This is a genomic window from Edaphobacter sp., from assembly GCF_035532915.1.
Classification (GTDB): domain Bacteria; phylum Acidobacteriota; class Terriglobia; order Terriglobales; family Acidobacteriaceae; genus Edaphobacter.
This window is the reverse complement of the sequence record NZ_DATKQC010000045.1, coordinates 1-40,528: the sequence shown is the minus strand read 5'-3', so window position 1 is coordinate 40,528 and position 40,528 is coordinate 1. Positions and strand designations below refer to the sequence as shown.

The 40,528-nt window shown below is 58.9% G+C and carries 30 protein-coding genes and 3 pseudogenes; 17 read left to right on the top strand and 16 right to left on the bottom strand.

Features of this window, described 5'->3' with window-relative positions; translation table 11 throughout:
- A pseudogene (locus tag VMU57_RS02380) lies at positions 1–292 on the top strand (7-carboxy-7-deazaguanine synthase); the annotation flags it as partial.
- A 38-nt stretch (positions 293–330) separates the two neighbouring features.
- Positions 331–849 (top strand): hypothetical protein, encoded by a 519-nt coding sequence (locus VMU57_RS02375; RefSeq protein ID WP_325380404.1) that lies wholly within the window; start codon positions 331–333, stop codon positions 847–849.
- A 27-nt stretch (positions 850–876) separates the two neighbouring features.
- Here VMU57_RS02375 and VMU57_RS02370 read toward each other — a convergent pair whose 3' ends face one another.
- From VMU57_RS02370 to VMU57_RS02360, 3 genes are all read right to left on the bottom strand, one after another.
- The gene (locus tag VMU57_RS02370; RefSeq protein WP_325380402.1) at positions 877–1,365 is read right to left on the bottom strand and encodes a DUF1440 domain-containing protein; all 489 of its coding nucleotides are present in this window, start codon (positions 1,363–1,365) and stop codon (positions 877–879) included.
- Positions 1,366–1,600: 235 nt separating this feature from the next.
- Positions 1,601–2,167 carry a hypothetical protein gene (locus VMU57_RS02365; RefSeq protein ID WP_325380400.1) on the bottom strand — a complete coding sequence of 189 codons (567 nt, stop codon included), beginning with the start codon at positions 2,165–2,167 and terminating at the stop codon, positions 1,601–1,603.
- A 54-nt stretch (positions 2,168–2,221) separates the two neighbouring features.
- Positions 2,222–3,010 (bottom strand): enoyl-CoA hydratase-related protein, encoded by a 789-nt coding sequence (locus VMU57_RS02360; RefSeq protein ID WP_325380406.1) that lies wholly within the window; start codon positions 3,008–3,010, stop codon positions 2,222–2,224.
- 38 nt (positions 3,011–3,048) lie between these two features.
- Here VMU57_RS02360 and ribH point away from each other — a divergent pair, with 38 nt between their 5' ends.
- Positions 3,049–3,927, top strand: a complete 879-nt coding sequence (ribH, locus tag VMU57_RS02355) for a 6,7-dimethyl-8-ribityllumazine synthase (protein ID WP_325380398.1) — start codon at positions 3,049–3,051, stop codon at positions 3,925–3,927.
- A complete protein-coding gene (gene nusB, locus VMU57_RS02350) occupies positions 3,927–4,349 on the top strand; it encodes a transcription antitermination factor NusB (protein ID WP_158910082.1) in 423 nt (140 codons plus the stop codon). Before ribH ends, nusB begins: the two co-directional genes overlap by 1 nt.
- A gap of 25 nt (positions 4,350–4,374) precedes the next feature.
- Here the strand turns inward: nusB and VMU57_RS02345 are convergent, their stop codons facing one another.
- Complete coding sequence (locus VMU57_RS02345; RefSeq protein ID WP_325380395.1) at positions 4,375–6,045, bottom strand: S53 family peptidase; 1,671 nt, start codon at positions 6,043–6,045, stop codon at positions 4,375–4,377.
- Between the two features lie 145 nt (positions 6,046–6,190).
- Between VMU57_RS02345 and VMU57_RS02340 the strand changes: the two genes are divergently transcribed.
- The 5 genes from VMU57_RS02340 to fucP all read left to right on the top strand — a co-directional run bounded on the left by VMU57_RS02340 (position 6,191) and on the right by fucP (position 12,047).
- Positions 6,191–7,549, top strand: a complete 1,359-nt coding sequence (locus VMU57_RS02340; RefSeq protein ID WP_325380393.1) for a DUF3863 domain-containing protein — start codon at positions 6,191–6,193, stop codon at positions 7,547–7,549.
- A 62-nt stretch (positions 7,550–7,611) separates the two neighbouring features.
- Entirely contained in the window at positions 7,612–8,673 is a 1,062-nt protein-coding gene (locus VMU57_RS02335) for a YncE family protein (protein WP_325380391.1), read from the top strand.
- 119 nt (positions 8,674–8,792) lie between these two features.
- Positions 8,793–9,629 (top strand): amidohydrolase family protein, encoded by an 837-nt coding sequence (locus VMU57_RS02330; protein ID WP_325380389.1) that lies wholly within the window; start codon positions 8,793–8,795, stop codon positions 9,627–9,629.
- Between the two features lie 52 nt (positions 9,630–9,681).
- Positions 9,682–10,683 carry a zinc-binding alcohol dehydrogenase family protein gene (locus tag VMU57_RS02325; protein ID WP_325380387.1) on the top strand — a complete coding sequence of 334 codons (1,002 nt, stop codon included), beginning with the start codon at positions 9,682–9,684 and terminating at the stop codon, positions 10,681–10,683.
- Positions 10,684–10,718: 35 nt separating this feature from the next.
- On the top strand, positions 10,719–12,047 hold the full coding sequence (gene fucP / locus VMU57_RS02320; protein ID WP_325380385.1) for an L-fucose:H+ symporter permease: 1,329 nt from the start codon (positions 10,719–10,721) through the stop codon (positions 12,045–12,047).
- Positions 12,048–12,121: 74 nt separating this feature from the next.
- On the opposite strand, the gene VMU57_RS02315 is transcribed toward fucP, so the two are convergent.
- The 5 genes and pseudogenes from VMU57_RS02315 to VMU57_RS02295 form a co-directional block, all read right to left on the bottom strand.
- Positions 12,122–12,847, bottom strand: a complete 726-nt coding sequence (locus VMU57_RS02315) for a hypothetical protein (protein ID WP_325380383.1) — start codon at positions 12,845–12,847, stop codon at positions 12,122–12,124.
- 96 nt (positions 12,848–12,943) lie between these two features.
- Positions 12,944–14,158, bottom strand: a complete 1,215-nt coding sequence (locus VMU57_RS02310; RefSeq protein ID WP_325380381.1) for a hypothetical protein — start codon at positions 14,156–14,158, stop codon at positions 12,944–12,946.
- Between the two features lie 108 nt (positions 14,159–14,266).
- Positions 14,267–15,049: pseudogene (locus VMU57_RS02305) on the bottom strand (TIGR03435 family protein).
- Between the two features lie 111 nt (positions 15,050–15,160).
- Positions 15,161–18,538: a maltose alpha-D-glucosyltransferase gene (gene treS, locus VMU57_RS02300; RefSeq protein ID WP_325380379.1), complete on the bottom strand. Its 3,378-nt coding sequence runs from the start codon at positions 18,536–18,538 to the stop codon at positions 15,161–15,163.
- Entirely contained in the window at positions 18,535–20,580 is a 2,046-nt protein-coding gene (locus VMU57_RS02295) for an alpha-1,4-glucan--maltose-1-phosphate maltosyltransferase (RefSeq protein ID WP_325380377.1), read from the bottom strand. The genes treS and VMU57_RS02295 overlap by 4 nt, the downstream gene beginning before the upstream one ends.
- A 166-nt stretch (positions 20,581–20,746) precedes the next feature.
- On the opposite strand from VMU57_RS02295, the gene VMU57_RS02290 reads away from it, so the two are divergent.
- From VMU57_RS02290 to VMU57_RS02270, 5 genes are all read left to right on the top strand, one after another.
- Positions 20,747–22,564 (top strand): glycoside hydrolase family 15 protein, encoded by a 1,818-nt coding sequence (locus VMU57_RS02290; protein ID WP_325380375.1) that lies wholly within the window; start codon positions 20,747–20,749, stop codon positions 22,562–22,564.
- Between the two features lie 103 nt (positions 22,565–22,667).
- Positions 22,668–25,379, top strand: a complete 2,712-nt coding sequence (gene treY / locus VMU57_RS02285; protein WP_325380373.1) for a malto-oligosyltrehalose synthase — start codon at positions 22,668–22,670, stop codon at positions 25,377–25,379.
- Positions 25,372–27,120, top strand: a complete 1,749-nt coding sequence (treZ, locus tag VMU57_RS02280) for a malto-oligosyltrehalose trehalohydrolase (RefSeq protein ID WP_325380371.1) — start codon at positions 25,372–25,374, stop codon at positions 27,118–27,120. The genes treY and treZ overlap by 8 nt, the downstream gene beginning before the upstream one ends.
- A 228-nt stretch (positions 27,121–27,348) precedes the next feature.
- Positions 27,349–28,530 (top strand): DUF5666 domain-containing protein, encoded by a 1,182-nt coding sequence (locus VMU57_RS02275; RefSeq protein WP_325380369.1) that lies wholly within the window; start codon positions 27,349–27,351, stop codon positions 28,528–28,530.
- 99 nt (positions 28,531–28,629) lie between these two features.
- Positions 28,630–31,518: a TonB-dependent receptor gene (locus VMU57_RS02270; protein WP_325380367.1), complete on the top strand. Its 2,889-nt coding sequence runs from the start codon at positions 28,630–28,632 to the stop codon at positions 31,516–31,518.
- 73 nt (positions 31,519–31,591) lie between these two features.
- On the opposite strand, the gene VMU57_RS02265 is transcribed toward VMU57_RS02270, so the two are convergent.
- Entirely contained in the window at positions 31,592–32,977 is a 1,386-nt protein-coding gene (locus tag VMU57_RS02265; RefSeq protein ID WP_325380365.1) for an NAD-dependent succinate-semialdehyde dehydrogenase, read from the bottom strand.
- A 124-nt stretch (positions 32,978–33,101) separates the two neighbouring features.
- On the opposite strand from VMU57_RS02265, the gene VMU57_RS02260 reads away from it, so the two are divergent.
- Positions 33,102–33,575 (top strand): nucleoside deaminase, encoded by a 474-nt coding sequence (locus VMU57_RS02260; protein WP_325380363.1) that lies wholly within the window; start codon positions 33,102–33,104, stop codon positions 33,573–33,575.
- A 3-nt stretch (positions 33,576–33,578) separates the two neighbouring features.
- Entirely contained in the window at positions 33,579–34,889 is a 1,311-nt protein-coding gene (locus VMU57_RS02255; protein ID WP_325380361.1) for a homoserine dehydrogenase, read from the top strand.
- 41 nt (positions 34,890–34,930) lie between these two features.
- Here the strand turns inward: VMU57_RS02255 and VMU57_RS02250 are convergent, their stop codons facing one another.
- The 5 genes from VMU57_RS02250 to VMU57_RS02230 form a co-directional block, all read right to left on the bottom strand.
- Complete coding sequence (locus VMU57_RS02250; protein ID WP_325380359.1) at positions 34,931–36,514, bottom strand: ArnT family glycosyltransferase; 1,584 nt, start codon at positions 36,512–36,514, stop codon at positions 34,931–34,933.
- A 155-nt stretch (positions 36,515–36,669) separates the two neighbouring features.
- Positions 36,670–37,893 (bottom strand): molybdopterin-synthase adenylyltransferase MoeB, encoded by a 1,224-nt coding sequence (gene moeB, locus VMU57_RS02245; protein ID WP_325380357.1) that lies wholly within the window; start codon positions 37,891–37,893, stop codon positions 36,670–36,672.
- A gap of 97 nt (positions 37,894–37,990) precedes the next feature.
- A complete protein-coding gene (locus VMU57_RS02240) occupies positions 37,991–38,272 on the bottom strand; it encodes a MoaD/ThiS family protein (protein ID WP_325380355.1) in 282 nt (93 codons plus the stop codon).
- An 11-nt stretch (positions 38,273–38,283) separates the two neighbouring features.
- Positions 38,284–38,742, bottom strand: coding sequence for a M67 family metallopeptidase (locus VMU57_RS02235; RefSeq protein WP_325380353.1), 459 nt, complete (start codon positions 38,740–38,742; stop codon positions 38,284–38,286).
- 5 nt (positions 38,743–38,747) lie between these two features.
- A complete protein-coding gene (locus VMU57_RS02230) occupies positions 38,748–39,683 on the bottom strand; it encodes a cysteine synthase family protein (protein ID WP_325380352.1) in 936 nt (311 codons plus the stop codon).
- Between the two features lie 87 nt (positions 39,684–39,770).
- On the opposite strand from VMU57_RS02230, the gene VMU57_RS02225 reads away from it, so the two are divergent.
- A complete protein-coding gene (locus tag VMU57_RS02225; RefSeq protein ID WP_325380350.1) occupies positions 39,771–40,184 on the top strand; it encodes a hypothetical protein in 414 nt (137 codons plus the stop codon).
- Positions 40,185–40,219: 35 nt separating this feature from the next.
- On the opposite strand, the pseudogene VMU57_RS02220 reads toward VMU57_RS02225, so the two are convergent.
- Positions 40,220–40,528 (bottom strand): annotated as a pseudogene (locus tag VMU57_RS02220) (GDSL family lipase); the annotation flags it as partial.

Below are 40,528 nucleotides of genomic sequence, written 5' to 3'. Positions count from 1 at the left end.
TGAAAATCTTGAGGCGCTCACCGAAAATGACGAGGTGAAGTTCGTCATCACCGGTCGCGAAGACTACGAGTTTGCCCGCGACTTTATCCGCCAGCACGACTTGAACGGCAAGGCGGGCGGCATACTGCTCAGCCCGGCCTTTCGGCAGACTCCCAGCCCCCAGCGCACTGCCGACAATATGGCGCTCGATCCGCGCAAGCTGGTCGAATGGATGCTGGCCGACGGCCTCGATGCGCGACTCTCTCTCCAGGTCCACAAGTTCATCTGGGAGCCGATGAAAAAGGGCGTCTAGCTGGTCAGGTCGAGTCCCGCCGGTGCTATATTTTCTCCATGCAGCCCTCGAAGGCTAATCCCGCCCGGTTGATTGGACTCTCGATTCTGGGCAGCGTCATTGCGGCGAGTGCTTTTCTTGTCATTCTCGTTGCAGAGAGTTTTCGAGATCGCGGCCACGGTGGGTCCCTGGGTGGCATTATTATTGCAAATCTCATTGCGATGCTGGCGTTTTTATGTGGAGGGTGGTATCTCAGCTTCTGGTCGCAGCAGGAACTGAGCAATGGCATAGCGTCCGATCGCTGGACCGAAGAACAACTTCGTCTGGTGCATGCCTTTTCAGAGAGTCGCATCTTAGCGAAGGTGGCTCCCATCGCTCTACTTGTCCTGGGAATCATTCTCTATCTGATAGAGACTTCTGGTTGGCATCACAGCAGTTCCATCGGCTTTTGGGTTTGCTTCATCCTGAGTCATGGGCTGATGGCTCTTAACCGCAGCCTTGCAGCGCCAAAGGATTCGCAATCGACGTTATGGCTCGAGACGTCAGCGCCTCTTCGATCAGAGCATTGGGGCGAATAGCGTCCTTGTTTCGTCGGTCTAAAGAATTTACCGCAGGATCTTCCGTACTACTCGCCGCACTGTCTCCGTCACCACGCCGAATATTGCATGCGATGCCATCTCGCTGGTGCGTTCGCGTGTTGTCTGTTCTTCGGGCGGAGCGGACAGCCCCATTACGGGCAGCGCTCCTTCATGAGTCAACGACGCCAGCGCCATGCCGAATCCAGCGCCGTCCTTCGCAGTGGCTGCGGGATAAAACTCGGCCAGCGCGCCATAGGCTGCTCCGGTCAGCGCGCCGAATCCCCAATGGATCGTCTCCACTGCGACTGCCTGTCGGTTCGCTGCCAGTTTGTCTCCAGCCAGTTTTTCTGCAAGCACCGCTGGAGGCTCGGGTTCTCCGTGGGTGCGCGGGGGATAGACCTTCTCTGCAATGGTCTTGGCTGCGGTGGCGACTAATCCGCCGATCAATCCTGCTATCAGGCCCTTGAGCAGCGACTTCGCAGGCTCATTCTTTCGTTCCTCGGTTATCTCACTCACTCGCTCACCCCTGTATCCGGTCGTCTAGCGGTTGGATGCATTCCATCCGTCTCAGGCTTGCCGGTGGATTTGGATAGCTACATGATCTTGATATGCCGTAGGTCGCCGCGCTATCCAAAGAAGATCTGATTCACTTCTGAACGTTCCTCAGGGGCTAAAGCCTCGTTATAGAAGAGCGATTTGCGGCGCGGCTGAAGCCACGCCCTTTCAAAACGAATGCTTGATTGGAAATTCCTCAGCTCTTGCCTGAATCGCTCCAGTCATAGACCACGATGCCGAGATTGTTCAGCGTATTGACCACAGTCTCCATGTTGCGCCGCACCTGAGGACGCGCTTTGACAGGAGTTTCGTGAGCCTCTTCGACCGCGATCACGCGGCCATAGGGCCACGCGCTTTGCGGAATCGCATTGAGCGCAGCGGAGAGTTCATCAAGCCGTACGTTGAGGTCGCGTCGCCGCGCACCCATGGGGCGCAGCAGGCCGCCTTTGCCCATGTCGCTGGTGTTGGCGTCGGCGAGCATGACGTGCACGGTCACCATGCCGCCCTGAACTGTCAGGTAAGGATTCTGCCAGAGGTTGAGGCTCTTGACCGCCATGTACTGCGCCTTCGTCGGTAGCGGAATGGCCTCCATCTGCTGCTTGGCCTGGTTGGCCTCCTGCTGCTGTTCGGCGGCGATGGCGCGCATCTCGGCCTGGCTGGGCGTTGCAGTATGGGTGCAGCCGGTGAGCATCACTGGAAGGAGGAGAGCAGGGAGCAGGGCAAAGTGGAGAATGGATCGTGGGTGGCGCACGGATATTAGCATATCAAGCGGGTACTCCTTCAGAAAAGTGCCAAAACACAAAGTTCTTTCCGGTTTTCATCGCCCGGTCCATTTTGGGGAGCGCTTTTCGAGAAACGCCCCGGTTCCTTCGGTTTTATCGGCGGTTCCACAGAGCCGCCCGAAGATCTCGGCTTCCACCTGCATGGCCGCGTCGATTCCCAACCCGCTCCCACGCTCGACGGCCTCCAGGCATCCGACTACAGCCAGTGGGGCCGTTGCCACGATCACGCCAGCGAGTTCTTGCGCTCGCGCCATCAACGCCTCGGCTGGCAATACGTCGTCCACCAGACCGATGCGCAGCGCCTCCGCCGCTCCAATCATCTCTCCGGTCAGCATCAGGCGCAGGGCCGCTGACCGCCCGACCAGCCGGGGCAAGCGTTGGGTGCCACCGTATCCCGGTACCAGACCGAGTTTTACCTCGGGCTGCCCCAGACGGGCGGTTTCGCTGGCAAGACGCAGGGTGCAGGCCATTGCCAACTCACATCCGCCACCAAGCGCGAAGCCGTTGATGCAAGCGATGACCGGCTTGCCGCAGGTCTCGATGAGGCGAAATACCGCTTGGCCCCGTTGCGCCTTGGCCTGGCCGGAGACGGCATCGGTTGCCGCAAGTTCATTGATGTCGGCGCCGGCGGCGAAGGCCTTTTCGCCCGCTCCGGTCAAGAGGATGACGCGAACCGCCGAGTCTTTCGAGAGGTCTGTGAACACTGCTTCCAGTTCGTCGAAGACCTGGGCGTTCAATGCGTTTAGAACCTTCGGGCGGTTCAGCGTGACGGTCGCAATCTGCCCGTTGATCTCACACAGCAGCGTCTCGTAGTTCACCGGCATCTCCTTCGCATTGCATTTCAGACGATACAATCGAACTTATGATTAAGGGAATTACGGTTGTCAGCGCTGTTGCTTCGGCAGATACGTTCGACCGGCTCAACAGCCTGCTTGCCGCGCTGGGCTTTGAACCGGGTAAAGGCTGGAAGGACGACAAGGGCCGCGGTTCCGCGCATCTGGCACCGCTGGGCAACCTTGAGTTTGTTACGGGAAGACCGCCAGCGGTTCCGCCGCTGCTTGTTGAGGTCACACAGCTCGATCAGGTTCATGCTGCGGTCGAGAAGTGGATGCTTGCCTATTACCGTACGGAAGAGATTGCGGAGTTGCTCTCCGCAGTGGAGCTTACGCACTGGAACAGCCGCCTGTTTACGGTCAAGATTGCGACCGGAGAAGCGGAGGCGCTGACGCTGGGCTTCTGGCAGTCGGAGAATCCGCTACACCACAAGCCGGATGCTGTAGAGGGCGATCTGTCGGCTGCGGGAATGCGGTTTGCCATCGTCACTGCTCGTTGGAATGCAGTGATTACCGACCGTTTGTTGCAAGGCTCTTTGGATGGGCTGTACCGCAGCGGTGCGGCGAAGGCCGATGTCGAGATTGTTCGCGTGCCGGGCGCGTGGGAGATTCCTTCGGCGGCGCGCACGCTGGCGGAGTCGAAGCGGTTTGACGCAGTGATTACGCTGGGATGCCTGTTGCGCGGCGAGACGGCTCATTATGAGGCGATTTATACCGAGGTGGCGCGGGGCATTGGCCAGTCGCAGCAGGAGACGGGCGTTCCTCATGCCTTTGGCGTACTGACCTGCGAGACGCTGGAGCAGGCGCTCGACCGGGCAGGCGTAAAGGCTGGAAATAAAGGATTTGAGGCTGCGGTTGCAGCGATTGAGATGGTTTCGATCCAGAAGAAGCTGGCGGTGAAGCTCTAATGGGAACTCGGCGTAAGTCCCGTGAATTGACGATGCAGATGCTGTTTCAGGGCGATCTTGGCAAACAGAGTCCGGAGGAAGTGCGTAAGCTGTTCTGGCCTTCGCGGGACGATGTGGATGCCGACACCCGCGGCTTTGCTGAGGATCTGTACCGCATCGCAACTTCGCGGCAGACCGAGATCGATGCATTGATCGAAGCTCACGCGCAGAACTGGCGGATTGAGCGAATGCCGGTGGTGGATCGTAGCCTGATTCGGGCGGCCGTGGCGGAGATGCTGGGATTTCCTAACACCCCGGCGGCGATCATCATCAATGAATCGCTCGAGGTGGGACGGCGCTATGCTGCGCCCGAGTCGATCCACTTTCTCAACGGTGTGCTCGATGCGATTGCGCGTGACTTGATGAAGAAGCGGCTGGCCTAAGCTCTCGCACCGCTGAAGTGCTCTTTCATTTCTTCGGCTTTTTAGGATGCTTTGGCTTTACAGGCTTTTTGCCTCCAGCGGTCGCAGGTGGCATGAGCGGGATCAGCGTGGTCGTTTTGGGGGAGCCCAGGCCGGTGCAGGCGTCCCAGCCGGAGCCTGCGCTGAAGCTGCCATTGTTACCCGAGGTGATGTCGCGGAAGCCGGCTTTCGCCTTGGCGGCGTAGATCTGCGGTTGAAGAAACCCCGCAGCTGTACCGTTCTGCTGATTGGCTACGGCGATGAGACCTGCCCAGAGGGGAGCAACGGCGCTGGTGCCTCCGATGACGAGTGTCTGGCCGTCGACGCGGACGGTGTAGCCAGTGGCGGGATCGGCGTTGCCGCAGACGTCAGGAACGCCGCGGCCTCCCGCGCTGTTGCTCGGCGCAGGCACGTTGGAATTAGCTTGCCAGGAGGGCAGAGGGAAGACGTTGCTGACGCCGCCGCCGGTCGCTCCTTCGTTGCTGGCTTGCTCGTTCCAGACCACCTCGTTGGAGATGGTGCTTCCGCTGCCGGTGAGCTTGGTCCCTCCGCAGGCGAGGACGTGGGGGCTGGAGGAGGGAAAGTCGACGTTGTTGCCGGTACCGCTGTCGGACGAGCCGTTGTCGCCCGCTGCCACGGTGATGGAGATACCGAGCGCGGCCGCGGACTGGCAGGCGGAGTCGAGCGCGGTCATGGCCTGCTGGGTCCAGTTGGCCTCCGCCGATCCCCAACTGATGGAGATGACGCTGGGCTTGTTGGTGGCGTCGTGGATGGCAGAGTCGAGGCCGTCGAGGAAGCCCTGATCGGTGTTGGGAGCAAAGTAGACAGCGATGTTGGCGCCGGGGGCCACAGCGGCGGAGACTTCGATGTCGAGCATAACCTCGCCGTCGGCGCTGCTGACAGTGGAAGGGCTGTTCTTGGCTCCGTCGACGGAGACGGCAGTGACTTTGGGCGCGGGCTGACCGAGAGTTTTGAAGTAGGCCGTAAGGTCGGCGGTGCGGTAGCCTCCGCCCAACTCAAGGATGCCGATAGTCTGGCCTGCACCGCTGGCGTTACCGGGGAACTGGTAGAGCTGCGCGACCTGGACGGGAGTGTATGAGATGTCGCCCTGGGCGCGGATTTGCGACGTGGCGAAGCCTCCGCCCTGCGCGATAGGTCTGCTTTTTTGGTGGGCGATGCGAAAGTGCGGTTGGGCCTGGGGACGGTTGTCGAGCCCGAGCACGGCTTCGACCTTGCCGGAGAGCTCTGAAGGGAGGGTGATGTTGCCTTCTCGAATGCGATAGGTAGCGGCGTCGGTGGTGTTGTGGACAAGGGTGGTGCCAAAGGCCCTTTGCATCGCGGCAATGGTTCCGGTGAGCTTGAGGATGCAACTGCCGGGAGCGGGCGTGCCGGAGACTGCGGTGAGGCCGTACTCCCTGGCGAAGGCGCGGATGAGCTTGAGGGCGTTGGGGTCGGGCCCGTGTGCCTTGCGGAACTGGGCGCGGGTGAGGCGTTGTTTGCCCACGCGGTTGGCGGCCTTGAGCGGGGCCTTGCACTTGACGACGATGGAGACGGTGATGCGGCTGGCGAGCGGGGCTGGCTTTTCGGCGGCTGGCCTGGCAAAGGAGGGCTTGTGGCTGCCGGCGAGGATGACGCGGCTTTGGGTGGTAAAGCTTGCGGCGGATTTCTTTGTCGGCATGGGAGCCTCCATTGAGTGTGATGCATTCTAGTCCGGGGCCGGATGTGGATTTCACGGGGCTGGGAGATCGGCTGCTACGATGGCTGCTGCCGGGAAAAGGCGTCCACCGAAGCCGTGGGGCATCCGGCGGAATGGAGAGCGGGATATGAACGGAAGTTGGACGAGGCGGCACTTTCTTGGCGGCGCAGCAGGTGCGGCGGCATCGCTCGCGGTGGGTGGGACACAACTTTTGGCCGAGCAGCCTGCCTCGATGCGCGGAAGATTCGTAACCCACGTTTCGGTCGTGCGCGTGAACCAGATTGAGGTGACTCCCACCCGGTCGATCGGCGAAGATGAGTCTGGCGATAACAGTACAGCCCATATCCGCTCGCGGCGAGATGCCTTTGCAAGAGGCTGTCCGGACGGGAAGATGACGTGGGCCATCAGTTGGCTGGCTTTAAAGGACAATCGGGAAGAGTACAAGCAGGCGCGCAAGCTGCTGGCTTCTTATCATGACAAGTACGGCGACGAGATCACCTTTATTCCGGGTGGCTACTTCGCGCCCATGTACGACACCCGCGAGCACATCCGTCAGACGATTCACGACGCATTGGGCCTTGTCTCTAATATGGTTGGCGGCGGCTATCGTCCGCAATGCGTGGTGGCGGGCTTTATGGACGCGGAGAACCAGAGGCTGCTGGCGACCGACGAGGGCATCCATGTGTGCCAAGGGCAGATCTGGAGCCAGCACGGCATCGATCACGGGGACGGCGACGGAGGCATCTGCTATCCGTATTACCCTAGCCGCGAACACTATCTGAAGCCCGCGCAGGGGCCCGCGGACTTTATCGACTGCGTCTGCCTCGACGGGTGGACCTGCGATTTTCTGACGGCGCGCCGAGAGGGGTTCCAGGGCGGCTTCAACAGCCGGATGGGCGTGGGCCCGATTGAGACGGTGGGGAATCTGGGCAAGGAGGCGGGCCGCAGAGAGATGATGGACACGACGGCGGTGCACTTTGACCGTGGCCACGCGCTGAACGGCTTTGGCTGGGTGACGGGCATCTGGGAGGTATCGGTGGGCCACGACGAGGACCTGACCTACTGGTTGCAGACGATGCGCGAACGATGGCCGGATACGCAGGTGATGACCGAAGGCGCGTTCGGGCTGGAGTGGCGCAAGCATACGCCCAGCAATGCGTTGCTCAACTACCGGTTTGACGAGAAGGGTACGGGGGCGCCGGGCTCAGAGAAGAACCTCGAAATCGAGTGGTTTATGAACCGCGAATTTCGGCTGGCGCTTTTGCACGACTGGACCACGAACAGCCCCTCCATGGCAATCGACTTTACGCGGTATGACCTGAAGACCGAAGAGCCTCGTGGGCTGCAACGCGAATGGAGCTTGATGAATGTGCTCAACCAGAAAGGCATGCGCCCGCAGGATAAGCCGAAGCGGCTGGGCCAGCTGAGCGCAGATGACCAGCGCCGCATCTTTGAGCGGTATCCCGAGTTGAAGAAGCGGGCTTGATCAGGATTGCTGCGCGTCTTAGTCTCTGGCGCTGCGATGAGGTTTGGGGGTAGGCTCGACGGATGAAAGCTCTCGTTCGTGCTGCTGTTCCCATCGCCTATCTCTGCCTCTCCGGCTTTCTCTACGGACAGAGCAAACCTCCGGCGTCGCTTCTGGTGCTCTCAAAGCAGGAGCACAGCTTGAATGTTATCGACCCTTCGAGCCTGCGGGTGCTCGCGAAGGTGCCTGTGGGCAATGATCCTCACGAGATCATTGCGTCGGATGATGGGACAACGGCGTATGTCTCGAACTATGGATTTGGTGCGTACAACACGCTCACCATCGTTGATCTGGTGACGGATAAAAAGCTGCGAACGGTAGACCTTGGCCCGCTGCGGGGACCGCATGGGCTTGCGTTCGAGGGAGGCAAGACGTGGTTCACTGCGGAGGGCGCCAAAACGATCGGCCGCTACGATCCCGCTACCGGTAAGGTCGATTGGATTCTGGGTACAGGACAGAACCGTACTCACATGATCTACGTCTCAAAAGATGGACAGCGCATTGTCACGAGCAACGTCAACTCGGGGACGGTAAGCATCATCGGTCAGGAGCCGGTGCGGATGCCCGGACCGCCGCCCGGAGCCCGTGCACCTGGTGGAATACCACCGCCGCCGGGCGGGCCTGGCGGCATGGCTCGCACCGATTGGAACGAGACGTTGGTTCGCGTCGGGAATGGGTCGGAGGGCTTTGATATTTCTCCGGATGGCAAAGAGATCTGGGTTGCGAATGCGCAGGATGGCACGCTTTCGGTCATCAATTTTCATGAGAAGAAGGTGGTGGATACGCTAGCTATCAACGCTCAGGGAGCGAACCGGCTGAAATTCACATTGGACGGGAAGCGAGTGCTGGTGTCGAGCGGGCCGGAGCTTATCGTTCTAGATGCGAGTACGCGCAAGGTGGTGAAGCGCATTCCCATCGGTCATGGCTCGGGTGGAGTGTTGGTAGAGCCCGATGGTGCGCGCGCGTTTGTCGCATGCGGCCCTGATAACTATGTCGCGGTCATCGATCTCAAGACGCTTGCGGTGACAGGCCATATTCAGGTTGGTGGTGGACCCGATGGCATGGCGTGGGCTGTCAGACGCTGAGATTGCCTTGGGGAGAGGAGTTCGCGCGGGGAGCCAGTCGTGGTGCGTGTGCGATAGACTGGGCTCGTGTTTTTTTGCGGCGAAAGCTGTCGCTGAGCGAGTTGAAGGGGAAGAAGAGAGTGGCGGAAAAGATTGATGCACATCACCATCTTTGGCGGTATTCGCCGGAGGAGTATGGATGGATCGATGACGAGATGACAGCACTGCGCAGAGATTTTTTGCCGCAGGATTTAGTGCGCGAGATTGCAGCGGCGGGGATCGATGGCACGGTGGCGGTGCAGGCCCGGCAGACGATGGACGAGACCCGCTGGCTGTTGAAGATGGCCGATGAGTGCGAGGCGATTCGTGGCGTGGTGGGGTGGGCCCCAATTGCTGGCGAAGAGTTTCCTGGGGTGATGGAGGAGTTTGAGTTCAGGCCCAAGCTGAAGGGGCTGCGGCATGTGATTCAGGGGGAGAAGGACGAGAACTATATTCTGCGGGAGGACTTCAACTCCGGCATTCGCACGCTGCTGGGCAGTGGATTGGTGTACGACATCCTGATCTACGAGCGGCAGCTTCCGCAGGCGATTGAGTTTGTGGACGGGCATCCGCAGCAGGTGTTCGTGCTGGACCACATGGCCAAGCCGCTGATTCGCGAAGGTCTGCTGGAGCCCTGGGCGGCGCGGATGCGGGAGTTGGGCAAGCGCGAAAATGTCTGGTGCAAGGTATCGGGCCTGGTGACGGAGGCAGACTGGAAGACGTGGACGCCGGAGTCGCTGCGGCCCTATCTGGATGTGGTGGTGGAGGCGTTTGGGCCGGGCCGGTTGATGGCCGGGTCGGATTGGCCGGTCTGTCTGGTGGGATGTGAGTACGGGCACTGGTTCGATGGGCTGCGAACTTACTTCGCGGGCTTCAGCGAGACCGAGCGGGATGCCGTGTTTGGCGGGACGGCGACTGCGGTGTATGGGCTGGAGTAGATTTTATGAAAGACTATTTTTCTATTTGAAAATAGATTGATTGGAGCTTTTGATGAAGGCGTTTCGGATGGAGGGGCCTGAGGTCGCGGTTGTGGCCGAGGTCCCGGATATCGCAGTGCAGGCTGGCGAAGCTTTGCTGCGGGTGAAGATGGTGGGAATGTGCGGGACCGACCTGAATACGTTTCGCGGCCGCAATGCGATGGTCACGTTTCCGCGTGTGCCAGGGCATGAGGTCGCGGCAGAGGTCGTCGAAGGCGGTGGCGCTTTGGCGGCTGGAACACTGGTAACGATTTCGCCTTATACGAGTTGTGGGAGATGCGCTTCGTGCAAGCGCGGCAGAGTGAACGCCTGCCAGTTCAACGAGACGATGGGCGTGCAGCGTGATGGTGCGATGACGGAGTACATCAGCGTTCCGGTGGAGAAGCTGTACGCAGCGAAGCTGTCGATCAAAGAATTGTGTCTGGTCGAGCCATTGACGGTTGGCTTTCACGCGGCGGCGCGCGGACGGGTAAGCGCGGAGGACACGGTTGCCGTGTTTGGATGTGGCGGCGTGGGGCTTGGAGCGATTGCCTCGGCGGCGTTTCGCGGTGCGGAGACGATCGCGATCGACATGGACGACGCCAAGCTCGAGATCGCACGCAAGGCTGGCGCGAAGCATCTGATCCATTCGAAGAACGAAGATCTGCACGAGCGGCTGAGCGCCATTACAGGTGGGCATGGGCCGGATGTGATGATCGAGGCGATTGGGTTGCCGCAGACCTTTCGTGCGGCGGTGGAGGAGGTCGCCTTCACCGGGCGCGTGGTCTACATCGGCTATGCGAAGGAGCCGGTGGCGTATGAGACCCGGCTGTTCGTGCAGAAGGAGCTGGATGTGATGGGCAGCAGGAATGCGCTGCCAACGGATTTTCGCGAGGTGATCCGAATGCTGGAAGCAGGACGGTTTCCAGTAGAGGATGCGGTGAGCGCGGTGGTTCCGCTGGACGAAGCGGCGCGGATGCTGGGAGAGTGGAGCGCGGCACCCGGGAAGTTTACGAAGATTATGGTGGAGATTTAAAGCTTAGGAACAGAGTTCAGAATTGAGGAATTGAGATGCAGATTTCTACGCCGGTTGGCGGAAGCACGAAGACCGAAGATGGTAAGCAGTACCCGATGTTCCCCGTGGGACATCTGCTGCCGTTCATCTTTGTGACGGTGCTGTTTTTCCTGTGGGGGATGTCGAACAACCTGACCGACATCTTAGTACAGCAGTTCAGGAAGTCTTTCGAGCTGTCGCAGTTCAGCGCGCAGCTGGTGCAGACGGCGAACTTCTTCGGTTACTTCTGCATGGCGATTCCGGCGGCGCTGTTGATGCGCAAGTGGGGCTACAAGGCCGGAATGGTGACCGGGCTGGTCATCTTCGGGGCGGGGATGGTGCTGTTCTGGCCGGCGGCGGTGAGTGGGCAGTACTCGCTGTTTTTGATCGCGCTGTTTACGGTGGGCAGCGGAGCTTCGGTACTGGAGACGGCGGCAAACCCGTTCATCGCGCAGTTCGGCGACCCTCATACCTCAGAGCAGCGGCTGAATTTTTCGCAGGCGTTCAATCCTCCGGGGACGATTACCGGGGTGTTGATCGGCACTTACTTTATCTTCTCGGGCGTCGAGCCGAAGGCCCCGCAGATTGCGGCGATGAAGGTGGCGGGGACGTATCATGCCTATCTGCATGGCGAGATTATGCGGGTAGTGCCGACGTATCTGACGTTCGGCGTGGTGGTGCTGCTATGCGCGCTGATCCTCTCGCGGACGAAGTTTCCGGTGATGAAGTCGGAGCACGAGGGTGAAGGCGAGAACCACGGCAGCTTCGGAGAATTGCTTCGAGTTCCGGCGATCTGGATTGCTGTGGCAGCGAATTTCTGTAATGTAGGGGCGCAGATCTCCTCGTGGAGCAGCCTGATTCCTTATATGAAGCAATACACCGTCGTGAGCGAGCGGACCGCTGCACTCTATCTGCTGGCAACGCTGATTGCGATGGCAGCAGGAAGGTTTGTTTCGACTCCGTTGATGCGTTTCGTGCGTCCTAGCCGTATGCTCGCGGTTTATGGTGTTGCCAACGCGCTTCTGATGCTAGTGGCGGTCAATCGCCCAGGACTCATCGGGGCGTGGGGAATTGTGGCCAGCGGATTCTTCATCTCGATTATGTATCCCACGATCTTCGCTCTCGGCTTGAAAGGGTTGGGACGGAACACGAAGATCGGCGGCTCGTTGCTGGTGATGGCAATTGTCGGCGGTGCGATCTTTCCGCCGGTATCTGGATTGATTGCACGACAGACGGGAAGCGTAGCGCTGGGGTATCTGGTGCCAATGGTTGGCTTCTGCGGCGTGGCTCTCTATGGCTTCTACCAGTCGGCGCAGCGGAGCTTGCTTTCCGGGCCGGCCTACTGAGAAGCGTCCAGGCTAAAAGGGGCGCAGCTGAGGCTGCGCCCTTTCATTCTATGTATGGCGAATAGAACCCTGGCTTAGAAGTGGCGTAGCGGCTCGGAGGCGGCGGGGGGTTCCGTGGCGGCGCCAGGGTCGGTGCGCTCTACATTCTTTTCAAGAGAGCGGCTGACCATCTCGCGAGAGCCGAGGCCGACGGCGAGAGCGAGCGTGAGTACGATGCCGCCGAAGAGGATGCCGAAGGCCAACTCGACGATGGCCCCTCCGATCTCGAGGTGGTCGAGCACCATGGCTGCGGTGAGAACGAGAACGAGCCACTTGATGCCGAGTGAGAGGAAACGCGCGTACTGGAGGCGGGCGTTGACGGCGCCGATGAGGACTGATCGCTCCAGAAACCGGGCGATGAGGTTTCCAAGGATGAGAAGAACGATGGCGCCTACCGAGTGGGTGAGGTAGGGGAGCAGGAAGGTCGAGATCTGCGAACCGTTCGAGGAGGCGTCGAAGGCAGAGATGCCGATGATGAAGCCAAGGATGACACAGGCCCAGAATACGATGCGGGCGACGAGCAGCGTGGGGCTGCCGGAGGGAGACCAGTCGGAGAGCGCGTCGGTGGAGTTGCGGGCCATGCGCTCGTCGAATTTGGCAGAGACGAGGATGCGGCGCAGCATTGCAGCGAGAGCTGCGCCAACCAGGGCAAGCACGATGACCGCGACGAGTAGGGCGAGAAGGCCGGGGAGGAAGCTCGCGAGCTTGAAGAGCACACGGTGGGCGGACTGGCTTAGCGCGCTATGAACTTGTTGCCACATGGGGTCTTCTCCTTTGATACCAGCTACCAGATACGAGCTATCAACTTTTAGCCATTCGCTTCTGGCTGCTTGCTTATTGCTTTTGCCGGGACGTCGTCATGGGTTGAAGCGGTCGGGCCAGCGCCAGCGGGATACGAGATAGGGCTTGTCGGCCTCGAAGGCGGAGGCGAGGTCCTGAATATGTTTTTCGGGCGGCGTGCCGTTTCCGGTCAGAACGAGATGCGAGGCGACCCAGGCAAGATAGAGCGGCGTGAGCGCGCCGAGCAGGTGGCCGCGGTTGATGGTACGCAGGCGGTAGGCCAGGGCGAAGTCGTAGACGATGCGTGCCCACAGGCCGTCGGGCATGTTGAAGCTGTTCGCCGGTGTAACGGAGAGGCGCTTGAGGCCAAGCAGTGAGTTCGGCGGCAGAACCAGCGACCAGATTTCGTGCAGATTGGCGTAAGCGAGATGGAAGGCATCGAGCATAGGCGCGATGTCCGGACTTTCCGTAAGCGCTGCGGAGAGATCGACGGAAAGGGAGGGTTGGGCGCCGCGCGCTCGCTGCCAGAAGGCCGCCCTGGCATCGACTTCGGCGAAGAGCGAGCTGCCGATCTGGGCGAGCAGTGTATTGAGGTCGGCTGCTGCAGGCTGGGGTAGCACGCGGGAGCCGACGTCGACTTCGGCAATGGCGTAGTTCGCGCATGCAGCTTCGATGCATGGCCAGAGGAGGGCATCGCTCTGGTTCGTTGAGATGAACTTTTGCGAAGCTGCGGCAAGGCGCTCTGCCATGCGCAGGGAGAGGCCGAGATCGATAGCCAGAGGATAGCGGGAGCGCACGCAGAAGAGAGCTCGGGTGAGCGGATAGAGGATCGCAGAGTTGAACAGACCTTCGCGGGGACCGAGGTTGTAGCGGGCCACGGCGAGGTCGGCGTTCGAGCCAGTGACCGAGGCAGCGAGCGCGCGAATGGCTTCCGGGGTGAGCGATTGACATTCGGCGCCGAGCAGGAGACAGGCGCTGGCCTGGGTCTCCCCGGCTCCCTTGAAGGTGTTGAGATAGTCGGCTGCGGTGAGCACCCAGTTGGTGGTCGACGTAGCCGCCGGGGTGTAGGGGACAAGGTGGATGTTACCCGGCGTTGCATGCGTCGTTCCGTTAGGAGCGGCTGCTGGCGTGGCGACAAGCACGGTCTCGGTGGGGAAGGCTGCGGCGAGGCTCGCGAGCATGGTGTCAAACGATCCATCGGGCAACGGTGGAAGACTGACGAGGAGGCTGCCGGTTGTGATCGCGGCGGTCTGCTGTGCGGCGGCGTCGATGTGGGTTGGTATGGAGGCCATCTTATGTTTTGCGCTTTACCGGATACTTCCTTTTGGATGCTTCGAAGAGAGTTCGAAGAAGTCCATCTCAGAATAATTCCTTAGCTGCTGCGAAATGAAGCCTCCCGGTTAGTTGGGCGAAGGCCGTTCGATGTGGTCTACCACGTAAATCTCGACAGCTCCCTTCTGCGTCTTCAGTTTTAAGCCGAGCTGTTCTTGAAGAGCTGTGAAGAGCGACGGCCCCGTCGCATTGGTCTCGGGAGCCCATTTCACTGAGAAATCATATCTGTCGGTAAGACTCGTATTATCGACGACCTTGTTGCTTAACACATAGGAAAGCTCCTGCGCGAAATCGGACATGGTCATGTTTTTGGCTTCAATCTCCGTATCATCCCCTAAGCCGTGCATGTGCATGTAAGCACCGTCTTTAGAACTCTTCTGTAATTTGGGGCCGTTCTTACTGATATTCAGCGCAAAGACAGTGCCATTTTTTGTAATGGTATGAAGCTTGAGATGAAAACGCTCCTTAAGGATCGTCTGTAATCATAGCTGATAAAGCTCACTCCTCGCTTTCAGCAGAGCCGGCGTTAATTCATCTGCTGGGCGTTCTTTCAAGGGATCGTCCAGCTTTGCATCGATGTCGTACTTATCCGAGTCCAAGTTTCGAGGCATACCAGTTAACTGAAAAGGGCGGATACCATAGGCGCTTTGAACGAGAAAAGGGAGTGTCATGCTCTGCGCAATCATCTGGCCTCGCTCATAGTTGAGGGTTGAATAGATCGTTGACGGATCGCTGGGGTGGATGGAAACGACATCAAAGCGAGTGGGAGCACTGGCGGGGGCTGTCGCTGTTTGCGCGAGCCCTTGGATTGCAACTAAAGACAAGATCACTCGTGTTGCATAACCTGCCATCGATCGTTGCACGGATTCTCTCCTGAACTCTTCCAAAAGTCGCTTTCAGAGACATTGAAGAACCACGCTTTATGATCCCTCAGATATCTCTTTGGTCTGTGGATAGTCAGGTTACGGCAAGCTGCCCTCGCGTGGAAGGGTGAGGATGCCTGTGAGGGGGATGCGCACCCAGGCGGGCCGATTATTCAGTTCGTAGAGCAGTTCGTAAAGAGCTTTTTCCAGAAGATAAGCGTTGAGCAGGATGTGCGCCTGCGGTGGCTTCGGGATGAGGTTCGGGCTCGCGCTGATGACCTGGCGGTAGGCGTGGAGAAATTCAGCCGACACGGTATTCTGCCAGAGTCGCGCCCAGGCTTCAAGGTTGCGGGCATCGGCTTCGTTGTTGGGCGGACGGCGCTGGGTGAAGGCGTTGAGTCCGGCGTAGGCGGCGTAGCTGAAGGAGCGCAGCATTCCAGCGACGTCTTTCAGGGGGGACTGCTTGGCGCGGCGTTCGATGAGCGGGCGGGCGGGCTCGCCTTCGAAGTCGAGGATGACATAGTCGCCACGCGAGCGAAGGACCTGGCCGAGGTGATAGTCGCCGTGGATGCGGATGCGCTGCCCGGAGGCTCCGGGGGGTGACGAGGTGATGACGTTGGCGCGAGCGAAGAGGTCGATTCGACGGCTGAGGAGCAGGGCGGCGCTGTCGACGGTGGCATCGTCGGAGAGCTGTGACATGCCGCGCTTGAGCGCATCGAGGGTGCGCACAATCTGGGCGTCGATGCGGGTCGCGTCGGCTTCAAGGTCAGAGGGCGAAAAGGGTTCGGGAGAGAATGCGGCGTCTTCGGTCGTGGTGGCGAGCGCGAGGTGCATCTCGGCGGTGCGGCGGCCGAGCAGAGCGGCGGCGTCGAGATAGAGGCCGGCGTGTTCGTGGGCGATCTTGTGGGATTCGCTCTCTGCTTCTCTCTCGAGTGGATCGAGAAACGACGGTTGTTTGCCGGTATCGTGCAGCGGGTGGCTGGTGGAGGCGCTCTCGTAGTAGCGGGAGAGCTCATCGAGAGTCCACTGCCAGCCGTCGCCCTCGTTTTCGACGAGGCCCTGAAGCATGGCGATAGTGATGGGTTCGGAATTCTCTGCGGTGAGGCGAATGTTGCCGAGGAAGGGAGCGATGCGGGGAAAGTGCGCGGTCTCTGTGAGGAAGCGGCCGATCTCTGTGTCGGGATTTTCGCCCGGCTGGAGTCGGCGAAAGAGCTTCATGATGAGTTTGGCGTCGTAGAGGATGGAGGTGTTCGATTGCTCTGCGGAGCCAGTACGTGCGGGCAGATGGTCGATACCGCGAGCTTCAGAGAAGGCGGTGCTCTTCTGACCCTGAAGAACGCCGTGTTGAGAAGCGATATTGCTGCTGCTCTCGATCAGACTAAGCAGTGACTGGCGCAGGTCTTCGCGGGCTACGGCGTCATGCAAAATGGCGGGACCAGTCGGAGTGGTGAGGGTAGCGATGATGCTGCCGGGGTTGGCCATGCGAATGTTCTCGACCTCCTCGCCAGTGGAGATGGTAAGAGGAAGTTGATAGACATCTTTCGCTTCGCCTTCCGCTGCATTCTCGTAGGTGAGTTCCAGGAAGACAAGTGCCGCGTTGATACCGGGCAGCTGGACCCAATCGAGGACGCAGACGCTTTTGATGGTGCGGGACTTGGCTCCGAACCAGCGCTGGTGCGGAAGGTAAGTAGGAAGAATCTGCTGGAGCAGTTCGAGTCCCGTGCCGGTGAGCAGACCATCGAGAGTTGGACTGAGAAGCTGGAGGGTGCGTTCGCCTTCCTGAATGGCGATGGGTTCAGGCGCTTCGGCAGCGGGCTGAAGCTCGAGCCAGAGGAACGAATAGGGCGAAAGCGTGAGCGCGTATGGTTGTGCGGTGATGGCGGGGAAGGGAACATAGCCGAGCATCTCGACGGGAACCATATTCGCGAACTGCGAGAGATCGAGCGAGACTGGCTGGGCGAAGCGGGAGAGATTCGCGACGCAGAGAACGGTCTCCGGTGGTGTTCCGTCCTTGCGGTTATAGCGGCGGATGTAGGCGAGGACTTTGCGGTTCTCCGGATTGAGAAATTCGAGCGTGCCGCGACCGAAGACCTGGAAGAGCTTGCGCAGGGCGATCATGTTACGCGTCCAGTGGAGGAGTGAAGACTGGTCGCTGAGCTGGGCTTCGACATTGACGGCCTGATAGCCCCAGATCGGGTCCATGATGACGGGAGCGTAGAGCCTGGCGGGGACGGCGCGGGAGAAGCCGGCGTTACGGTCGGAAGTCCACTGCATGGGTGTGCGGACGCCGTTGCGGTCCCCAAGGTAAATGTTGTCGCCCATGCCGATCTCGTCGCCATAATAAAGGATAGGTGTGCCGGGGAAGCTAAAGAGGAGCGAGTTGAGCAGTTCGATGCGATGACGGTTGTTGTCGAGTAGAGGCGCGAGACGGCGGCGAATCCCTACGTTGATGCGCATACGCGGATCAGCGGAGTATGCGAGGTACATATAGTCGCGCTCATCGTTTGTGACCATCTCGAGCGTCAGTTCGTCGTGATTGCGAAGGAAGAGGCCCCACTGGCAGTTGTCCGGAATCTCCGGAGTTTGCGCCATGATGTCTGTAATGGGGAGGCGGTCTTCCTGCCGGAGCGCCATGTAGATGCGCGGCATTAGAGGGAAGTGGAAGGCCATGTGACACTCGTCGCCATTCCCGAAGTACGGACGTACGTCGGCGGGCCACATATTGGCTTCGGCGAGAATGGTGCGGTTTCCGTATTCAGCGTCGAGGACGGCGCGGATTTCTTTGATCTTGACGTGGGTTTCGGGGACGTTCTCGCAGCTGGTGCCGTCGCGTTCGATGAGATAGGGAATGGCATCGAGGCGGAGAGCATCGACTCCGAGATCGAGCCAGAAGCGCATGGCTGTGAGCACTTCTTCCATGACACGTGGGTTGTCGAAGTTGAGATCGGGCTGATGGGAGAAGAAACGGTGCCAGTAGTACTGTTGAGCGGCCTCATCCCAGGTCCAGTTTGATTTTTCGGTGTCGGTGAAGATGATGCGGACGCACTCAAAGAGCTTGTCGGTGTCGGACCACACATACATCTCGCGCTCGGGCGAGTCTTTGGGCGCGAGTCGCGCGGCCTGGAACCAGGGATGCTGGTCGGAGGTGTGGTTGATGACCAGCTCGATCATGACCTGCATGCCGCGCTGGTGGGCGGCATCGAGAAACTGTTTGAAGTCGTCGATGGTGCCGTAGCTGGGATTGACGTCGACGTAGTTGGCGATGTCGTAACCGTCGTCGCGCAGAGGCGAGGGAAAGAAAGGCAGCAGCCAGATGCAGGTGACGCCGAGGTCCTGCAAGTAATCGAGACGCGAGAGCAGGCCACCGAAGTCGCCGATGCCGTCGTTGTTGGAGTCGGCGAAGGCGCGGACGTGCAGCTCGTAGATGATCGCGTCTTTGTACCAGAGAGGATCGCTGGCGCTACCGGATTTCTTCACTCGGTTATCTCCGCCTGTTCAGGTGCTGAGGTGAGTTTAGTATCGTTTCCATTGTCGAGCTCGCGAACGATGCGGAAGATATGTGCCGGCAACACGTCGGGCCGCAGCGCGACGTAGTTGCTGCGACCGTGCCACTGATAATGGATTCCAGTGAGCAGATCTTCAACGTCGAATGCTTGACCGTGGCCGATGGCGAGGTGCTTCAGGTCGAGGTCGATCCAGCCGGCCTGCTCTTCCCTGGGATCGAGATTGATCGCAACCATGATGACATTATTCCCTGCGATTTTGCTGTAGCAGAGGACGTGTGGGTTATCGACTGGATGAAAGTGAAGCGAGCCATCGCTTTGCAGTGCCGGATTCTCGCGCCGGATCTGATTGAGGCGTGTGATGAGTGGCGCGAGAGAGTGAGGCGCGGTACGGTCCCATCGACGGATCTCATATTTTTCACTGTTTAGATATTCTTCGCTGCCTGACTTTGCGGGCAGGTTCTCGCCCAGTTCGAAGGCGGGTCCATAGATGCCGTAGTTGGCAGCAAGCGTGGCTGCGAGGATAACGCGCTGCATGAAGGCGGGACGTCCGCCGTTCTGAAGCGTTGCGTGGAGAATATCCGGCGTGTTGGGCCAGAGGTTGGGGCGGAAGAAATCGGCGACGGGCGGCTTGGTGATCTCTTCGAAATACTGCTGCAATTCGGCGCTGGTATTGCGCCATGTGAAGTATGTGTAGGACTGGGTGAATCCGGCCTTGGCTAGCGAGTACATCACGTGAGGACGTGTGAAGGCTTCTGCGAGGAAGATTGCGCCGGGATGTTTTTTGTGAATCTCCGCAATGCACCACTCCCAGAATGGCAATGCCTTGGTATGTGGATTGTCGACGCGGAAAATCTGTACCCCGTGCTGAATCCAATAATCGAAGACATCGTGGAGAGCCTGCCAGAGGGCGCGCCAACTTGAGGACTCGAAGTTCAGTGGGTAGATGTCTTGATATTTTTTGGGTGGATTCTCCGCATATTGAATGGAGCCGTCGGGACGCTTGATGAACCAGTCAGGATGTTCCGTGACCCAGGGATGATCGGGGGAGCACTGGAAAGCGATATCGAGCGCGAGCTCCAGGCCGTGCGTGTGAGCTGTGGCAACGAGATGCTCGAAGTCGGCAAGTGTGCCGAGTTGTTTGTGGATCGCCGTGTGACCGCCATCTTTCGCTCCGATGGCCCAGGGACTGCCGGGCTCGCCCTTCGATGCGACGACGTTGTTGTTGGGCCCTTTGCGAAATGAGTCGCCGATGGGATGGATCGGAGGGAGATAAAGAACATCGAAGCCCATCGCGGCGATTTCGGGAAGCAGTGCCTCAACGTCTGCGAAGGTGCCATGTCGGGATGGATCGGAGGAAGCTGAGCGGGGAAAAAGTTCGTACCAGGTGGAGAAACGTGCGCGTTCGCGGTCTATCCAAAGAGAAAGTTTCTGATGGTATCGCGTTGCGAGAACGAGGTCAGGATATCGATTTACGATTTCAACAAGGTTATCCAACTCCTCCCCAATGGGATCTTTGGCCAGGTCGGCCATCTCTTGAAGCGATGCCAGGGCCTTCGTAAGAAGCTTGGCATCTGCTCCTTTTGCGCGAGTCGCCGCATCTTTCAGGAGCAATGCTCCAGTGCGTAGCGCCAGCGGAATATTCTGGTCCGTGGAGGCGTCGCCTGCTGCGGGGTCATGCTGAGCTGCGAGGCGTTTTCTGAGGTCGCTATGCCATGTACCAAAGTGATCGACCCAGGCCTCGACGGTGTAGTTCCACATGCCAGGTCTGTCGACGATAAACGAAGCCGACCACAGATCGTTAGTGAGTGACGTTATCGCTGTCGATCGCCACGTTCTGTCGTTCTCGTGCCGAAAAAGCAGTCGTCCGGAGATATGGTCGTGCCCATCGGCAAAAATAGCTGCGGTCACGGTAACAGTGTCACCCAGTATGCGCTTGGTGGGGTATCGGCCACAGCCAACTTGTGGTTCGACGTCTTCAATGATTACGCGCTTGCGACCTTCAACAGGTTTCATTCAGCTCAATTCCAAAAATCGTTTCGTATTTAGTTTCGACGGACGACGGGCTGTCTGCATCCTACCTCTTGAGAGTCAAGCCCTGACTAAAGAGATGCAGCCTGGTCTCTCTACGTTGCTGAGGTTGCCGACGAACAGAGGGCCACTGTCAGAGAGGCAAGGTCGCATGGCAGGACGAAAGAAGAGTGAGAAGCTACCATTGCACGGTGCAAGGATTGAAGATTACTGCCTGATTGGAGATTGCGAGACGGCAGCGCTGGTCTCTCGCGAAGGATCGATTGACTGGCTGTGCTGGCCAACATTCTCATCGGGTGCATGTTTTGCGGCGTTGATGGGAACGCAGGACCATGGATTCTGGAAGATAGCCCCGGCGAGTAAAGTAAAGGCAATTCGGCGGCAGTATAGAGCCCATACCTTGGTGGTGGAGACGACGTTCGAAACCGCGAAGGGCGAGGTATGTGTCACCGACTTTATGCCGCCGCGAGATGAGCATTCAAGCATTGTGAGGATTGTGCGCGGCGTTCGCGGAGATGTTGCGATGCGCATGGATCTCGCGCTTCGCTTCGACTATGGGCGCACAACTCCCTGGGTGACCAGCATGAAGGGGGAGTGGCGAGCCGTGGCAGGTCCTGACATGGTTGTGCTGCAGACGAAGGCTCCCCTTTGCGGCAAGGCCATGACGACGGTCAGTGAATTCAGTGTAAAGGCGCATGAGTCAGTGACCTTCACGTTGACCTACCTTTCGTCGTTGGCTACCGTTCCACCTGAGATTCTGCCTGACAAGGCATTGGCAGAGACGCAGAGGTTATGGACAGAATGGGTGCATCGCAACCAATATAGCGGCCCCTACAAGGAGGCAATCGAGCGATCGTTAATTACGTTGAAAGCCTTGTCGTATCAGCCCTCTGGAGGAATTGTCGCGGCGGTGACAACTTCTCTGCCGGAGAAAATCGGCGGCGTGCGCAACTGGGATTATCGCTACTGCTGGCTGCGTGACACGGCGTTCACGCTCATGGTTCTGATGCTCGCGGGGTACGAAGAAGAGGCGATTGCGTGGCGAAGGTGGCTGCTGCGCGCCGTTGCCGGTGCTCCTGATCAGATCCAGACGATTTACGGAATATGGGGGGAGCGCCAGCTTTTAGAGTGGGAGGCGCCGTGGCTGCCCGGCTATGAAAACTCGAAGCCGGTACGCATCGGCAATGCTGCCGCTGGTCAATTTCAATTGGATGTATTTGGTGAGGTGGCTGCGGCGCTGGCGCGTACCCCAGAGGCCGAACAGAGCATCCGCGTTCCAGCGACAGCACTTCAGGCTTCGCTGGTCGATCATCTGTGCGAGGTATGGCGGGAGCCTGATGAAGGAATATGGGAGACGCGAGACGGCCGAAAGCACTTCACTTACTCAAAGGTAATGGCGTGGGTGGCCTTGGACCGTGCGATTAAGCACCACGACGAGTTTGACGGCGGCGGAGACGTCAAGCGATGGAGAAAGATACGGAAGGAGATTCATGATGAAGTGTGTGTAAAGGGCTTCAATAAAAAATTGAACAGCTTTGTGCAGTCCTACGGCTCGAAGCAGCTTGATGCGTCCTGCCTGAGGATTGTGATGGTGGGATTTCTTCCGCCGGACGATCCGCGTATTCGCGGAACCGTCGAGGCGATCGAGCAACGCTTGATGATAGGCGGCTTCGTGCAGCGGTATGACACGAAGATCAGTGATGATGGTTTGCCTGCGGGCGAAGGGGTTTTTCTGGCGTGCAGCTTCTGGATGGTGACCAATCTGTGGCTCATCGGACGCAAAGGCGAAGCGATCGCTCTTTATGAGCGCCTGCTTAAACTACGCAACGATGTGGGACTGCTGTCAGAGGAATATGATCCTGTTCGTAAGCGTCTTCTAGGGAATTTTCCGCAGGCCTTGACGCATATCGCTCTTCTGCATGCGGCCTATGCGATCTCAGGAAAGTGGCGTCCCGAGGGATGTGAATAGCTGCATGGTTGTTGCAGGAAGATCGTACAACCAAACCTTTCCAAAGAGTGTCTAAAAAGGGACTGCCATATCCGGCCATAACTGTTTCTTTTGAGGGTAATGTTTGCGTATTCCCGGCTCTACCTATCGTTTGCAACTGCATCAGGGCTTTACATTCGACGATGCTGCAAGTATTGCAGAGTACCTGCGGGAACTCGGAGTAACGCATGTCTACTGTTCGCCTTATCTTCAAGCGGCGCCGGACAGCAAGCACGGGTATGACGTTGTCGATCATCAGAAGGTGAACGAAGAGTTGGGTGGCGCTGAGGGGCACGCCCGCTTCTGCGCAAAACTGGGCGAGGTCGGTTTGGGGCAGGTGCTGGACGTGGTGCCGAACCACATGGCACTGGGGAAAGAAAATCGTTACTGGTGGGATGTGCTGGAGAACGGAACTTCGAGCCGGTATGCCTCCTTCTTCGATATTGACTGGCAGCCACAGGAGGAGCGCCTGCGTGACAAGGTGCTGGTGCCGGTGCTTTCGGACCAATATGGAAGAGTGTTGCAAGCGGGCGGCATCAAGGTATCGCGGCGCGGCGGAAGGTTTCTGGTGGAATGCGCCGGACAGACGTTTCCTGTTTCTCCTCCTTCGCTTCCCGTGATTCTTGCTCGCGCCGCCGAGTATGCAAAATCGGACACGCTGAATTTCCTCGCGGCGTCGTTCGGGCGGCTGCCAACACCGGCATATGTCGATCGTCGCACCACCATCGCGCGCCATCGCGATAAGGTAGTGCTCTTCACTCTGCTCGGTAGATTGTGCGCGGAAGAGCCTGAGGTGTGCAGCGCCATCGATCGCTCTATCGAAGATTTAAATGGGCATCTGGATACGCTCGACGACTTTCTCAATCAGCAGAATTACAGGCTTTCGTATTGGAAGACCGCCGACCAGCAGCTTGGGTACCGCAGGTTTTTCGATGTGAATTCACTGATTGGACTGCGCGTAGAACGCGAGCACGTGTTTGAAGAGACGCACGCTCTGGTGCTGGATTGGTTGCAGCAGGGCATTCTGGATGGTGTGAGGGTCGATCATCCTGATGGCCTACGGGATCCCCTCGAATATCTGCAACGTCTGCGCGAACGCGCTCCTGATGCCTGGATTATCGGCGAGAAGATTCTTGAGCATGGAGAGTTTCTGCGCGAAAGCTGGCCCATTGAGGGAACGACGGGCTACGACTTCCTGAACGTCGCCGCAGGGACCTTGGTATCGCCGGAGGGCGTGGAGGAACTGGATAAGGTCTATCAGACCTTTCTGGAGCGTGATTTTGCCGGGAAGCTTACCAACTTCCAGCTCATTGCACACGACAGAAAAGTCAGTGTTACCCAGGAGGGCCTGGGCAGCGATGTGAACCGGCTGACGAGCATGTTTGTGGAGATATGCGAAGCCAATCGCAATCAGCGAGATTACACGCGGGCAGAGATACGACGCGCAATTCGCGAGATCGCTGCGTGCTTCGCGATCTATCGTACCTACGTCGTGCCGGCGCGCGACGAGATCACCGATGAAGACCGCGCCTACATCTCTCATGCGGCAGAATATGCCAAGCAGGAGCGGCAGGACATTGATGGCGGGCTCTTCGACTTTCTTCGCGATGTGCTGACCATGCGGGTGACGGGTAAGCAGGAGGGCGAGTTCCTGCTGAGGTTTCAACAGTTCACCGGTCCGGTGATGGCTAAAGGCGTAGAAGACACGGCCTTGTATTGCTATAACCGGCTGTCCGCGATGAATGAAGTTGGTGGCGATCCGGGAAGTAACGGTTTGAGTGTGGCGGAGTTTCACGCCTACTGCGAAAAGATGCAGGCGACGCACCCTTTGACCATGACGACGCTCTCTACGCACGATACAAAGCGCAGCGAAGATGTCAGGGCGAGAATCGAGGTGCTGTCGGAGATGCCCGGGAGGTTCGGCACGGCGATCCATCGCTGGGCTCGGATGAACAATGGGTTTCGCACCCCGAGGGCTGGCGCGAGTGCAATGCCCGACCGCAATACGGAGTATCTGTACTACCAAACGCTCATCGGCGCGTGGCCGATCTCGATCGAACGAGCGCAGGCCTACATGTTGAAGACTGCGCGCGAGGCAAAACAGGAGACGACGTGGACGGCGAACAACAAAGAATTTGAGGATGCGCTGGCAAAGTTCATCGCTGGGACGCTAGAGCACGCACCGTTTGTGCGGGAGCTGGAACAGTTTGTCGACAAGGTCAAGGACGCGGGCCGCGTGAACTCGCTGGCACAATCGCTGATGAAATATACAGCGCCGGGAGTTCCGGATACCTATCAGGGGACTGAGATATGGGATTTGAGCCTGGTCGATCCGGACAACCGTCGGCCAGTCGATTACCAACTGCGTATTGCCTTGATGAAGGACCTTGAGAAGCTGCACGGAGACAATATCGCGGCCCTGGTAATGGCACGTGCTGAGGAAGGTCTCCCGAAGATGTGGGTGGTTCATCATGCACTGCGATTGCGGCGCGAGCGGCCGGAGTGGTTTAGCGCAGAGGCTGCCTATACGCCGCTACTTGCGGAAGGACCAAAGTGCGATCACGTCATCGCCTATCTGCGTGGAGATTCGCTCGCCGTCGTAGTGCCCAGACTGACAGTGAAGTTGGGGGGGGCGTGGAAAGAGACGAGCATCATGCTTCCCAAGGGGAGATGGCTCAATCTTCTGACCAAGTTGGAGATCGATGGCGGAAGAGTCGCGATCAGAAGTTTGCTGAACAGTTTTCCGGTGGCGCTGCTTGTACGCAAGGATGACGGCAAGGAGCAGAGCAATGCATAGATTTACCGTTTGGGCGCCTAATGCGAACAAGATGTCTGTGAAGATCGGCGACGCATGGCACCCCATGAGCGGACCGGATGAGGCGGGGTGGTGGAATGCGTCGGTGGAATCGGCCGGCAACAACACGGACTATGCCTTCATGCTGGACGACGACGCAACCCCCTATCCTGATCCACGCGGACCGTGGCAGCCGCATGGAGTTCACGGACCGTCGCGGGTCTACGATCATGATGCTTTCGTGTGGAACGACAACCGCTGGCAGGGGCCACCGCTCTCGGGTGCTGTTATCTACGAGATGCATGTGGGTACTTTCACTATCGCAGGAACATTTGAAGCGGCGATTGAACGGCTCAACTATCTTTTTGAGCTGGGGATTACGCACATCGAGTTGATGCCCGTCGTCGCCTTTCCTGGAAAGTTTGGCTGGGGCTATGACGGCGTCGCGTTGTTTGCGGTCAACGATCTTTACGGTGGCCCGAACGGACTAAAGAGATTTGTAGATGCGTGTCACTCGCGTGGCCTTGCGGTCCTGATGGATGTGGTCTACAACCACTTTGGCCCGGTAGGAAACTACACAACGAAGTTTGGGCCGTATCTGACGCACCGGCACAATACGCCGTGGGGCGACGCCGTCAACTTTGAAGAGGCAGGTGCGGACGAGGTGCGGCGGTTCTTCTGCGACAACGCGCTGATGTGGATGCGCGATTATCACGTAGATGGGCTGCGGCTGGATGCGGTGCACGAGTTTATGGATCGGTCGGCGATTCATTTTATGGAGCAGCTCTCGGCGGAGGTCGAGATCCTGTCTTCGACGCTTGAGCGGAAGCTGGTGCTGATTGCAGAGAGTGATCTGAACGATCCGAAAATGGTAACGCCTCGTGAAGCGGGCGGCTACGGCATGGACGCGCAATGGAGCGACGACTTTCACCATGCGCTGTTCACCATTCTGAACGTTGAAGTTGAGGGCAAGGGCTACTACGTCGATTTTGGATCCTTCGAGCGACTGGCAAAGGCCCTTACGGCGGTGTTTGTCTACGATGGCGTTTACTCCCGCTACCGGCGGCATACGCACGGGCGTCCTGTGAATGGGCTGTCCGCTCATCACTTCATCGGGTTCATTCAGAACCATGATCAGGTAGGCAATCGCGCAACGGGTGATCGGCTGGAACAAATCGTCGGCGTCGCGCGTGCAAAGGTTGCAATCGGCATTGTTCTGATGTCGCCTTTTGTCCCTCTGCTATTTCAGGGAGAGGAGTTTGCGGCCTCATCCCCGTTTCAATACTTCGCCGAACACGATGAGCCTGCGATGGCCATTGCAGTGAGAGAGGGAAGAAAGAGGGAGTTTGCTGCCTTTGGGTGGAACCCGGATGAAATTCCGAACCCGGACGAGGCAGAGACCTTCGGGCGGTCGAAGCTGAACTGGGATGAGATTCATGATGGTAAGCACGGAGAGATGCTGGAATGGGTCCGCCAGCTTATTCATCTGCGGCGCCATACTCCCTGCTTGAATGACGGTGATCTGAACCACCTCAAAGTCAAGTTTGACGAAGACAAGCAATGGCTGACAATGGATCGCGGCGAGGTGCGAGTCTTATGCAATCTGGGACAAGAAGCCGTCGAACTCGATAGCCCGCACGGATTTTCTCCGCTGCTGTCCTCTCGGAATGATATTCAGGTCGTCAATGGCAAAGTGCTGCTGCCGCAGGACAGTATCGTTATTCTTTCCGCAAAAACAGCGTAGAGGTGGCCAATGATCAGCATTTGCGCTCGGGGATTGGCGCAATTAAGCGTGTCTTAAGCCACCCCTCGTATCCTCATCTTGGCGTCGCTTGTTCCAGACACGAAATCACCTTAATTTAGGAAACTTTTGGGGTACTGGTTCGTCTTCCACTAGAGACGACAACTTCCCACGGGCTGGCGCAGGCCACCCGCATGTTTAGCAATTGCAAGACATACAAGGACGACCACAATGGTTATCAGGCTTGGAATCTTCCGGGCATTAATAGTTGGCGCGACTCTGCTGCTTCCCGTGGCTGGGTTGACTATGTCTTCCACGGCTATCTGGGCGCAGGTCGCTGCCGGGCCAAAGATTGGTACGGTGGCCACTATCTCCGGCTCAGCGATTACCCTGACGACCGACAGCAAACAGCAGATTACAGTTACCGTTGACGAAGGCGCTCGCGTTCTCCAGCTTGCGCCGGGCAGCAAAGATCTGAAGTCTGCGCAGACGATCACGCTGGGCGATATTGCAAAGGGAGACCGGATTCTGGTCTCAGGCAAGCCTGGCAGCGATGCCACGTCGTTCATGGCATCCCGCGTCATCCTCATGAAGGCCCAGGACATTGCGCAGCAGCACGCGAAAGAAGAGGCCGACTGGCATACGCGTGGAACCGGCGGATTGGTAAGCGCGGTCGACGAAGGAACCGGGGCAATCACCGTGTCGATCGGCGCAAAGAAGGTGGCCGTTCAAACATCGAGCGCTACGAAGTTCCGCCGCTATGCCGGCGGTTCCGTGAAGTTTGAGGACGCGCAATCCAGTACGCTCGCGGAGATACACGCCGGCGATCAGGTGCGAGTGCTTGGAATGAAATCCGCCGACGGCTCCTCCATTCAAGCGGAGATTGTCGTGAGCGGTTCGTTCCTGCATTTGGCCGGGACCATCGCCACCATCGCCGCCGCGAATGGGACGTTCACGATTAAGGATCTCGCCACCAAGAAGACGATGACCGTCCAGGTGACGGCGGACTCGAATGTCCGCAAACTGCCGCCACAGGCGGCGGCAAGGTTTGCCACGCGGGCAAAGGGGGATGCCTCAGCGGGGCATCCCGGCGGCGCTCGGCCGGCGGCGACGGCGGAAGGGGCATCGGACTCGCAGGGCGGGGAAGAGCAGCGACGATCTGCCGGTATGGATCTGTCGCAGATGTTGAGTAGGCTGCCCACGGAGAGCCTCTCCGATCTTAAAGTGGGCGATGCAGTAATGATTGTGGCGTCGCAGCAAACCCCTGGAAGCCCCGACGTATCGGCGGTGACGCTCCTGTCCGGTGTCGAGCCGATTCTGTCCGCGACACCGAAGGGTGCGGCTGCCATGAATCTCTCGCCCTGGCAAGTTGGTGGCGGCGAACCTGACGCTGGGGGCGGCTCGCCACAATAGTGGCTTCGCCCAGAAGCAGTAACGCGGTATTTTCTTTGAGGAGTAGTAATGTCATTTCGCTCAGCTTTAAGGTTTGCTGTACTTTTTTCATTCGCTTTTATGCCACTGGTTGCAAGCGCTCAGCAGAGGGGCGCTACGGTTCATGGAACAGTTGCCGACCCGGATGAGGCCGTGATTCCTGGTGCAACGGTCACACTGACGCCTGCCTCCGGCAAGCCTCTGGTCACGCAGTCACAGAGTGATGGGACCTATGTGCTTCACAATGTACCAGCCGGCACTTATTCAGAAACAGTTACGATGCAGGGCTTTGCGTCGTTCGTGAAGCTGGGCATAAAGGTCAATGCGGGCCAGTCGCTCGCGATGGATGCCAAGATGGACATCCAGGCTCAGCAGCAAGAGGTGCAGGTCACCGCGCAATCCGCACAGGTCAGCGTCGACGCTGATAGCAACGCCAGCGCCACCGTCATCAAGGGAAAGGATCTCGATGCACTGTCGGATGATCCGGATGAACTTTCTTCGGAGTTGACAGCGTTGGCAGGACCTTCAGCCGGTCCCAATGGCGGCCAGATTTACGTTGATGGATTTACCGGCGGTCAGTTGCCGCCAAAATCTTCGATTCGCGAGATCCGCATCAATCAGAACCCCTTTTCTGCTGAGTTCGATAAATTGGGCTATGGACGGGTGCAGATCTTCACCAAGCCCGGCACAGATAAGCTTCACGGCTTCTACCAATTGTCCGGAAACACATCGTCGTTCAACTCCGGTAATCCGTTGCTCAATGCCAACATAAGTCCCGGACAGACCCCTATCACCCAGCCGCCCTATCACACGATCTTTATGTTCGGCGACATCAGCGGGCCGCTCTCGTCGAATGCCTCGTTTACCATGTCAGGATCGCACCGGTCGATTCAGGACAACTCCATTGTGAACGCGACGATATTGTCGTCGCTGGCAAGTCCGTGTCCTTCGGGCCAGGTCTCCTGCTCTTTCTTGTACGCTAACCCCACGCCGAATATAAGGACCGACATTAGTCCTCGTATCGATGTCCAGTTGGGCGAGAAGAATACGTTGACGACGCGGTTCCGGTACGAAGACAGCGATCAGTCGAACCAGGGCGTCCTCAACCTTAGCCTGCCTCAGACCGCGTACAACGCTTCCAGTTCTGAAATTACGGTTCAGATGACGGACACCCAGGTCGTGAGTTCGCGAGTGATCAACGAGACGCGCTTCGAATACGAACGAGATCACAGCTCGCAGAACCCGTTGAGCACGGGCCCTTCCATCGTTGTGCAGGGTAACTTCACCGATGGCGGCTCGGCCAACGGCACCTTCTCCGATAACCAGACCCACTTCGAGCTGCATAACTACACCTCGATCCAACTGCAGAAGCACTTTATCCGGATGGGCGGCCGGTTGCGATCCACACGAGACGCGCAGACTTCCGATGCCGGCAGCAATGGTACCTTCACGTATAACTGCCTTCTCACTGCGGATTGCGCCCCCGACAAAACGACAGGCGCTAGATACTCTTTTCAGAGCAAACTTCCCAGCCAGTTTGTCAGAACGAACATCAAAGTTCCTTCGGTGAATGCGACTATGGTCGATCTCGGTGTCTATGCCGAGGATGACTGGAAGCCGATATCGAAGCTGACCTTCAGCTACGGCATTCGTTACGAGACGCAGAACCGTCTCGGCGAGCACCATGACATCGCACCACGCCTGTCGTTCGCCTATGGGCTGTGGGGCAAGACGCCAAAGACCGTGCTGCGTGGCGGCTTCGGAATCTTCTACGATCGCTACGATCTCGGCAGCATCCTGACAGCGGTTCAGTTGAACGGAGTCAACCAGCAACAAACCACATTGGCGCATCCCGATCCTGCTACCTGTTCGCCGACCAACCTGAGCGGCTGTACGGCGGGAACCCCGGGCGGCGAGACGACAGTCGCGGCTGCGTCGAACATGCGTACACCGTACTCCATGGAGTTTGCCATCGGAGCCGACCAGCAGCTCTTCAATGGTGCTACGCTCTCCGTCAATTATCTGAACACGCGCGGCGTACATCAGTTTCTGAGCCAGAATATCAATGCGCCGACCTTAGATAGTCAGGGCAATCTGGTCTATCCGACACCTCCGACTGACGGAAGTGCGCCCGCTGTCATCAAGCAATATCAGTCTGAAGGTGTCTACCGGCAGAACGAGCTGATTGTGAACCCCACTATCCGCAAGAGAAACTTCACTCTCTTTGGATACTATGTTTTGAACTTCGCGAAGTCCGATACCGGCGGCATCAACTCCTTCCCATCCCAGCCTTACAACATCGGTGCCGACTATGGGCGCGCGACGTTCGACAGGAGAAACCGCCTCTTCCTGGGAGGTAATGTCACGCTGCCCTACAACATCTCGCTCAGCCCGTTCATCATTGCCTCTTCCGGAACACCCTATAACGTAACCCTGGGCCAGGACCTCAATAACGACAGTATCTTTAATGACCGCCCTGCCTTTGGCGCTGCCAATGGCATTGCAGCCGGTCAGCCGGGATCGAATACCATCGCGGGATGCGGCAGCTTTGTCGGACCGGATCCCAACAACCCGACGGCCGCTTTCGTTCCCATTCCGATCAACTACTGCACTGGCCCCGCGTTGTTTGTGGCCAATATTCGCGCCTCGAAGACCTTTGGATTCGGTCCGTCCACCAGAACCCAGAATCAGGGCGGTCCCGGAGGTGGAGATCACGGCGGTCACGGTGGACATGGCGGGCCTGGCGGTGGCGGCAGAGGTTTCCGCAGTGCCGGCAACACCGGCAAGAAGTACAATGTGACGTTCTCGGCACAGGTTCAGAACCTCTTCAACAACGCCGACTATGCGACGCCGAACTCGTCGCTGGGCTCGGCAAAACTGTTCGGCAAGTCCACGCAGTTAGCTGGCGGTCCTTACACCAGCAGCTCGTCGCTTCGTCGGATCTCTCTCAACATGTCATTCAACTTCTAACGATTTCGGCCTGAGAAAAGAGGTGCGATCATCATTGATCGCACCTCTTTTCGTTAAGCGAATCTTGTACAGGTCACGGATGCTGAATATCCGGTTGTGCTATGACGACTGTCTTGGAGTTGAGGAACTCGCGCATCCCTGCGGCGGAAAGTTCGCGTCCGTAGCCGGAGCGTTTGATGCCGCCGAAGGGCAGTCGCGGATCGCTGGCGACCATCGCGTTGACGAAGACAGCCCCACACTGCAGTTCTCGCGAAAAACGCTGTTGCTCGTTCGAGTCGTGCGTCCAGACAGAGGCACTCAGGCCAAAGGGAGTGTCGTTTGCCAGGCGGATTGCCTCATCCAGATTCGTCACGCGAAAAAGCATAGCGACTGGGCCGAAAAGCTCTTCTCGATAGACGACCGAAGTGCGGGGTACGTCGACGAGCACGGTTGGCTCGAAGTAGTTGCCCTCGCCGACCATGCGCTCGCCACCGGTAAGGATGCGCGCACCGGCACTGGCCGCGGCTTTTACCTGTGTCTCAAGCTCGTCGACGATGCTGGCTGTAGCGAGCGGCCCAATGTCCGTGGTGTCCTTCATCGGATCGCCGACGTGCATGCTCTCCATTCCCGCGACGAAGCGGGACTCGAACTCGTCGTAGATCTCATCGGCGACAATAAAGCGTTTGGCGGCGATACAGGACTGGCCGCTGTTCACGCAACGGGCGCGAACGGCAGTCTCGATGGCGAGACCAAGGTCGGCGGATGGCATGACGATGAAGGGGTCGCTGCCGCCCAGCTCGAGTACGGATTTCTTGATGAGCCAACCTGCCTGCGCGGCCACCGCGCGGCCAGCGGGCTCGCTTCCGGTTACGGTAACGGCGGCGATCCTCTCGTCGTTCAGCACAGACTCGACTTGGCGCGAGTCGATCATCAGGGCCTGAAAGGTGCCTCGCGGAAATCCTGCGCGCCGGACTAGCGCCTCGATGGTGAGGGCGCATTGGGGAACGTTGGAAGAGTGCTTGAGCAGCCCGACGTTTCCTGCCATCAATGCGGGCGCGAGAAACCGGAAGACCTGCCAGAAGGGGAAGTTCCATGGCATGACGGCCAGAACGACGCCGAGCGGGTCCCAGCGGACGTAGCTGTCGTTGCCGTCGATTGGGATCGGTTCAGGGGTGAGGATGCGGGCGGCGTTCTCCGCATAGTAGCGGCAGGCGGCGGCGCACTTCAGCACCTCCTGTCGCGCTGTGTGCAGCGGTTTGCCCATCTCCTCGGTAATGATGATGGCGAGGTCTTCGGTCTCATGCTCGAGGATCGAGGCCAGCTTCCTCATACAGAGCGCGCGGTGCTCGAGCGGGACCGACTGATAGGCCTCGAACGCCTCGGCGGCGAGGCCGATTTTCTGGCGGATCGCTTCGTCCTCAAGCGGATCGAAGTGACGGAGGAGTTTGCCGTTGGCGGGATTGATGGATTCGATGGCCATGCGTATAGGAGCGTCTACACTGATGTTAGGTTAGCAAGGAGCGGTGGGGCATGTGCCATAATTTGACTATCCCGTCAGTCTCTCCGTGCCAAATGCGGAATAAGGAATAAGGATAACGAGCCGAATGCAGGGCAATCCAATCTTTATGGAAAAAGCGATCGCGCTGGCGACGGAAAATGTCACCTCGGGACGCGGCGGCCCTTTTGGCGCGGTGATCGTCCGCGATGGCCAGGTCGTTGCCACCGGCGTAAATCTCGTTGCTGCCACCAATGACCCTACGGCGCATGCGGAGGTGACAGCCATTCGCAACGCGTCAACAGCTCTGGCGACGTTCGATCTGGCGGGCTGCGAGATCTATTCCAGTTGCGAGCCTTGCCCGATGTGCCTGGCGGCGATCTACTGGTCGCGCTGCGATGCGATCTTCTACGGCAACACCTCGACGGATGCTGCGGCTGCGGGCTTCGACGACGCGTTTCTCTATGAAGAAGTGAAGCTCCCTTTGAGCCAGCGCCGAATTCCGACGATAAACCTGTTACGGGAGCAGGCAATCTCTAACTTTGAGGCTTGGCGCAAGTACGCCGGCAGAATCGATTATTAAGTTATGGCGACGAAGAAAAAACAGGTAGCGAAGAAGAAACAAGCCGGTTCGACGGTAAAAGTGGCGCTGCTCGGGTTTGGAACGGTGGGCAGCTCGGTGGCGCGCGTATTGGCTGCGTCGAAGTTTCCCGGCATAGAACTGACCCATATCTTCAACCGCGATGTTCAACGCAAGCGGACCTCTGCTGCAGCCAAGGCAGTTCCTGCGTCTGTTATCTGGACTGAAAACATCGATGACATCCTGAACTCGAAGGCCGAAGTCGTCGTCGAGCTGATGGGCGGTCTGAACCCTGTTGAGGGTTGGCTGCGCAAGGCGCTGGCGTCGGGCAAATCGGTGGTTACTGCAAACAAGCAGTTGATTGCCTATAGGGGCGCGAACCTTGCCAAACTGGCTGCGGCGAACAATGTTCACCTGGTTTATGGAGCTGCCGTGGCTGGCGGTGTGCCCGTGATTCCGGGGATGCTGCAGGGGCTTGGTGGCGATCAGGCGACGCGATTGAGCGGTATCCTCAACGGGACGTGCAACTACATCCTCAACCGGATGGAGGGCGGCGCAGACTACACCACCGTGCTGGCGGACGCACAGCAGTTAGGCTATGCCGAGGCCGATCCGTCGGCCGATGTGGACGGCTTCGATGCTCGGGCCAAGCTGTGCATTCTGTCGCGCATCGCGCTCCATGCCGAGCTCGATCCCGATGCGGTGACGACCCAGACCATCTCGACGATCGAGGCAATCGATTTTACCTACGCGAAGGAGCTGAACTGCACGATCCGGCAGGTCTCGCAGGCAGAGCGAAACGGCAAGGCCGTTCATGCCCGGGTCGCTCCGATGCTGGTGCCGCTAAGTTCGCCGATGGCGTGGTCGCATGGCACGCAGAATATGGTGGTCGTCAGCGGACGATTCGGCGGCGACGTGGTCTTCTCCGGGCACGGCGCAGGCGGGGAGCCGACAGCGGTTGCAGTCGTCTCCGACCTACTGGCCGTTGCGCAGGATTGCAGCGCGGTGCAGTTGCCGATACGCAAGCGGGAAGTGACCGACGAGTTCATGGCTCCGCACTATCTTCGTTTCGTGGTGGACGACAAGCCCGGCATCGTCTCCGCCATTGCCGGCGCACTGGCGAAGGTGGGCGCCAATATCGATTCGCTGCTGCAAACCCCAGGTCACCCGAAGCATCGTCTTCCCTTTGTAGTGACGACGGAGCCTTCTTTGACCTCGACCATCGAGAAGGCCATGAAGGCGATCGCCAAGCTGGACTGCATGTTGGAAAAGCCTTTGTGCCTGCAGATCCTCGTGGCGGACGACAAGCCTGAATAGTTTTGGGGCTTCGCTGTGCCGCTTACGGTGTGGTTGAGCTATTAGTAATAGAACTTGTACTTTGCCCAGTTCCGTTCGGGGCTTTGGGCCTCTGAGCAGTTATGTAGCAGGTAGATTTTTTTGCGTTGTTCGAATGGCATGGCCAGCGGATGGTTCATGTCTCCGACGATCTGCACCTTCTGGCATAGGTTCTGGAAGTGCTGCGGCGGGTCGCCGGAGATGACGATGAGCACCTTCCCTCCTACATTGTGCGGCCCCCAGAGCCAGTAGTTGTTGTGGCCGCTGACGACGGGGGGAAGATCGTGGCCGAGGAAGTCCAACGCTCCCGCCTCTCCGTAATTGTCCGCGATGATCCCCACCTGCGCCCGGTCCTCGGGAGAAAGCCGCTCGACGGCAGCAGTGATCTGATCGACCTCTTCCTGCCATCCGAAGCGATCGGCGTAGAACTGCGGCAGTATCGCCCGCCTTCCGCTCTCGCTATCGCTGTTTGGCAGATGAAGGGCGTGGGCATACTTCAGGAAGGCTGCGGGCCGAAGTATCGGATTGCCGGCGGGAAGGAAGACGGCCGATAGCACGATGACGACGACGGTGAAGATCGGCCACGCAATCGCCCGGTCTGTTTGCACCCTCGCATTGGACGCGAAGCGTTGCTGCCATGCGACGCCTCCTGCGGCGAACAGGAAGGGATAGATGGGCGCGACGTAGTAGTCCTTAGCGCCGAGGGCGACCATGGCGACGAGGAAGATGCAGTAGGTGAGGCCCAGCCAGCGCTGCTCACGCTGCCGCAGCAGGCGGACGAGCCCAGCGATCCAGACGAAGGCCCCGAGGATACCGAGGATGAAGATCTGGTTGGCGAGGAAGGGCAGGGGAGCGAGCCGGGTATTTTTGCCATGCACGCGGCCGTTATGCAGAAACTCCAGCGTGGCCCAGTTGTGATGCATCTGCCATAAGAGATTAGGCAATGCGATAAGCACCAGAAGAGCGACTCCCCATGCGGCGTATCGCGTGAAAAGAACTTTGCGTTGCCGGGTGAGCAACAGGGCAAGCGCAAGGGCGATGAGGAAAAAGGTCATTGACGGCTTGTTGAGCAGGCCAAGTCCGGCGGAGATGCCGAAGACCGTCCACCAGAGGCGCGGGCTGCTGCCGCGAAGGATCAGGATGAGTGCGAGGATGCATGGCATCCAGAAGGCGGACTCCCAACTGTTCATGGAGAGGAAGCCGTCGAGGGCGAGGTAGATAGGCGCGGTGAGGACGAAGAGCATGGCCAGCGACTGCGCGGAGCGGCGGCCCCCGAGCGCCCAGCAGAGCAGGCCGGTAAGCGCCACGCGAATAGCTCCGCCGAGTGCAGAGAGCAACCGGATGCCCAGGAGAGAGTGGCCGAAGAGTGTCTCGGCAACCCGGGCCTGCACTGCGACCAGTGGCCCCTGGTCCACATAACCCCAGGCAAGGTGGCGCCCGCAGGCGATGTAGTAAAACTCGTCGCGAAAGTAGCCATAGCCGATGTGGTGCTGCCAGAGCGCAGCAGCAATGTGGAAGACAAGCTTGATGGCTGCGAAGACCAGTGCCAGCCGCAGCGCGGGCCGCAGCGTTGGGTCTGACGGTTGAATGACGGTTGTCCGGGTCACTATGAGCAAGATACGTCAAGACATGCCCAATGTTCCCGGGTTTTTATAGGAAAGAAGTGGTGTAGCCACTGGTGCGCGAGAGGATGGAATGCACCGAAAAAGAGAACACCCGAACTTTTGATGGCTCGGGTGTTCTCTTGCGAATTGATTTTGTTTTAGTACTTCGGCAGCGATGGGTCGATCTTCTCTGCCCACGCGGTGATGCCGCCGGTCAGATTGGAGACGTTGGTGAAGCCAGCCTGTTTGAGCGCCAGGGCAGCCTTCTGGCTGCGTCCGCCGGTCTTGCAGTGGACGACGATCTCGCGGTCCTTCTGCGCGGCCAACTCGCCGACTCGGTTAGGAAGCTCGCCGACTGGAATCAGCGGTGCGCCGATGTTGACGATCTGGTACTCATGCGGCTCGCGGACGTCGAGGACGAAGACATCTTCCTTGGCGTCGAGCTTCTGCTTCAGCGCCTCGACCGAGATCTGCGGAATGCCGTCGACCACGGGCAGGTCAGCAACCGCCTTGTCACGGGCAACCTCGAGCGGGCCGACCGAGGTGGGCTTCTCGATGCCGCAGAACTGGTCGTAGTCAATCAACTCGGTCAACGTCGGGTTGGCGCTGCAGACCGGGCACTCGGGGTTCTTGCGCAGCTTGAGGGTGCGGAAGTTCATGCCCAGAGCATCGACCAGCAACAGACGGCCGATGAGGGGCTCGCCGATGCCGAGAATCAGCTTGATGGTCTCGGTGGCCTGAATCACGCCAAGCAGGCCTGGGAGAATACCCAGCACGCCACCTTCGGCGCACGAAGGAACGAGACCCGGCGGTGGCGGCTCGGGATAGAGGCAACGGTAGCATGGGCCAGCGGGCGCACCGAAGATGCTGGCCTGACCCTCGAAACGATAGATGGAGGCGTAGGCGTTGGGCTTGCCCAGCAGGACGCAGGCATCGTTAACCAAATAGCGGGTCTGGAAGTTGTCAGTGCCGTCTGCGATGACGTCGTAGTCCTTCAGGATGTCGAGCGCGTTGGCGCTGGTCAGCATCGTGTTGTGCTTGATGACGTTCAGGTTGGGATTGAGGCCCTTGAGCATCAGCTCGGCTGAGTCGTTCTTCAACATGCCGACGGTGGCGGTGGTGTGGATGATCTGGCGCTGGAGGTTGCTGGTATCGACGACGTCGAAGTCGACCAGGCCGATGGTGCCGACTCCGGCAGCGGCAAGATACATGGCGAGCGGGGCGCCGAGACCGCCGGTGCCGATGCAGAGCACCTTGGCCGCCTTGAGCTTCTGCTGGCCTTCCATGCCGACCTCGGGCAGGATGAGGTGGCGGGAGTAGCGGGCGATCTCGTCGTTGGTGAGCTTAGGGAGTGCTACGGTCTCTTCGATGGCTGTGGGCATTGCTTTTTCCTTCGCGGCTACTTGGTGTTAATTCTAGATGCAGGAGCCGGGGGAAAGGCTCATCTGCGGGACGGACGATTGTCGCTGGACCGTGGAATCAACAGCTTGTGCCGCCTGCAATGGAAGGAATAATGGTCAGCTCGTCACGATCGGTAACGGCAGTCGCTTCTTTATCAGCAAGATAGCGGAGGTCATCGTCGTTGACATAGACGTTGACGAAGGAGCGAAGCTTGCCCTCGGGGGTGAAGAGGTGCTGCTTCAGTTCGGGGTACTTGATGGTGAGCTGCTCGAACACCGCGCTGACGGTCGCACCGGAGACAGTGACGGTTTCAAGACCGCCCGTGTAGGTGCGCAACGGTGTAGGGATGTGAATGTTCATGCTTGACCTTTCTATTTCTTCGCCTGAGCTTCGGCGATTTCAATCTCGATGGCTTCGTCTTCGAACTTCTTGTCTTCCTCGGTGGTGCCAGTGAGCAGGAAGGAATTTGTCAGGGCCGCTTTGCCGTTTTCGACGCTGGTGATGATGTACGAACAGCCCAGCCAGTGGGCTTCGGCAAAGTCGGTCGGCGACCACTGCGCCGGGTGGTCGGGGTGCGAGTGGTAGAAGCCGACGATATCGAGCCCGAGGCCGCGCGCCTGCCGCTGGATCTTCACCAGCTCCTGCGGTGCGATGTTGTAGCGGTTGTGGGCGGAGTCGGTGCGCGTGTTGCCGGCGCGAACGAGCTGCTGGACACGGTTTCCCGTTTCCGGCTCATTTTTGCCCAGCAGAACGCCGCAGCACTCGTGCGGATAGATCTCCTCGCCGTGCGTGCGCAGGGCTTCGTAGTCGGCATAGCTGATCTGAAGCACTTCGGTTACTCCTCCTGCCAGAAACGTTCGCTCATATATTTTTCAGCCGAGTCGGGAAGGATCGTCACGATGACGGCTTCACGTTCGGCCCTGGCCTCCTGCTCACCGATCTGGAGTGCCGTGGCGACGGCCGCGGCTGCGGAGATGCCGACGAGGATTCCCTGATTGCGAGCGAGGTCTTTCACCATTTTATAGGCAGTCTCGGTCGGCATCTCGACGTTGGCGTCGGCGAGGCTGGAATCGTAGATGCGTGGCACAATGGCGGTCGGCATGAACTTGAGCCCTTCGAGGCCATTGAAGGGGGAATCGGGCTGCATGGAGATGCAGCGAATGTCGGGGTTCAACTCGCGCAGGCGGCGCGTGGTGCCCATAAACGTCCCGCTGGTGCCCAGTCCGGCGACGAAGTGGGTGATGCGGCCCTCGGTCTGCTCCCATATCTCGTTGCCCGTGGTGCGGTAGTGGGCCTTCCAGTTCTCGTCGTTGGAGTACTGGTCGGCATAGAAATATTTATCGGGTTCGGCTGCCGTCATCTCGCGGGCCTTACGAATGGCCCCGTCGGAGCCGTCGGCGGGGTCGGTCCAGATGACGTTGGCGCCATAAGCCGCGAGGTAGCGCTTGCGCTCGGGCGAGACGTTCGAGGGCATGCAGAGCGTAACCGAGAAGTCGAGCGCCGCGCCCAGCATGGCGTAGGCGATGCCAGTGTTGCCGCTGGTGGCGTCGAGCAGGCCACGGCTGGCTGTCAGCAGGCCACGGCGCTGTGCGTCCATGACGATGGCCGAGGCGGCGCGGTCTTTGACGGAGCCGCCGGGATTCGTCCACTCGGCCTTGCCGAGGATCTGGACCCCCGAGAGGTGAGGTGCCAGGCGTTCAAGCCGTACCAAAGGCGTGTTGCCGATGCGTTCGAGAATGCTGGTGCCGAGCGATTTGGTAAGAGTGATCATCTATTTCCGTTTATTGGCCTGTGCCTGCGCAAGAGCGCGGATTGTAGGAGAAGACCGAATGTGCGACAGTTAAGATGAGTCTAACTTATGGCAAAGAAGAGCCCGCAACGAAGTTTCAACGATGTCCTTTCCCTCTTGGGCAATCAGCGATTTGATGTAGCACCCGCGCAGGAGGGTGCAAAGCGTACCCCCAATGCCTTTCAGGTGCGCAAGAACGGCTGTGCCGCGGAGATTGCCGCTGCTCCCGATGGCACGGTGATGATGCTGTCGCACCCCGGCTGGGTGCTGAACGGCGAGATTTCAACTCTGCTCGACAAGGGCTACCAGAAATTCCTCAAGACCAGCCACGTGGAGATTCCGGCCACGGCGGATAAGCTGCGCGCCATCCACGAGTTCAGCGAGGAGCTGAATGAGGCGACCGGCGCGACCAGCCTTTACAACGAATCGCTGGGGACCACGAGCGATGTGTACATGTACGATCGGGTAAAGGGCCGCGCCTAGCAGCGTCTGCTCTGCTTCATCTTCTTTCCGCCTCATCAGGGGGTGGACTCATGCTCCAGCTCTTCATACAGCTTGTCGCCGACCGCCTTGTGAGTAGCTGTCGAAGGGTGTCCCGAGTGGTAGTAGACGTATGCCGCGGGGCTGGCGCAGGGGGTTGCGTCCTGGTGAAAGATCTCGCGTCCCGCACAGGCATCGGTCGTATTGGTGATGCCGTACTGCGCGTGGTGTGCCATCACATCGTCATAGAACGGTCCCCACTGGCTGAGTAATATCTGCGCCCCGGTAAGCTGCGGTGAAAGCTCCTCCGGAATGCGTGCAATCTCGGGATTGAGGCGTATGCCGAC

Coding starts and splice junctions, on each gene's coding strand:
- VMU57_RS02375 (WP_325380404.1), top strand. CDS start 331: ATGCAGCCCTCGAAGGCTAATCCCGCCCGGTTGATTGGACTCTCGATT.
- VMU57_RS02365 (WP_325380400.1), bottom strand. CDS start 2,167: ATGCTAATATCCGTGCGCCACCCACGATCCATTCTCCACTTTGCCCTG.
- VMU57_RS02360 (WP_325380406.1), bottom strand. CDS start 3,010: ATGCCGGTGAACTACGAGACGCTGCTGTGTGAGATCAACGGGCAGATT.
- ribH (WP_325380398.1), top strand. CDS start 3,049: ATGATTAAGGGAATTACGGTTGTCAGCGCTGTTGCTTCGGCAGATACG.
- nusB (WP_158910082.1), top strand. CDS start 3,927: ATGGGAACTCGGCGTAAGTCCCGTGAATTGACGATGCAGATGCTGTTT.
- VMU57_RS02345 (WP_325380395.1), bottom strand. CDS start 6,045: ATGCCGACAAAGAAATCCGCCGCAAGCTTTACCACCCAAAGCCGCGTC.
- VMU57_RS02340 (WP_325380393.1), top strand. CDS start 6,191: ATGAACGGAAGTTGGACGAGGCGGCACTTTCTTGGCGGCGCAGCAGGT.
- VMU57_RS02335 (WP_325380391.1), top strand. CDS start 7,612: ATGAAAGCTCTCGTTCGTGCTGCTGTTCCCATCGCCTATCTCTGCCTC.
- VMU57_RS02325 (WP_325380387.1), top strand. CDS start 9,682: ATGAAGGCGTTTCGGATGGAGGGGCCTGAGGTCGCGGTTGTGGCCGAG.
- fucP (WP_325380385.1), top strand. CDS start 10,719: ATGCAGATTTCTACGCCGGTTGGCGGAAGCACGAAGACCGAAGATGGT.
- VMU57_RS02315 (WP_325380383.1), bottom strand. CDS start 12,847: ATGTGGCAACAAGTTCATAGCGCGCTAAGCCAGTCCGCCCACCGTGTG.
- VMU57_RS02310 (WP_325380381.1), bottom strand. CDS start 14,158: ATGGCCTCCATACCAACCCACATCGACGCCGCCGCACAGCAGACCGCC.
- VMU57_RS02295 (WP_325380377.1), bottom strand. CDS start 20,580: ATGAAACCTGTTGAAGGTCGCAAGCGCGTAATCATTGAAGACGTCGAA.
- VMU57_RS02290 (WP_325380375.1), top strand. CDS start 20,747: ATGGCAGGACGAAAGAAGAGTGAGAAGCTACCATTGCACGGTGCAAGG.
- treZ (WP_325380371.1), top strand. CDS start 25,372: ATGCATAGATTTACCGTTTGGGCGCCTAATGCGAACAAGATGTCTGTG.
- VMU57_RS02275 (WP_325380369.1), top strand. CDS start 27,349: ATGGTTATCAGGCTTGGAATCTTCCGGGCATTAATAGTTGGCGCGACT.
- VMU57_RS02270 (WP_325380367.1), top strand. CDS start 28,630: ATGCCACTGGTTGCAAGCGCTCAGCAGAGGGGCGCTACGGTTCATGGA.
- VMU57_RS02265 (WP_325380365.1), bottom strand. CDS start 32,977: ATGGCCATCGAATCCATCAATCCCGCCAACGGCAAACTCCTCCGTCAC.
- VMU57_RS02260 (WP_325380363.1), top strand. CDS start 33,102: ATGCAGGGCAATCCAATCTTTATGGAAAAAGCGATCGCGCTGGCGACG.
- VMU57_RS02255 (WP_325380361.1), top strand. CDS start 33,579: ATGGCGACGAAGAAAAAACAGGTAGCGAAGAAGAAACAAGCCGGTTCG.
- moeB (WP_325380357.1), bottom strand. CDS start 37,893: ATGCCCACAGCCATCGAAGAGACCGTAGCACTCCCTAAGCTCACCAAC.
- VMU57_RS02240 (WP_325380355.1), bottom strand. CDS start 38,272: ATGAACATTCACATCCCTACACCGTTGCGCACCTACACGGGCGGTCTT.
- VMU57_RS02230 (WP_325380352.1), bottom strand. CDS start 39,683: ATGATCACTCTTACCAAATCGCTCGGCACCAGCATTCTCGAACGCATC.
- VMU57_RS02225 (WP_325380350.1), top strand. CDS start 39,771: ATGGCAAAGAAGAGCCCGCAACGAAGTTTCAACGATGTCCTTTCCCTC.